The 47008-nt window shown below is 70.4% G+C and carries 36 protein-coding genes, 7 tRNA genes, 1 pseudogene and 1 riboswitch (1 of these 45 only partly in view); of the genes and pseudogenes, 19 read left to right on the top strand and 25 right to left on the bottom strand.

The annotated features are described in order from the left end of the window. Positions 1 to 239 precede the first annotated feature (239 nt). Complete coding sequence (locus tag ACWGJY_RS09875) at positions 240 to 2339, bottom strand: asparagine synthase-related protein (RefSeq protein WP_453260251.1); 2100 nt, start codon at positions 2337 to 2339, stop codon at positions 240 to 242. A gap of 823 nt (positions 2340 to 3162) precedes the next feature. On the opposite strand from ACWGJY_RS09875, the gene ACWGJY_RS09870 reads away from it, so the two are divergent. From ACWGJY_RS09870 to ACWGJY_RS09855, 4 genes are all read left to right on the top strand, one after another. Then, positions 3163 to 4611, top strand: coding sequence for an MFS transporter (locus tag ACWGJY_RS09870; RefSeq protein WP_327225871.1), 1449 nt, complete (start codon positions 3163 to 3165; stop codon positions 4609 to 4611). Between the two features lie 164 nt (positions 4612 to 4775). Beyond that, positions 4776 to 5996: an L-2-hydroxyglutarate oxidase gene (lhgO, locus tag ACWGJY_RS09865; RefSeq protein WP_453260250.1), complete on the top strand. Its 1221-nt coding sequence runs from the start codon at positions 4776 to 4778 to the stop codon at positions 5994 to 5996. A 112-nt stretch (positions 5997 to 6108) separates the two neighbouring features. Beyond that, positions 6109 to 6948, top strand: coding sequence for a tRNA (guanosine(46)-N7)-methyltransferase TrmB (gene trmB / locus ACWGJY_RS09860; protein WP_453260249.1), 840 nt, complete (start codon positions 6109 to 6111; stop codon positions 6946 to 6948). A 28-nt stretch (positions 6949 to 6976) separates the two neighbouring features. Further along, a complete protein-coding gene (locus ACWGJY_RS09855) occupies positions 6977 to 8242 on the top strand; it encodes a PrsW family intramembrane metalloprotease (protein ID WP_453260248.1) in 1266 nt (421 codons plus the stop codon). 72 nt (positions 8243 to 8314) lie between these two features. On the opposite strand, the gene ACWGJY_RS09850 is transcribed toward ACWGJY_RS09855, so the two are convergent. The 4 genes from ACWGJY_RS09850 to ACWGJY_RS09835 all read right to left on the bottom strand — a co-directional run bounded on the left by ACWGJY_RS09850 (position 8315) and on the right by ACWGJY_RS09835 (position 12713). Beyond that, on the bottom strand, positions 8315 to 9415 hold the full coding sequence (locus ACWGJY_RS09850; RefSeq protein WP_453260247.1) for an MrcB family domain-containing protein: 1101 nt from the start codon (positions 9413 to 9415) through the stop codon (positions 8315 to 8317). Positions 9416 to 9606: 191 nt separating this feature from the next. After that, on the bottom strand, positions 9607 to 10542 hold the full coding sequence (locus tag ACWGJY_RS09845) for a YDG/SRA domain-containing protein (protein ID WP_453260246.1): 936 nt from the start codon (positions 10540 to 10542) through the stop codon (positions 9607 to 9609). Between the two features lie 148 nt (positions 10543 to 10690). Beyond that, the gene (locus tag ACWGJY_RS09840) at positions 10691 to 11017 is read right to left on the bottom strand and encodes a hypothetical protein (protein ID WP_453260245.1); all 327 of its coding nucleotides are present in this window, start codon (positions 11015 to 11017) and stop codon (positions 10691 to 10693) included. Between the two features lie 445 nt (positions 11018 to 11462). Then, a complete protein-coding gene (locus tag ACWGJY_RS09835) occupies positions 11463 to 12713 on the bottom strand; it encodes a helix-turn-helix domain-containing protein (RefSeq protein WP_453260244.1) in 1251 nt (416 codons plus the stop codon). 169 nt (positions 12714 to 12882) lie between these two features. Here ACWGJY_RS09835 and ACWGJY_RS09830 point away from each other — a divergent pair, with 169 nt between their 5' ends. After that, positions 12883 to 13185 carry a hypothetical protein gene (locus ACWGJY_RS09830; protein WP_453260243.1) on the top strand — a complete coding sequence of 101 codons (303 nt, stop codon included), beginning with the start codon at positions 12883 to 12885 and terminating at the stop codon, positions 13183 to 13185. A gap of 72 nt (positions 13186 to 13257) precedes the next feature. Here the strand turns inward: ACWGJY_RS09830 and ACWGJY_RS09825 are convergent, their stop codons facing one another. Together ACWGJY_RS09825 and ACWGJY_RS09820 are read right to left on the bottom strand one after the other, a co-directional pair. Then, entirely contained in the window at positions 13258 to 14214 is a 957-nt protein-coding gene (locus tag ACWGJY_RS09825; protein ID WP_453260242.1) for an aldo/keto reductase, read from the bottom strand. A 102-nt stretch (positions 14215 to 14316) separates the two neighbouring features. Next, complete coding sequence (locus ACWGJY_RS09820; protein WP_453260241.1) at positions 14317 to 15450, bottom strand: M23 family metallopeptidase; 1134 nt, start codon at positions 15448 to 15450, stop codon at positions 14317 to 14319. Positions 15451 to 15461: 11 nt separating this feature from the next. Further along, a riboswitch (cyclic di-AMP (ydaO/yuaA leader) is annotated at positions 15462 to 15608 on the bottom strand. Positions 15609 to 15900: 292 nt separating this feature from the next. Here ACWGJY_RS09820 and ACWGJY_RS09815 point away from each other — a divergent pair. After that, a complete protein-coding gene (locus ACWGJY_RS09815) occupies positions 15901 to 17178 on the top strand; it encodes a DUF2332 family protein (protein WP_453260240.1) in 1278 nt (425 codons plus the stop codon). A 251-nt stretch (positions 17179 to 17429) separates the two neighbouring features. Here ACWGJY_RS09815 and ACWGJY_RS09810 read toward each other — a convergent pair whose 3' ends face one another. The 3 genes from ACWGJY_RS09810 to ACWGJY_RS09800 all read right to left on the bottom strand — a co-directional run bounded on the left by ACWGJY_RS09810 (position 17430) and on the right by ACWGJY_RS09800 (position 20931). Continuing rightward, entirely contained in the window at positions 17430 to 18572 is a 1143-nt protein-coding gene (locus tag ACWGJY_RS09810) for a PP2C family protein-serine/threonine phosphatase (RefSeq protein WP_453260239.1), read from the bottom strand. Between the two features lie 232 nt (positions 18573 to 18804). Continuing rightward, the gene (locus ACWGJY_RS09805; RefSeq protein ID WP_453260238.1) at positions 18805 to 20247 is read right to left on the bottom strand and encodes a sensor histidine kinase; all 1443 of its coding nucleotides are present in this window, start codon (positions 20245 to 20247) and stop codon (positions 18805 to 18807) included. Positions 20248 to 20253: 6 nt separating this feature from the next. Next, entirely contained in the window at positions 20254 to 20931 is a 678-nt protein-coding gene (locus ACWGJY_RS09800; protein ID WP_453260237.1) for a response regulator transcription factor, read from the bottom strand. A 174-nt stretch (positions 20932 to 21105) separates the two neighbouring features. On the opposite strand from ACWGJY_RS09800, the gene ACWGJY_RS09795 reads away from it, so the two are divergent. Continuing rightward, the gene (locus ACWGJY_RS09795; protein WP_453260236.1) at positions 21106 to 21624 is read left to right on the top strand and encodes a hypothetical protein; all 519 of its coding nucleotides are present in this window, start codon (positions 21106 to 21108) and stop codon (positions 21622 to 21624) included. Positions 21625 to 21924: 300 nt separating this feature from the next. Here ACWGJY_RS09795 and ACWGJY_RS09790 read toward each other — a convergent pair. The 4 genes from ACWGJY_RS09790 to ACWGJY_RS09775 form a co-directional block, all read right to left on the bottom strand. Continuing rightward, positions 21925 to 22000: transfer RNA gene (locus ACWGJY_RS09790), tRNA-Lys, on the bottom strand. 177 nt (positions 22001 to 22177) lie between these two features. Beyond that, positions 22178 to 24379 (bottom strand): DEAD/DEAH box helicase, encoded by a 2202-nt coding sequence (locus ACWGJY_RS09785; protein WP_453260235.1) that lies wholly within the window; start codon positions 24377 to 24379, stop codon positions 22178 to 22180. A gap of 351 nt (positions 24380 to 24730) precedes the next feature. After that, positions 24731 to 25294, bottom strand: a complete 564-nt coding sequence (locus ACWGJY_RS09780) for a hypothetical protein (RefSeq protein WP_453260234.1) — start codon at positions 25292 to 25294, stop codon at positions 24731 to 24733. 346 nt (positions 25295 to 25640) lie between these two features. Continuing rightward, positions 25641 to 25991: a metallopeptidase family protein gene (locus tag ACWGJY_RS09775; protein WP_453260233.1), complete on the bottom strand. Its 351-nt coding sequence runs from the start codon at positions 25989 to 25991 to the stop codon at positions 25641 to 25643. A gap of 391 nt (positions 25992 to 26382) precedes the next feature. Between ACWGJY_RS09775 and ACWGJY_RS09770 the strand changes: the two genes are divergently transcribed. From ACWGJY_RS09770 to ACWGJY_RS09760, 3 genes are all read left to right on the top strand, one after another. Further along, a tRNA-Glu gene (locus ACWGJY_RS09770) sits at positions 26383 to 26455 on the top strand. A 48-nt stretch (positions 26456 to 26503) separates the two neighbouring features. Continuing rightward, positions 26504 to 26578 (top strand) — tRNA-Asp (locus ACWGJY_RS09765). 4 nt (positions 26579 to 26582) lie between these two features. Continuing rightward, a tRNA-Phe gene (locus ACWGJY_RS09760) sits at positions 26583 to 26656 on the top strand. 153 nt (positions 26657 to 26809) lie between these two features. Here the strand turns inward: ACWGJY_RS09760 and ACWGJY_RS09755 are convergent. Beyond that, positions 26810 to 27001 (bottom strand): annotated as a pseudogene (locus tag ACWGJY_RS09755) (ABC transporter permease); the annotation flags it as partial. Positions 27002 to 27066: 65 nt separating this feature from the next. On the opposite strand from ACWGJY_RS09755, the gene hrpA reads away from it, so the two are divergent. The 3 genes from hrpA (at position 27067) to ACWGJY_RS09740 (ending at position 31990) form a co-directional block, all read left to right on the top strand. Then, positions 27067 to 31194, top strand: coding sequence for an ATP-dependent RNA helicase HrpA (hrpA, locus tag ACWGJY_RS09750; protein WP_453260232.1), 4128 nt, complete (start codon positions 27067 to 27069; stop codon positions 31192 to 31194). 94 nt (positions 31195 to 31288) lie between these two features. After that, positions 31289 to 31363 (top strand) — tRNA-Asp (locus ACWGJY_RS09745). Between the two features lie 393 nt (positions 31364 to 31756). Further along, complete coding sequence (locus ACWGJY_RS09740; RefSeq protein ID WP_453260231.1) at positions 31757 to 31990, top strand: DUF6274 family protein; 234 nt, start codon at positions 31757 to 31759, stop codon at positions 31988 to 31990. Between the two features lie 529 nt (positions 31991 to 32519). Here ACWGJY_RS09740 and bldC read toward each other — a convergent pair. Then, complete coding sequence (gene bldC / locus ACWGJY_RS09735; protein WP_003949541.1) at positions 32520 to 32726, bottom strand: developmental transcriptional regulator BldC; 207 nt, start codon at positions 32724 to 32726, stop codon at positions 32520 to 32522. 512 nt (positions 32727 to 33238) lie between these two features. Continuing rightward, positions 33239 to 34075, bottom strand: coding sequence for a hypothetical protein (locus ACWGJY_RS09730; RefSeq protein WP_453260230.1), 837 nt, complete (start codon positions 34073 to 34075; stop codon positions 33239 to 33241). Between the two features lie 195 nt (positions 34076 to 34270). Between ACWGJY_RS09730 and ACWGJY_RS09725 the strand changes: the two genes are divergently transcribed. Next, positions 34271 to 35389 carry a Leu/Phe/Val dehydrogenase gene (locus ACWGJY_RS09725; RefSeq protein ID WP_453260229.1) on the top strand — a complete coding sequence of 373 codons (1119 nt, stop codon included), beginning with the start codon at positions 34271 to 34273 and terminating at the stop codon, positions 35387 to 35389. Between the two features lie 320 nt (positions 35390 to 35709). Next, positions 35710 to 35961, top strand: coding sequence for a DUF3073 domain-containing protein (locus ACWGJY_RS09720; protein ID WP_393909383.1), 252 nt, complete (start codon positions 35710 to 35712; stop codon positions 35959 to 35961). Positions 35962 to 36108: 147 nt separating this feature from the next. Here ACWGJY_RS09720 and purM read toward each other — a convergent pair whose 3' ends face one another. The 8 genes from purM to purS all read right to left on the bottom strand — a co-directional run bounded on the left by purM (position 36109) and on the right by purS (position 44866). Next, on the bottom strand, positions 36109 to 37179 hold the full coding sequence (gene purM, locus ACWGJY_RS09715) for a phosphoribosylformylglycinamidine cyclo-ligase (protein WP_453260228.1): 1071 nt from the start codon (positions 37177 to 37179) through the stop codon (positions 36109 to 36111). 34 nt (positions 37180 to 37213) lie between these two features. Beyond that, positions 37214 to 38773 carry an amidophosphoribosyltransferase gene (gene purF, locus ACWGJY_RS09710; protein WP_453260227.1) on the bottom strand — a complete coding sequence of 520 codons (1560 nt, stop codon included), beginning with the start codon at positions 38771 to 38773 and terminating at the stop codon, positions 37214 to 37216. A 395-nt stretch (positions 38774 to 39168) separates the two neighbouring features. Further along, the gene (locus ACWGJY_RS09705) at positions 39169 to 39966 is read right to left on the bottom strand and encodes a sterol carrier family protein (protein ID WP_453260226.1); all 798 of its coding nucleotides are present in this window, start codon (positions 39964 to 39966) and stop codon (positions 39169 to 39171) included. 164 nt (positions 39967 to 40130) lie between these two features. Continuing rightward, positions 40131 to 40967, bottom strand: a complete 837-nt coding sequence (locus ACWGJY_RS09700; RefSeq protein WP_453260261.1) for a M23 family metallopeptidase — start codon at positions 40965 to 40967, stop codon at positions 40131 to 40133. Positions 40968 to 41003: 36 nt separating this feature from the next. Further along, positions 41004 to 41516 carry an ArsR family transcriptional regulator gene (locus ACWGJY_RS09695; protein WP_453260225.1) on the bottom strand — a complete coding sequence of 171 codons (513 nt, stop codon included), beginning with the start codon at positions 41514 to 41516 and terminating at the stop codon, positions 41004 to 41006. A gap of 148 nt (positions 41517 to 41664) precedes the next feature. Then, a complete protein-coding gene (purL, locus tag ACWGJY_RS09690) occupies positions 41665 to 43944 on the bottom strand; it encodes a phosphoribosylformylglycinamidine synthase subunit PurL (RefSeq protein ID WP_453260260.1) in 2280 nt (759 codons plus the stop codon). After that, the gene (gene purQ, locus ACWGJY_RS09685) at positions 43944 to 44624 is read right to left on the bottom strand and encodes a phosphoribosylformylglycinamidine synthase subunit PurQ (RefSeq protein WP_453260224.1); all 681 of its coding nucleotides are present in this window, start codon (positions 44622 to 44624) and stop codon (positions 43944 to 43946) included. Before purQ ends, purL begins: the two co-directional genes overlap by 1 nt. After that, positions 44621 to 44866 (bottom strand): phosphoribosylformylglycinamidine synthase subunit PurS, encoded by a 246-nt coding sequence (gene purS, locus ACWGJY_RS09680; RefSeq protein WP_030086196.1) that lies wholly within the window; start codon positions 44864 to 44866, stop codon positions 44621 to 44623. The genes purQ and purS overlap by 4 nt, the downstream gene beginning before the upstream one ends. Before the next feature lie 300 nt (positions 44867 to 45166). Here purS and ACWGJY_RS09675 point away from each other — a divergent pair, with 300 nt between their 5' ends. The 4 genes from ACWGJY_RS09675 to ACWGJY_RS09660 form a co-directional block, all read left to right on the top strand. Then, positions 45167 to 45487 (top strand): histone-like nucleoid-structuring protein Lsr2, encoded by a 321-nt coding sequence (locus ACWGJY_RS09675; RefSeq protein ID WP_340485238.1) that lies wholly within the window; start codon positions 45167 to 45169, stop codon positions 45485 to 45487. Positions 45488 to 45606: 119 nt separating this feature from the next. Further along, positions 45607 to 45678: transfer RNA gene (locus ACWGJY_RS09670), tRNA-Gly, on the top strand. Positions 45679 to 45751: 73 nt separating this feature from the next. Continuing rightward, positions 45752 to 45824: transfer RNA gene (locus ACWGJY_RS09665), tRNA-Gly, on the top strand. A gap of 223 nt (positions 45825 to 46047) precedes the next feature. Then, on the top strand, positions 46048 to 47008 hold the 5' portion of the coding sequence (locus ACWGJY_RS09660) for an ABC transporter ATP-binding protein (RefSeq protein WP_453260223.1). Its footprint extends 134 nt past the window's final position; the window shows 961 of its 1095 coding nt (coding positions 1-961); it begins with the start codon at positions 46048 to 46050; the stop codon falls past the right edge of the window.

The raw sequence follows: 47008 nt of genomic DNA, 5'->3' as shown, positions 1-47008 counted from the left end.
CCTGCAACGCACCCACCGCGTCCTGCGGCGGCGCATCCACCGCCCACACCTCGTCGATCAACGTCTCCACCGTCACCGGCCGGCCGCCCCGCAGGCCCACACCCGCCGCTCACCGACGGGGGCCGCGCCCCGCACGGCCGGCCCCGGACACCCCACACGGACGCACACCCAGCACGGGACCGGCACACACCCGGCACAGCCACCCGGCACCGGCACCGGCACCGGCACCGGCACCGGACTCAAGTCAGCCGCGCCCGGGGAACCACTCCCCCCGCGACCGCCTTCTGGCGCGGCGCCCCCGCCCCCGTCCAGCACGTCCCCCGCCGCGCCACCAACCGCCGCAGCCATAGCTCCGTGGAGACCAGCTCGGCCAGTCCGTCCAACGGCAGCACCGCCCCCTCCGCGGCCGACCGCAGTGCCTTGCGGACCACCCGTGCCTCCACCAGCCCCGCATCGGCCAGCAGCGGTGTGTCGAAGAGCCGCACCAGGTCGTCGACGGCACCGCGCAGCCCGGCCCGTACCGCTGCCGCATGGCTCAGGTGCGAGGTCGCACCCCAGCCGGGCGGCAGATCCCGTACGCCGGCCCCGGCCAGTACGGAGCGCAGCACGGCGGCCCGCGCGCCCGGCTGCACCCGCAGGGTGTCCGGCAGGGCGCGGCAGGCGAGCACCACCTGGTTGTCGAGGAACGGGGCGTGCAGCCGCTGGTCGCGGACCTCGGCGGCCTGCTCGAAGACGCGGTGGTCAGCGGCCTGGCGGGCCAGCGCGGCACGGGCCCGCCGCTCCCCGGGGCGGCCCACGGCGGGCGAGCGGTGCAGCGAGTCGCCGAGCCGAACCGATACTTCAGCCAGCGCCTCCCCCGTGAGCCAGCGCGCCGCGGGCCCCGGCCGGCACCAGGCGAGCGCGGCCAGCGAGGCGTCCACGGCCCCGCCGGCCACCGGCTCGTCGGCGAACTGCCGCTCCAGGAGGCGCCGCGCCGTATCGGCGATGCCCGCCGAGTACGGCGTACGGGCGAGCCTGCGGGCCGCACGGTAGACGGTGAAGGGGACGAGGACGGACTGTGCCGAGGCGCCGTCCGCCTTGGCCAGCGCGGTGACCGGACGCAACAGATGGCGTCCCCGCCGGTCCATGAGGAGGTCGGCGAGGCGGGCCGGGTGGGCGTCGAGGACCTGGCGGGCGCCGTGCCCGACGAAGTGGTCCGCGCTGCCGGCCAGCAGCCGGCGGCGGTGGCGGCCCGCGGTGGTGAGGGAGGGGCCCGGCTCGTCCGTGAGCGGGCCGCTGCCGAGGTCCGTGTACGGGAGGGCCTCTTCGCCGGCCGCGACGACGACATGGTGCAGCCGCGGGTTGTCGGCAAGGGTGCGGGCGCGCTCCAACTCGGCGTCGCGGTTGGCCTGTCCGCCGTTGGTGGCACGGTCGTTGAAGGTGACGGCCAGGAGGCGTTCGCCGTGACCGCCCAGCCTTCCGGGCCGGCCGGGGAGACCCGCGGCCAGGAGGGCGAGGGTTCCGGAGGCGCTGCCTCCGGAGAGGTCGGCGCCGATGCCGGGGGCCGGTCCCCCGCGCGCCGCGCGCCGCTCCGCGGGCCCCATACCGGGCACCGGACCGGGATCGAGGCCGTCGGGTCCGTCCGGGGCGGGGGCGTGCCGGGGGCCGGCCAGCCGGGCGCGGACGGCTTCGACCAGGGCGTCGCGGACGCCGTCCACGGCTTGTTCAGGGGCGAGTGGGGGCGCGGCGACGGCGAGCGAGGCGGTCGGTTCGAAGGAGGTGATGTCGCTGGCGCCGCCGCGCAGCACCAGGGCGTGTCCCGGCGGGATCCGGCGGACCCCTTCGTACGGCGTGCCGGCGCCGAGCGCCTCGGGGACGTCCGGGCAGGCCAGCAGCGCGGCCAGATGGCCGATGTCGAGGCCGGCCTCGACGAGGTCGGCGAGCGGGAGGGCAGCGGTGGCGTAGGCGGTGCCGCCGGCCCAGGGGGTGTGGAAGACCGGGCGGGCGCCGGCCAGGTCGCCGGTGACGGTGAGCCGTCGCCCTACCTGGACGACGGCGGTGTAGCTGCCGGGCCACGCGGTGAGATGGCGCAGTGCGCCCCCGCGGGCCGCGAACAGGCCCACCCGTAGTTGGTCGTTGGTGGCGCCGCAGACACCGAAGACCGCGAGCCGGGTCTCGGGGTCGGCCTGTATGACGCGGACCTCGTCCGGCCGCCAGTCGCCGACCGCCCAGAGGGGATCCGGGTCGCCCCACAGGAGTTGGGCTCCCACGGGGAGGACCGCGCGGCTCTCCTCGCCGGCCGCCGGCCCCGTGACTGCCGGCCCCGTGGTGGCACTGCTCCACCCCACCAACCAGCGCATCGCCGCCTCCACCCGATTCCCCGTGCGCCGGGGCCAACGGCCGCCCCGTACAGCGAGTTGCCCGGCTGTCACCGGGCTGTTGTGGCGACCATGCTGCCATGACAGGGGCGCGGGAGAGGCGCCGGAGCGGGCCCGTATACGGGCGGTTCGCGGCGCGTGCGGCCACCGAGGGGCCGCAGGCGGGTCCTCGGGGGCGTCCCGGGCCGCGCCGGGCGGGTCGTGAACGGCGGAGCAGGCGAGGCGCGGAGCACCGTCGGGGCGGCCTGCGGGCCCGCCCGCGGTACGCCCTCGCGCCGGCCCCGGTGCCGGCACCGGCACCCGGCAGCCCCGGCCCCGGGAGGCCCCCCGTGTGGCCCCCGGGGCGACCCCCGAGCGTGCGACGGCGTGAAATCATCACCCGTCGATTTTCAGCCAAAGTACGTTCCGCACAGTCCGGTTGACGCATTCGGGCACTGCGTCGGCCGGTGCCGCGACCGGCCGGCGACCGGTCCGCGCGACGGTCCGGGAGACGGGCTGCGCCCCCCGGACCGGACCGTCACCCGCGGGGAATGGGGTGACGGTATCCCCCAGCCCACTGGATCCAGTGCAGCGGGCCGACCCACGCAGAAGACATGGAAGCGCTCCCGATATCGGGCGGCCAGCGCGCACGGACGGGCGCACGGGCACACGTACCCGGAGCACATGCCAATTCCCGCACCCCTGTTTGAACACGAATCTCGCCATCCGGGATACCGACTCTTAACGGTCGGGATCCGGCGAACTACTCTGGGTGGACGCATGCCCCGGGGCACCGGGGCGGCCGTCGCTGTGTCGAGGGGTGCGCATGTCCAGGGATATACGCGGGCCGAACGAAAAGCTCGGCACCGTTCTCGCCCTCGCGGGTATCAGCAATGCCGGACTGGCACGCCGGGTCAACGACCTCGGTGCGCAGCGCGGACTGACGCTTCGCTATGACAAGACGTCGGTGGCGCGCTGGGTCTCCAAGGGCATGGTGCCCCAGGGCGCCGCGCCCCATCTGATCGCGTCCGCGATCGGCAGCAAACTCGGCCGGCCGGTCCCGCTGCACGAGATCGGGCTGGCCGACGCGGACCCGGCACCCGAGGTGGGCCTGGCATTTCCCCGCGATGTGGGCGCCGCGGTGCGCTCCGCGACCGAGCTGTACCGTCTCGATCTGGCCGGACGGCGGGCGGGCGGCGGCGGCATCTGGCAGAGCCTGGCCGGATCCTTCGCCGTCAGCGCGTACGCCACCCCCGCCTCGCGCTGGCTGATATCCCCGGCGGACAGTTCGGTGGCCCGGGAGGCGGCCGAGGCGCGCGACAAGGACGCCGCGGCGGCCGGCGACGGCGGGATTCCGCAGCACGTCGGCCACAGCGACGTCAGCAAGCTGCGCGAGGCGGCCGAGGACGCGCGCCGCTGGGACTCCAAGTACGGCGGCGGGGACTGGCGTTCCTCCATGGTCCCGGAGTGCCTGCGGGTGGACGCGGCGCCGTTGCTTCTCGCCTCGTACAGCGACGAGGTGGGACGGGCGCTCTTCGGGGCGACCTCCGAACTCACCCGGCTCGCGGGGTGGATGGCCTTCGACACCGGCCAGCAGGAGGCCGCGCAGCGGTACTACATCCAGGCGCTGCGGCTGGCCCGCGCGGCCGCCGACGTCCCCCTGGGCGGATACGTCCTCGCCTCGATGTCCCTCCAGGCGACCTACCGCGGATTCGCCGACGAGGGCGTCGACCTCGCCCAGGCCGCCCTGGAACGCAACCGCGGCCTCGCCACCGCCCGCACCATGAGCTTCTTCCGCCTGGTGGAGGCGCGGGCACAGGCCAAGGCCGGCGAGGCGCGCGCCTGCGAGGTGGCGCTGAAGGCCTCCGAGGGCTGGCTGGAGCGCTCCCGCGGCGGCGATCCCGACCCGTCGTGGCTGGACTTCTACTCGTACGAACGCTTCGCGGCCGACGCCGCCGAGTGTTACCGCGATCTGCGGCTGCCGCGCCAGGTCCGCCGCTTCACCGAGCAGGCGCTGTCCCGCCCCACCGAGGAGTTCGTCCGCTCGCACGGTCTGCGCCTGGTCGTGTCCGCGGTCGCCGAACTGGAGTCCGGCAATCTGGACGCGGCCTGCGCGGCGGGCACCCGCGCGGTCGAGGTGGCCGGCCGGATCTCCTCCGCCCGCACCACCGAGTACGTCCGTGATCTGCTGCACCGCCTGGAGCCGTACGGCGACGAGCCCCGGGTGGTCGAGCTACGGGAGCGGGCGAGGCCGCTGCTGGCGGCGCCGGCTTAGGGATCGGGCTGTACGGGGGCGGCCGGCACACCGCCGCGTCGGCGTCTCGGGGCTGTCCGATCGGCATTGTCAGTGCCGGCCGTCATGATGGGATACGTCGTCGGCGATGATGCGCAGGTCCGCGGCGACGGGCGAGCCTGCGGTCATGCGGTTGGGGAGGTGCAGTGGCGGCGTACGACTGCGATGTGCTGGTGATCGGTGCCGGCATCGTCGGACTCTCTACGGCCTACGCGCTCACGCGTGCCGCGCCCGGCACGCGTGTCGTGGTCCTGGAGAAGGAGTCCGGTCCGGCCCGCCATCAGACCGGGCGCAACAGCGGCGTGATCCACAGCGGTATCTATTACCCACCCGGCTCGCTCAAGGCCCGCTTCGCCCTCCAGGGCTCGGCGGAAATGGTGAAGTTCTGCACCGAGCACGACATCCCGCACGAGGTCACCGGCAAGCTGATCGTCGCCACGGACCGCAGCGAGCTGCCGCGGCTGCACGGCCTGATCCAGCGCGGCCGGGAACACGGCCTGCCGGTGCGCGAGCTGGGCCCCGCCCAGATAGCCGAGTACGAACCCGAGGTGCGCGGCCTGGCCGCCATCCATGTCGGCACGACCGGCGTCTGCGACTTCGGCGCCGTCGCCCGCCGCTTCGCCCGGCTCGCCGAGGACGCCGGCGCCCGGATCGCGTACGGCTCCGAGGTGACCGCCATCGGCCGCCGCCCCGGCCGGGTGGCGGTCCGTACGGCCGACGGCACGGTCCACCGCGCCCGCGCCCTGGTCAACTGCGCCGGTCTGCAGTGCGACCGGATCGCCCGGCTGGCCGGCGACGCCCCGGGCATGCGGATCGTCCCGTTCCGCGGCGAGTACTTCACCCTCGCCCCGGAGCGCGCCGCCCTCGTCCGCGGCCTGGTCTATCCGGTCCCCGATCCGGCCTTCCCCTTCCTCGGCGTGCATCTGACCCGCGGCATCGACGGCGCCGTCCACATCGGCCCGAACGCCGTCCCCGCCCTGGCCCGCGAGGGCTACGACTGGCGCACCGTCCGCCCCGCCGAGCTGGCCGGCACCCTCACCTACCCCGGCTCCTGGCGGATAGCCCGCCGCCACTGGCGCTACGGCGCCGGCGAACTGCACCGCTCGCTGTCCCGGCACGCCTTCGCCGATGCGGTCCGCCGCCTGCTCCCGGCCGCCCGCGAGGAGGACCTGCTCCCGTCGCCGGCCGGCGTCCGCGCCCAGGCCGTCCTCCCCGACGGCACCCTCGTCGACGATTTCCTCTTCGCCGAATCCCCCGGCATGATCCACGTCCTCAATGCCCCGTCCCCCGCCGCCACGGCTTCGCTGCCCATCGGGCGGGAGGTGGCGCGACGGGTGCTGCGCCTCGTGGGGCAGGGCCGGGCATGACAAAAGGTCTCGAAGGGTTCCGCACCGGCCGCCCCGGCCGGTGCCGCGAAGGCCCCGGGTGAGCCCCGGGACCCCCGCCCCCCGAACCTGCGCCCCGTAGAATCGACGCACTGTGTCCGAGAACCCCACCACCCCCGCCACCGCCACCGCCGCCGCGGAACCAGACGCTCCGGGAGCCGTCGCCGCGACGGCCGCCCGGCCTGCCACCCCGGCCCCGCGCCGCGGCGAGCCCATGTTCCCCGACGGGACCGGCCCCGCGGCCGACCCCGCGGGTTCGCATCACGAGCGTCGGATCCGCTCCTTCCAGCCGCGCCGCAGCCGTGTCTCGCCGACCCAGGCCGATGCGCTGCGCCGCCTGTGGCCCACCTGGGGACGGGACATCGACGGGCTCTCCCGTATCGATCTCGATGCGTTCTTCGACGGGCTGCCGGTCGTCCTGGAGATCGGCTTCGGCATGGGCGAGGCCACGGCACAGATGGCCGCCGCCGACCCGGCCACCGGCATCCTCGGCTGCGACGTCCACACCCCCGGGCAGGGCAATCTGCTCGGTCTCGCGGAGCGGAACGGCCTGTCCAACATCCGGGTGGCCAACGGTGACGCGATCATCCTGCTGCGCGAGATGCTGGCCCCCGCCTCCCTCGCCGGCCTGCGCATCTACTTCCCCGACCCCTGGCCGAAGAAGCGCCACCACAAGCGCCGCCTCGTCCAGCCGGAGTTCATCGCCCTGGCGGCCACCCGGCTCGCGCCCGGCGCCCTCGTGCACTGCGCGACCGACTGGGAACCATACGCCGAGCAGATGCTGGAGGTCCTCTCCGCCGAGCCGGCGCTGGAGAACCTCCACCCTGGCTATGCGCCGCGCCCGGACTTCCGCCCCCTCACCAAGTTCGAGGGCCAGGGCCTGGACAAGGGGCATGTCGTCCATGACCTGCTCTTCCGCCGCCGCGACACATAAGGCGAGCGCCGCTCGTTAGGGTCGACGGGTGTACCCGTCCCAGCCGCCCCCGCACCCGCCGTCCGCGCCCGCCGCTTCCCCGTACACACCCCCTGCGCACGAGCACACGGCCGCGCGCCACCGCCGGACGGCCCCCTGGCGCAGCAGAACCCTCCGCGCCGTCGCCCTGATCTCGCTGCTGGCACTCTCCGGCGTGATCATCATCGGCCTGGTCCGCCAGGAGACCGGCACCGAGGGCTTCCTGGTCGGCCTCGGCCTGGCCGTCTTCCCGGTACCGCTCCTCGTCGCGGCGTTCTGCTGGCTCGACCGCATCGCGCCCGAGCCCTGGCGCAACCTCGTATTCGCCTTCGCCTGGGGCGCCTGTGCCGCGGCCCTGGTCGCGCTCCTCGCCAACGGCTTCGCGACCGACTGGCTGGCCGCCAACATCGCCTCGGCGTCGCCCTCCGAGGCCGAGGCCTGGGGCGCCACGGTGATCGCCCCCGTCGTCGAGGAGGTGGTCAAGGCCGCCGCCGTACTCCTCCTCTACCGCTTCCGACGGAGCGACTTCGACGGCATCACGGACGGCATCGTCATCGCCGGCATCACCGCCACCGGGTTCGCCTTCACCGAGAACGTCCTCTACCTGGGCGCCGCCTTCGGTGAGGACCAGTCCATGGGCCACTCCGGCCTGGACTCGCTCACCGCGGGCACCTTCTTCCTCCGCATCATCGTCTCCCCCTTCGCCCACCCGCTCTTCACGATCCTCACCGGCCTCGCATTCGGCATCGCCGCCACCCGCTACCCCCGCCGCCGCGCCGCCCGCATCGCACTCGCCCTCCTGGGCCTGCTCACCTCGGTCCTCCTGCACGCCATCTGGAACGGCGCGTCCTCCCTCGGCGACCCCGGCTTCCTCATCGTCTACGGCCTCTTCATGGTCCCCGTCCTCCTCGCCCTCACCTGGCTGGCCATCTGGGCCCGCAACCAAGAACTGCTCTCCCTGCGCGGCTACCTCGCCCCCTACATCACCGCCGGCTGGCTCACCCCCACCGAACCCGCCGCCCTCTCCTCCCTCAAAACCCGCGCCCTGGCCCGCGACATCGCCCACGACACCCAGGGCCCCGCCGCCGCCCGAGCCGTCACCGAATACGCCACCATCGCCACCGCCCTCTCCTTCCACCGACGACGGGCATGCCTCCTGGGCCCCACCCCCGACTTCGTACACCGGGAACAGCATTTGCTGGAGCATTTGCGGCATTACCAGGAGTGGGGACGGGCGGCGTTGGTGGATGCTTGGGTGGCCAGGGGGCAGCCGTAAGACTGCCGAGAACGGCACGCACGAGCCATGACTGCTCAGGGCTGTACGGGCCTGACCTCTGAGGCCAACAAGCTAGAGAGCATCGGCCATCCCCCACTCGACCGCTGAAGCAGATCCCGCCCACCCATCGGCGGTACGCCAGATCGCACCGATTCCATGGTCCTCCAGGTAGTCGGCATAGACGCCGATGCTCTCGGAGAAGAGACCGAGGAGATGGGGCTTCGCCGCCCCCTTGTGCCCATAACAGAAGTAGCGGTACTCCAGCAGCTGTCCAACTGCCTCGCGAACGGCCTGGGTGGAGTTTCCTTTCTTCACTGCCTTGGCTTCCACCAGCCACTCTGTGTCACGGGCCCGCAATACGAGATCGCGCGGGTGCACCTGCTTGGTGATGGGAGTGAAGCCACGGTCGTGAATGTACGGGCCGAAGCGCCGAATCAGTCCTTCATGTACTTGCTTCCGCTTCTGCTCGCGGGCAGCGATCTGGACGACATAGTCGTCTCCCGTCTTGGGCTGAAATCCTTCCAACCCGTGGTAGCTGTCGTGCGCCTGGGCGATGTACTCGGCAGCCGGTCCATCAGCAGCATTGACGACCCGGATCTGCGACTCTGCGGCAAGCGCAGCCTTCAAGATCATGGCCATGTTGCCGAGGTCGGCGCAGAGGTCGCCTTCACTGGGAAGGGCACCGACGTCATAACAGCGGGCCGCCACGCTGCTTGCCTCGTAAGCACGAGGCCGCCACTCGTGGTGCTTCAGCTGCGGGCGATCCCCCCAGGCCTCGACAAGATCATGCGGAAGCTCGGCCAGGAGGGCCTGCGCCCTGAACTCCAAGTGAGTGCGGAGCTTCTTCCCTTGCGTACCCAACTGTTGACGAACCGACGTGACACCTTGCTGCAGCGTGAGCGTCACCGACGAGAGGTCCGCCGAGAAGATGTAAGCGAGGTAGAGACCGTCGGTACCTGACCCTCCGGCGGACGGATCGAAGATACGGATCCATGGCGTTGCAGCAGCTCCCCCTTGTCCACCGCGCCCTGTCGCCTTCATCCCGTACGGCAGAGCATCTACCAGTCGCTCACCAGCGGCCTTGAGCACCCCCTGGCCAGGATTCCCACTGGTGGTGGTGAGGGTGGTATCGAACTTGGTGGCCACATCGAGGAGGAGGTCGCGTATACCCATGATCGAAAAGGTACTTGAGATCGATCAACTTCGAACATCTATTATATTGAATGTCCCGATCGATACGCCCCGACCCGGATCCACTTCGCACACAGCACATACCTGACACATCAGGACAAGCGTCGACTACCGGGTACGCGTGCGCGCTCGCCCTCTCTACCGGTACTTACCCCTGTGACTCGGCGCGCATCTCACTCAGCGAAGCGGCCAGCCCAGCGCGCTCGATGCTGACGCACACAGGCCACTTTGATCTGGTGCTCCTTGGCCATATTCAGGGCCCCTACGAATCGCTGCGTCAGCCCATCAAACACATCGAAATTATCGCTGAGCTGAAGCGCTCCTCGATCAAAGAGTGCATGACAGTTCGCACAGAGGCATAGAACATTCCACAACTCATCCGGACCGCCGTGGGGTTTCCCCAGCGCATGGATATGAGCCGCTTCGCTATACGCCTCGCCGCCAGGTGACACCACCAGTCGGCAGTTGCAGATCTGACACGTGTTGTCGTAGATCTCTTTCACTTTCCGGACAACTTTAGTGTCACGAATCAGCCGCTCATAAGCGACGATGCGACGCAACTGCTCTTCCATGGTGGTGTCTTCACTCCCACCCGGAGAGACGGGATGCGGACTCGCGGTCTCGCCCGGCTCCAACTTGAGCAGTCTGAACTGACAGATGCGGAAACCTTCCTTCCCGACCGTCGTCCAGTGTTCCGCGACACGAAAGAGCCCGCAGTACTCGTATCCCCCGGTCGCACGGCGCCGCGTATTTCCCCGGATTTTCAAGCCGCGCACCACACGGACCGGGTGACCAAGTCCTTCGTTGAGCAACAGGCCAGCGTTACCGGGTGCCGCCAAGGTCTGATCTGCGTAGAGGCGGCCAGACTCCCTGTCACGACCACCCTCACCCGTGTAAATGATCTCCCGCTCACCGTACTCGTCGTCGATATATCCACCAGAGAGAACGATGGAATCGACACCCCCGCGAGCGGTGCCAGAGATGCCCTGTCCATACGCACGATGCACACCGGCTGCGTGCAACTCCGCATGTCCCGCGAACCACTGGCCCTCCTCAACGTCCTGAGGAGGGCCAAAACGGACTGGGTTGGATGACCGCGCCTTCGCCATAGACGAATCTTGCCAACCCGTCGCCTCCCACGACGCATGCCTCCAGGGGGTGTGGTCAGCACCACACCCCCTGGAGGGCTGTCTATCGGCATGGGCTAGACGCTCAGGCCTCCACAGGCTCAGCAGTCACACAGGCCACGCGCACTACTCAGCTCCGGTTCGCTGTCTCTGCCTCCACTGGCTCACCGTCGCCCCGTACGGGAATCCGGTCGCCGCGGCTCTCAGCGACACGTAGGGCATCACGGAGCGACTCCATCAACCGGTATGCAAGGAATCGAAGTTCATGAGGAGCAACCTTGCTGTCATCGAGGAGTTCGCGCGCAAAGTCGAGAAGATCGATTCCCATGTCGAGCTGCATCTGCTCCATCTCGTCAGCGAGGCGCGACAAATAGCCCGTCCCATCTGTGGACAGGTAGCACGGTTGGCCTGCTGCGTTCGGCCAGGGAAGCAGGCGCAGAGGCTGCTGGGCAATCATCAGGCCCCCCTCCTCATGCCACACATCGTTTCGGAGCGGATGTCCAAGCCGCGGGCAACTAGCATGACGCCCCGTCGTCGGCACTGCGGTGGGAGTCGATGCCCCTCCTCTCGCACCTGTGCGAGCACGTACGGCCGGACCAGGGTGTCCTCTCCGCACAGCGGAAGGTCAGGTGTGTGCCTTCGCGGCTCGGTGATGGGCGAAGCTGTGCGGCTCGCGATATGTGTGGGGTCGGCTCCTGGCCTATGCCGGCCCGATGTAGGTAACAGGGCCTGCAGAACGGCCTCGAAGATTCGGGCGACACCGTGCACCACGTTGACCTGCTCTCTCAGGTTGGCCATGCCCCCGGGCCGTGTAGAGCGGTCGCGGGGGTCCTCGTCAGTCAGTCCAATCTGACCGTAGGGCCACGCGGAGAACATCAGGGGCACAGTTTGTGCCCCCTTACTCATGCGAGCAACGCACCGATCTTCACTGCGAGTTCACTCGCACGTCGGCGCTGCGCCGGACTCCTCGACTCGGTCTCTTCCAAAACGATCCGCCGCGCATATCCGTTGTAGCGGATGGTTTCGGGTGCGGCCTGGTAGGCCTTGTCCAGAACTGCCAGAGCAGTCTCAGCCTGGCCGTCGAGGTGGTACCCACGCGCCTCTTCAATGCGGTGGCGAGCACTCCGCGGGCGAGACGGAATGCGCGTCACGTCCGCAGCGGCGGCTTGTCTGACACTTTCACCACCTGCGTGCAGCTCCACGGCTACGGTCACTGCGTGTGCACCCATGATCGCTCTAGAAAACGAGGTCACGGGGTGAAAATAGTTCGCGGGAAGTCGCTCTGACATGGACCGTGCGGCGTCCCAGTAGCGCCAAGCAGTTCCGGCGTCTCCTCGCCGGGCAGCGGTATATCCGGCCTCGAAGTTCAGCGCCCCAGCGATGGCTAGTACGTCATCGTCCGCCTCTGAGAGGAAGCGTTCCAGGTAACGGAGAGTCGCAAGGTTTACGGCGTCGGCGGCATCGTAGTGCGCGGGGCCACTGTCGCGATGCGCCTGTGCGGCAAGCCACGCCGCAACACCAATGGTGTGTGGATCTTCGGATTCTTGAGCGGATACCAACCCGCGCTCCGCTACCCGCCACAACAGCGACGAGTCAGATTGGTACGCAAGGAAGAACTGGCTGAGGCTATAGACCTCGGACACCACAGACTGTGCAGCCCTCCGTTCCGTTCCCGACTCCGCTTGAGCCAAGAAGGCTTGAGCATCGCGAATGAGATGAGGGAGCAGTTCGCCGATCACGTCACGGTGATGAGGGGCAGAGTGTCGCGCCTGCCACGCATGGGCAATGCGGTTCTTCAGATGCGCGGCGGAAGGGGCCTGGCGCAAAGTCGTCAGCGGATACTCATTGATGGCGTCCCGCACCTGTGGGAGGCGGGCATGGCCGGGACCAGCGAAGAGCGAGATTGCCGTTGCTTGATCGCCAACAAGATCAGAAAGACTCGGCACGCGGAGAGCCTCAGCAATCCGCAGGACCACGGGGAGTTTGGGCATCTGGAGCCGTCCCCCCTCAACTTGTTTTACCCAGCTGGGGGACTTGTCCAGCAGGCCGGCTAGAACCGTCCGGCTCATGCCGCGACGAAGACGGAGAACCTGCATCCGCTGACCGAACGCAATCGGCTCGTTAGACAGTTCCGGAGTAGCGCCAGGTGACACGTTCGACCCCTCTCTGTACACGCAACGTCACTGCCAGAGTACGTGTTCAGGCTCAACTCGTTACTGTGCTTGCCGAGTCCACGATGCTGTGACACACGAATCTGACGCCGATGGTGCGACGTAGGGTCGAAAGATGAGAAGTGTCGTTGTTTGTAGAAGGGTGTGCGTGATGGCTGGGGTTCCTACGGCAGTGGTGGCCGCAGGTGGGCTCGTCGGCGGCTACGCCACCGCCCGCTGGACCAAGAAGCGGCCGCTCGGTGGTGTGGCGCTGGCCGCCGCCGGGGCCGTGGCGGCCAAGGGGTGGCGGCAGAAGGCGGGGAACGCGACGGCGGTGGCGCTCAGTGGGGCGTACGTGGCTGCGTTTGCCGGGTCGCATCCGTTGGCCAAGAAGATCGGGGCCTGGCCTTCGGTGTTCGCGGTGGCGGGTGGGGTGGCGCTCGCTTCGTGGGTGGCGGTGGACCGCCGGGCGTGAGGCGGCGCGGCGCAACTACGGGCCGGGCGCTGGTTGCCCCGGCCCGTAGGCGTACCCGGGCGGTGCGGTGGATCAGGCCGACGCCTCCGTGAGGAGGGTCAATTCGGCGTCGCTGAGCGTCAGGTCAGCCACCGCAAGCAGCGCCGGCAGCTGGGACACCGTGCGGGCGCTGGCGATGGGGGCCGCGACGGTGGGCCGGGCGGCGAGCCAGGCGAGGGCGACGGTGGCCATCTCGGCCCCGTGGGCGGCGGCGACGGTGTCGAGGGCCCGGAGGACGCGCTGACCGCGGTCGGTGTCCACGTACTTGAGCGCGCGTCCGGAGCGGGCGCTGTCAACGGTGGCTCCCGGGCGGTACTTACCGGTCAGGAAGCCGGCGGCGAGGGCGAAGTACGGGACCGCGGCAAGGCCGTGGCGGGCGGCCACATCGGCGAGTTCGCCCTCGTAGGTGTCGCGGGAGACCAGGTTGTAGTGGGGCTGGAGGGCGACATAGCGGGCCAGGCCCTCGCGGGCGGAGAAGGCCAGGGACTCTTCCAGGCGTTCCGCCGAGATGTTGGACGCGGCGATCTCGCGGACCTTGCCGGCCCGGACGAGGTCGTCGAGGGCGGTGAGGAACTCCCCGACCTCGACCGATTCGTCGTCGTAGTGGGTGTAGTAGAGGTCGATGTAGTCGGTGCGCAGACGAGTGAGGGATGCATCGACCGCGGACTTGATGGTGGCGGCGGACAGGCCCTTGTAGTTGGGGTGGGAGCCGACCTTGGTGGCGATGACGACATCGGAGCGATTACCGCGGGAGGACAGCCAGTTGCCGAGGACGGTTTCGGATTCGCCGCCCTTGTTGCCGGGGACCCACGCCGAGTAGGCGTCGGCGGTGTCGATGAAGTTGCCACCGCCCGCCACGTAAGCGTCCAGCACGGCGAACGATTGAGCCTCGTCGGCCGTCCAGCCGAAGACATTGCCACCGAGGGACAGCGGGGAGACGGAGAGCGAACCGAGGGAACGACTGTTTCGGGGGTTTTGTGTCGTGGCCATGCGTTACTACAGCGTCGGGGGGAGCGGAAGTATTCCTTCCGCTTACACCCCCGACCCCCGGCCCTCGACCCCCGGCCCCCGTCCGCCGCCTCCTCAGCGGTGTCACACGTGCAGGCCGTGATCGCGTAGCCACGGCATGGGGTCTATCGGGTCGCCGGCGTCGGGGCGTACCTCCAGATGGAGGTGCGGACCGGTGACGTTGCCGGTGGCGCCGACGCGGCCGATGACGTCGCCCGTGCCGACCTTGCCGGAGGTCTTCACCATCGAGGACAGATGGCAGAACCAGAGCTCGGTGCCGTCGTCGAGGGTGAGGACGATGCGGTAGCCGTACGAGCCGGCCCAGCCGGCCTGGGTGATGGTGCCGGAGTGCACCGCCTTGACGGGGGTGCCGGTCGGCGCCGCGAAATCCTGTCCGGTGTGGTCCGCCGCCCAGCGGTCACCGGACTGGCCGAAGCTCGCGGTGAGGGTGTACGAGGAGACCGGGGTGATGAAGTTCTTCGCCAACTTGGCGAGGCGTGCGGCCTCCGCCTTCTGACGGGCCGCTTCTTCGGCCTCGTGCTTGACCTCCATCTCGGCCGCCTTCTTGGCTGCTGCGGCCTTTTCGGCCGACTTCTGGTGCGTGGCGGCTTCGCTCTCGGCCTTCTGGAATGCGGTGTGTTCGGCGGTCTCCCGGGCCTCCTGATCGGCGGCGCCCTGCTGCGCGTCGGCCTGCTGGAGGATGCGGCTGCGCAGCGCCTCGCCGAGCCCCGAGTCCGTGCCCGTCCGGGTGGCCCGGGTGAGCGGCCCGGAGGCGTCCTGCGCCGCATCGTCCGTGGTGGAGGCGGAGCCGGCACCGTCGGCCGCAGTGGAGTCCGCGCCCGGGTCGGATATGAGGTCCCCGATGCCGGGGACGGAGGTGGCGTCCGGCAGGTTGTCGGCGAGGTCATCGGCCATCGCGCCGACGTCGGGCATCGAGATCGGGACCGGCGGGCGGCCCTCGGCCGTGGCCATGCCGCCGGCTCCGACCGCCGCGATGACGCCGACGCCCAGGACCGTGCCGCCGCGGGCGAGTCCGCCGCCGCGCTGCTTGGCCACCCGGTGCTTGCCACGGACCGAGCGGGGGGAATCCTCGGTGGGATTCCATTCCTCCCACGGTCCGTCGTTGTTGCTGTCCGCATCACCGGGGCCCTGGAAGGCACCTCGGTCATCGAGGTCGTAGGCGGACGGACCCTCGGGGGCAGGCCTGTTGGACGCCACGGGGGCGCTCTCCTTTCCTTCCTTCTCGCCTACCGGGTTAGCTGACGGGTTCGGAGCAGGAAGGTCTCCTACGGGCGCCCGCTGGCGGGGAGCGTCCGATTCACCCCAAGGAAGTGGTTCCCCGGTTCCCTTGGTGCAGTTCGAGGTGCTGGAGGTGCGTGAAAAGCGCGTGCGGGATTCGGCGTCGGCGCGCGGTGCCGCCTCTTGCGACGGCTGGGACGACCGCGCTGCGTTATCGGACAGTAATAGAGATCGCATCCGAATTCCAAGCCTTCGCGTGAATCCATATGGGCTCCGCGGGAGCTTCGGCGTGGACTTTTTCGGCCAACACAGCTACAAACCGGGCGAGTTGACCGTGCGGCTCTAAACGATCTCCCGTTGATTGTGCGTCAGTTGTTATGCGGAGGGGCGCCCCTCCGTCACGGAGCGTGAGAGCAGTAACGTCGGATCATGGTCGTCAACGTCGGGAACACCGGGCACACCGGGCACACCGGGCACACCGGGAACGTCGAGAGCGCTGCCACCGGCGCATGGGGAGTGGCGGAGCGGTACCGGGAGTTCTCCTGGCATCAGGCGCGGGGGCGGTCCGGGGCGCACGCGGAGCTGAGCGCGCGGATCGGCCAGGACCCGGAGCTCTGCGATCTGCTGTCGGGATCGCTGCCGGCCGGCGGCAAACAGCAGCCGGACCTCCTGCTCGCCGCCGTCCGCTATCTCGACGGCCCGCACGCCGAGCTGGGCCCGCGCGGAGAGATGGCGTACGGGCGCTGGCGCGAGTGGACGATCCGGCACTGGGACGAGGTGCGCGCGGTGATCATGCAGCGCTCCGCCCGGACCGACGAGCCGGGCCGCTGTGCCGCGCTGCTGCCGCTGCTCGCCCGCCTGCCGCAGCCCCTGGCGCTGCTGGAGGTCGGCACGTCGGCAGGACTGTGTCTGCATCCCGACCGCTATCGCTACCGGTACGACCGGTACGACCGGCACCACCGGTACGAGAATGACGCCGCGGCGGGCGGGGGCGCCCTCCGGGGCGATACCCCACGCGGCGATACCCCACAGGGAGACACCCTCCGGGGCGATACCCCACAGCCAGACCCCCTCCGGGAGGATGCCCCACAGCCGGACACCCTCCGGGCCGAGGTGGGGGAACCGGGCAATCCGCTGGTGTTGGGGTGCCGTACGGAATGGGCGGCCGACGAGCTGCCCGACCGGCTGCCGCGCATCGTCTGGCGGGGCGGTATCGGCCTCGATCCGCTCGACCCGGTGGCCGAACCGGACGATCTGCGCTGGCTGCAGGCGCTCGTCCGGCCGGGCGATGAGGAGCGGGCGGCGCGGCTGTCCGCGACCGTCGACGCGGTGCGGCCGGCGCCGCGGCCGCGGATGGTGCGCGGCGATCTGGTCGACGAACTGCCCGCGCTCGCCGCCGAGGCGCCGCCCGAGGCGCCGTTGGTGATCTTCCACAGCGCCGCGCTGGACCACCTCCCGCCCGCCCGACGCGAGGAGTTCGCACAGCTCGTCCGGTCGCTGCTGCGCGGACGGCCCGGCGGCGGGCACTGGATCTCCCACGAGCACCACTCCGTCCTGCCCTGGATCACCCCGCCGGCGCACCGCTCACCGCACCCCGATGACACGCTGCTGACCCTCGCACTGGACGAGCGCCCGGTCGCGCTCACCGGTCCGCACGGCGAGAGCCTGCACCGGCTGCCGGGCGCCGGGGGCATGTCCGCGAACTGAGGGCGCGTCCGGCTGCGGAGGGCGCGTCCGGCCGCGGAAAGGGCGCGTCCGGGAGCGGCGGCCGTGCCCAGGCGCTGAGGGCGCGTCCGGGGGCTGAGGGCGCGTCCAGGAGCTGAGGGCGCGTCCCGGGGCTGCGCGGACGCCCCGCACGCCCCCCGGCCCCCTGCGGCCCTCCGCCCTCCTCTCCGCCCGCCCCTACGCTCCCATCGGCCGCTTACGCCCCATCAGCCGCTTACGCCCCCATCGGCCGCTTACGCCCCCATCGGCCGCTGCACCGCCAGCAGGGCCATATCGTCGGCCGGGGCACCGCCCGTATGCCGTGCGACGTCTTCGGTGAGGGTGTCCAGGAGGGCGTCCGGGCCCGCGAAGCGGCAGCCGCGCAGTCTGCTCGACGGGTTGTAGAAGCGGCCCAGCAGGTCCCGGGCCTCGGTCACACCGTCGGTGAAGAACAGCAGCAGGGCGCCGGCCGGGAAGAACGTCTCGTCCGACCGGTCCGGCCAGCTCGCCACCTCGCTCATCCCCAGGGGCAGCGCGGGCGCCGCGGGCACCAGCTCGCACAGACCACCGTCCGGGGTGAGCAGCAGCGGGGACGGGTGGCCCCGGTTGAGGACGCGCAGTACGGACTGCCCGTTGGCGGGGATCTCGGCCAGGACGGCAGTGGTGAACCCCTCGAACTGATCGAGCCCCGCACGCCGTCCGCCCTCCCGTTGCAGCGCCCGCTCCAGCCGGCCCGCCACCGCCTCCAGGGTCGTCTCCTGTTCCGCCGCCTCACGGAAAGCGCCGATGACGATCACCGCGGCCTCCACCGCCTCCAGCCCCTTGCCCCGTACGTCGCCGACGATCAGCCGTACGCCGTGCGGGGTGTCCTGCACCGCATAGAGGTCGCCGCCGATCCGGGCATCCGCCCGCGCGCCCACATAGCGGGCGGCGATGGCGAGGCCGGCGAGCTGTCCGGGCGGCGTGGGCAGTACGGCGCGCTGGGCGGCCTCCGAGATGTCCCGTACGGAGGCCAGGTGGGCATCGCTGATCCTGGCGACCCGGTTGAGGCCGAGGGCCAGCAGACAGACGAGGGCGACCATGGCGATCTCCGTCACGGACGCGATGAGGTCCGGCGCGACTCCCCGGTAGAGGACGGCCCAGATCTCGCCGAGTACGGCGGCCAGGGCCGTGAGGGCGGTGGTGCGCAAGGAGGAGAGCGACGCGGCGATCAGCGGGGCGGCGCAGAAGAAGGGGGTGGCGGTGTAGCCGGCCGGCGTCAGGATGCCGAAGGCGAGGCCGGCGACGATCAGCAGGGCGGGGAGCCCGCGCACCGGAGCCCGGCCGGAGGGGACCGGCCGGCCGTGGCGCACCCGCCGCTCCCCGTCGTCCTTGGAGGGCGCTTCGTCTTGGAGCATCCGCACCGGCCTCTTCCCACTCCCGCCCGTCCGTACGAGCACCGTGGTGGCGGCCGCGTCGACGTCCCCAGGGTTTCCGCTACGGCGCCGGGCGGCGAATCATCGGGGGCCGGACGGGTCACGGGCCGCCCGCCGCCCACCGCCCGCCGCACAAGATCGCTTCCCCCGGGGCCACTTGGGAGCCGCCCCCGCCCCGGCGGCCCGCATCGCTCACGCGTCGCTCACGCATCGCTCACGCACGACGGACAGCTGACGGCGGACGGCTGACGGCTGATGGCCCGGCCGGCTTGCTCTCCATACCGGTGTCCCGGTGGCGGGGCAGCCGCAGCAGCATGCGTGCGCCGCCGAGGGGGCTGGGGTGGGCGGTGAGGGTGCCGCGGTGGGCGTGGGCGATTTCTCTGGCGATAGCGAGGCCGAGGCCGGTGCCGCCGTCGTGGCGGGCGCGGGCGCGGTCGAGGCGGGTGAAGCGTTCGAAGACCCGCTCACGGTCGGGTTCGGGGATGCCGGGGCCGTCGTCGTCCACGGTCATCTCCACCGAGTGCTCGTCGGCCTTCACGGTGAGCGAGACGGTGTGGTGTGCGTGTCTGCGGGCGTTGTCGGTGAGGTTGGTGAGCAGCCGGGACAGCTGGACGCGGCTACCTGTCACGACGGCGGCCACCGTGCCGTCGCCCGCGCCCTCGCCCGCGCCCTCGCCCGTGCCGTCGCCCGCGCCCGCGCCGTCACCCGCCCCGTCGCCGTCCGGGGCGAGAAGTGTGCCGGGGTGGCGTCGGGCCTCCTCGGTCGTCAGCGCCGCCAGGTCCACGGGAGACGTCGGGGGTGCTTCGTCCGCATCGAGGCGGGCGAGCAGGAGCAGGTCGGCGGCCACGGCTTGGAGCCGTTCGGTGTCCTGGAGAGCCTTGTGCACGGCGGTCGGCCAGTCCGTCCGCGAGGGGCGGGCCAGGGCGAGTTCGAGTTGGGCGCGCACCGCTGCGATCGGGCTGCGCAGTTCGTGCGAGGCGTCCGCGACGAACTGGCGCTGCTGGGTCATGGCGCGCTGGAGACGGTCCAGCGTGGCGTTCATGGTCCGCGCGAGCCGGGAAATCTCGTCACGTGCCCTGGGAACGGGGACGCGCCGGTGGAGATCGCGTTCGGTGATCTCGGTGACTTCCTGGCGGATCGCCGCGACCGGGCGCAGGGCGCGGCCGACCAGTAGCCAGGTGAGTGCCGCGACGAAAAGCACCAGACCGGCGGCGGCGGGGGCGACGACCCGCAGGAGGAAGCCGGTTGCGTTGTCGAGTGCGGTGTTCGAGGGTGCCACGTCCACGGTGTAGCCGGTGGCCGCTCTCGCGGTGGCGTGGGTGCCGTTGACAGTGGTGTCGCCGGGGGTGCTGCTGTCGTCCTCGGGGGCCTTCGCCGCATCCAGGGGCGCGGGACGGATGATGCGACCCTCCGAGTCCCGGATCGTGACGTTTTCGGGCGCCGCGGCAACAGTGTCGGACACGTGGGTCTTGCCGGCGGCCAGCTGAACCCTGACATCGGCGGCGGTCTTCTGGGCGTCCGCTCGGGCGCTGTCGCGGAGGTTGTGCTGGAGGGCGAGCACCAGGGCCAGCATGCACACCGCGAGGGCGACGCCCACGGTGCCGGCGGCTGCCAGCACCGCTTTGCCGCGGACGCTCATCCCAGGTAGGAGACTCATACGCGCTCACCCTCCGTCACGGGCGAGTAGATATCCCGCGCCCCGCATCGTGCGGATCGCGCGACGGCCGTAGGGCACATCGATCTTCCTGCGCAGGCTTCTGATGTAGACCTCGACAAGATTGGCACCGCCGTCGTAGGCGGTGTCCCACACGCTCTGCACGATCTCGGTCTTGGAGACCACCTGTCCCGCCCGGCGGGCGAGGTATTCGAGTACCGCGAACTCCTTGACCGTGAGGGTGACGTCCTTACCCCCACGGTGGCAGGCCAGTGCGGCCGGTTCCAGTCGCAGGTCACCCAACTCCAGCACCTCCGGCCGCTCCAGACCGCCCCGCCGGACCAGGGCGCGCAGCCGTGCGATCAGGACGACATAGGAGAACGGCTTGGTCAGGTAGTCATCCGCTCCGACGTCGAGCCCATCGGCCTCGTCGTACTCGCCGTCCTTCGCGGTCAGCATCAAGATGGGCGTCCAGTCGCCGCCTTCACGCAGCCGGGCGCAGACCCGGTAGCCGGACAGGCCGGGGAGCATCACATCCAGCACGATCGCGGCATAGCCGCCGCGCTGGGCTCGGGCCAGTCCGCTCGGCCCGTCACCGGCCGTGTCGACGCGGAAGCCCTCCTCCTCCAGCCCCTCCTTGAGCAACTCACGGAGCCGGGGGTCGTCTTCCACCGCCAGAATGCGCATGGCGCCAGAGTGCCACGGTCGAGCTGAAGGCCTGCTGAAGGCCGAGGCCCGCGGGGGTGGGCGCGGGCGGCCTTCAGGGGGGCCTCAGCTCTTCAGCGAGGACTCAGCACCGGCCCGCCACGGTGGGTGCAGCGACGGATCAACGGTCCGTCCTCACCGTTGGAGGAGAAGTCCATGAACACCACGCAGGCTGCGTCCCGAACCACCCTCACCAAGCGGCGTCGCGCTGCCCTGGGCGCCCTGGCCGCCGGCGCCCTGGCCCTGGGGATCGCCCTCCCCGCCTCGGCTTCCGCTACCGCCCATGGCAGTGCCTCCGGCGCCGTGACCAGCCAGGCCAAGCAGGCCAAGCAGGCCAAGCCGGCTGAAGGCGGGATCCCGGCCGACGACAAGACCGTGCCCTGCAAGACGGTCACCATCGTCATCGCCGACGCCCACACCCACACCCACACCCACAAGGCGAAGGCGAAGACCGGGCCCGTGCAGCCCACCAAGCCCGGCGGCGAGTGCCACATCAAGGTCCACCAGGCGAAGTCCGTGGAAAGCAGGATCCCGGCCGACGTCAAGGCCGGCCAGGCGAAGCCCGTGGAAGGCACCATCCCGGCCAAGGGCAAGGGTGTGACCCCGGCGGCAGGCACGGTCGTCATCGCGGACGCCGACGCCCACAAGACGAAGGCCCTCACCACCCAGCGCTAACGGCACAGGGGACTGGTACGGCAACTGGGTCCGTGGGGGACCCGGTTGCCGTACCCCTCCTCAATCCACACCTGTCCCCACCCGGAGAGGGACGGCACGGGAGCCGAAGCCCGAAGTTGCCCCCGGCCCCGGGCCCACACCTCCCCGATCCGCCACCGGGAACTCCGCCGGCGCAGGGAACCGCATGATCGCCTGACTCCCGGGCCGGCAGCGGGCCGGTACGACCCGCTTCAAGGCCCCCGAGAAAGGCAGCGGCCCCGCCGCCTGGACGCTTCGTTCCAGGCGGCGGGGCCTTCGCTTTGGTGGGCCATCAGGGGCTCGAACCCTGAACCAATGGATTAAAAGTCCACTGCTCTGCCAATTGAGCTAATGGCCCGCAGCGAGCAGCATAGCCCGAGGACGTGCCACACCTCGAAGCCATTAAGGATCAGGCCGCCCGCCAGGGTGCCCGAGGGCCCGTCCGCAGGCCGCGCGGGGCGCGGCTTCCCTGCTCAACACACAGGGCCCGTACGGCACTTGAGTGCGTACGGGCCCTGCGGATCAGCGTGGGTGATCAGCCGTTGCGCTTCCAGCGCGGCTTGTCGTCACGGCGGCCGTAGGAGCCGGTCGTGGCGCCGCGGTGGTCGTCACGACGGCCGTACGGACGGTCGCCGCCGGTGCGGTGGCCACCGGAGGACGGACGGCCGCCGGAACGGTCGTCACGGTTGAAGGGACGGTCGCCGCCACCGGAGCGGTAGCCACCGGAGGAGGACGGACGGCCGCCGGAACGGTCGTCACGGTTGAACGGGCGGCTCGGACGGTCGCCGCGGTCGCGGTTGAAGCCACCGCCGGAACGGTCGTCACTGCGGTCACGGTTGAAACCGCCACCGGAACGGTCATCACGACGGTCACGGTTGAAGGGACGGTCACCGCCACCGGAGCGGTCATCGCGACGGTCACGGTCGAAAGAACGGCCGCCCGAACGGTCGTCACGGCGGTCACGGTTGAAGCCGCCACCGGAACGGTCGTCACGACGGTCACGGTTGAAGCCACCGCCCGAACGGTCGTCACGACGGTCACGGTTGAAACCGCCACCGGAGCGGTCATCACGACGGTCACGGTTGAAACCGCCACCCGAACGGTCATCACGACGGTCACGGTCGAAGGAACGGCCACCGGAGCGGTCATCGCGACGGTCGCGGCGGTCGAAGTTGCCCCGGTCGTCGCGGCGCTCGTCCGAAGCACCGGCCTGGGCCGGTACGGCGGCCTCGGCGGCGGCCTCGGCCTCGGCGGTCACGGCGGCGGCGGCAAGCGCCTCGGCCGGGTCCTCGCCACGCTCACGGGCGGCGCGGGCGGTCAGCCGGTCGGCCTCCTCGCGCAGCTCGGCGGCGCGGCGCTGCAGCCGCTCCAGCTCGCGGGTGAGCTCGTTCACCTCGCGCTCGACCTGCTTGGCGGTGTTGTTGGCCGACTCGGCCTGGACCTCGGTGAGCGAGCGCGCACCGGTGATCCGGGCGACGTCCTCGTCGAAGGCGCCGGAGCCGCCGACGATGTGGCGCGAGGCGTCCACGCCCGCGTCCTCCATCAGGCGGAAGATCTGCCGGCGCTGGTGCGGCAGCGACAGCGAGACGACGGTGCCGGACTGGCCGGCGCGGGCGGTACGGCCCGAGCGGTGCAGGTAGTCCTTGTGGTCACCAGCGGGGTCGACGTTCAGGACCAGGTCGATGCCGTCGACGTGGATACCGCGGGCGGCGACGTCGGTGGCGACCAGCGCGTTGACGTAGCCGTCCTTGAAGTCCGCGAGCACCCGGGTGCGGGCGCCCTGCGTCATGCCGCCGTGCAGCGCGTCCGCCTTCACGCCGGACTCGACGAGCTGCTCGGCGATGCGGTCGGCGCCCAGCTGGGTGCGGACGAAGATGATGGTGCGGCCCTTGCGGGCGGCGATGGCGGCGGTGACCGGCGCCTTGTCCTTCGGCTTCACGACGAGGACGTGGTGGGTCATGGTGGTGACATTGCCCTGGGCGCTGTCGACCTCGTGGCTGACCGGGTTGGTCAGGTAGCGCTTGACCAGCGTGCCGATCTCGTTCTCCATCGTGGCGGAGAACAGCATCCGCTGACCGCCCCCGGGGATCTGGTCGAGCAGCTCGGTGACCTCGGGCAGGAAGCCCAGGTCGGACATCTGGTCGGCCTCGTCGAGGACGGCGACCTGGACGTTCTCCAGGGAGCAGGCGCCACGGTTGATGATGTCGCGCAGCCGGCCCGGGGTGGCGACGAGCACGTCGACGCCGCGCTCCAGGGCGTAGATCTGGTTGCCCATGGACGTACCGCCGCAGACAACCTTCATCTTCAGGCCGAGGACGTCGCCGTAGGGCTGGAGGGCGTCCGCGACCTGCATCGCGAGCTCACGGGTCGGGGTGAGGATGACCGCGCGGGGCTTCTTCTTCTCGGTGTGGCCGCCGGCCAGCGTGGCCAGGGTCGGCAGACCGAAGGAGAGCGTCTTGCCGGAGCCGGTGCGGCCACGGCCGAGGATGTCCTTGCCGGCCAGCGCGTCCGGGATGGTCGCGGCCTGGATCGGGAAGGGGGTGGTGACGCCGTTCTGCGCGAGCTTGCGGACGACGCCCTCGGGCAGTCCGAGGTCGGCGAAGGTGGCGGTGTCGGTGTCGGTGTCGGTGTCGGCCGGTGCCGCGTCGGTCTCGGGCGACTCGTCGGCCGCCGTCACCTCGGGAACCGTCTGCTCGTCGATTGCGGGCATGACGGACTGCTCAGTGGAAATGGACATGCGAAATGCGAAACCTTCCGGAGTCTCGGCACGCGCCCAAACTCCGTGTGTTTCACACGACCGCCTCTATGCGGTCAGCCACGGCAAGGGAGAGAACGCGCCACGCGGCGCGCTTCTGTTCTGGCGCCGGGCAAATGGGATCAAACGATCTACCACCATACGCACTCCGCCCCCCGGATGGCAAATGACCTTCCGGCCCCGCCTTCCACCCCCTGCCCGGACAAGACCGATCGCCCCGCCCCGGCTCCCCCCGCACCTCTCCCCCGACACCCCTTCCCCCCGTTTCTCCCTTATTTCCCCCCTCTTCCGCCCTGCCCTCTCCCCCTATGCCCCTATGCCCCTATGCCCCCCCTACGCCCCCTCCTCGTACAGGTCCGACTGCGACGACGACACCGGCGCGACCGGGGACGGCCCGGAGGCCTGGGAAGTCGGCGGCGGGGCGCTGCTCGGCGGTGGGGTCGGCGGGGCGGTGGCCGTGGGGGGCGGGGGCGGCGAGGCCGGCGGGGTGGCGGGGCGATCGGGGTGGGACGGCAGGGGCTTGGGATGACCGGGACGGCCGCCGTGGCCGTCGGCGCCGCCATGGGCGCCCGTTCCGGGCTCCGGGCCCGACGGCTGCACCGGGTGGGACGGCGTACCGGGCTCGGACGGCGACGGCTCGGCACTGCCCGACGACTCCTCCGCCTTGTCGTCGCCGTCGGCCGGGCGCCCCGCGCCGTTGTGGCCCATCCGCCGCGGACCGCCGCCACGGCCGTCCGCGCTCACCCCGCCGGGGCCGGGCGGCCCGCCCTTCCCGTCGTGCCGCGCGCTGCTGCCGGACGGTCTCGGTTTCTCCGGATCGCTCACGCTCATACAGCCGGCCAGCGACGCCGCCAGCACGGAGACGACCACGGCCGCGGCGACGGCCCGGGAGCACATCCGGCTCGCCGGCGAGCGCGACGAGGAGTCAGGGGTGGCGGACGACGACGGGGACGGTGTCGGCGTAAGGGGCGAGTGGTGAAGGGGGCTCGGGCGCACGGCGGGACCTCCGGATCCGGAGCGCAGGGACGGCGGCACGGACGCCCTGCCCAACTCCCGCTCCCCGCCCGAGGACACGCACCCGGCCCGTCCGATCGCACCGGTCACACCTTCCGGCCGGGTCCGGACCCGCGCCGCCCCAGGAGACCCGGCCGGACGCCACGCCCGATATGTGCCGCCGCCCGGGGCCCGCCCTACGGGCGAACGACGGGACGGCGCGTACGGGACGGCGCGTACGGGACAGCCCTCAGCCGTAGCCGAGCGCGTGCAGCCGCTCGTCGTCGATCCCGAAGTGGTGCGCGATCTCATGAACGACCGTCACTTCGGTCTCCGCGACCACGTCCTCACGGGTGTCGCACATCCGCAGCGTCGGCCCCCGGTAGACGGTGATCCGGTCCGGCAGCACGCCCGCGTACCACTCCCCCCGGTCGGTCAGCGGAGTCCCCTCGTACAGCCCGAGCAGCTCGGGGCCGTCGGCCGGGGGCTCGTCCTCGACGAAGACCGCCACGTTGTCCATCAGCCGGGTCAGCTCCGGCGGGATCCGGTCCAGCGCCTCGGCGACCAGTTCCTCGAACTCCTCGCGCGTCATTTCCAGCACACCACCATTCTCCGCCACCCGGCCCCCACCGATCGTCGCGGCCCGGCCGCCGCACCGCACCCCAACCGGAAGCCGCCGCTCCTCACTCAACGGCATCACGGCCGGGCATACGGGACCCAATGGCCCGCGCTGCGCGCTCCGGGACACCGCACCCCGGCGCACCGCAGAACCCACTGCACCGGCTGCTCCTCGCCTGGCCCGACGGCGTACCCGCGCCGCCCGCAGCCGTCCGGCTCCCCTCACCCGTCCGGCCCGCCGTCCGGCGCCCTTTCGCACCCGGCCGGAAGCCCTTCCCGCGGCCGCCGGTAAACCGTTTTGGCGAACGGTCCTCCCATCCCATATGCTTCTCACGTCCCCGACGGCGCCGGTAACGACGCCAAGGTGGCCACCAGCCCTCATCGTCTAGTGGCCCAGGACGCCGCCCTTTCAAGGCGGTAGCACGGGTTCGAATCCCGTTGGGGGCACGCATCACCGTGTGCGAGACTGGTTCACGCCGCTTTCGCACAATGCAAGGTCCTGTGGAGCAGTTTGGAGTGCTCGCCACCCTGTCAAGGTGGAGGCCGCGGGTTCAAATCCCGTCAGGACCGCTGCGGCTGGGTAGCTCAGTTGGTACGAGCGATCGCCTGAAAAGCGATAGGTCGCCGGTTCGACCCCGGCCCCAGCCACACCCTTTGGGAAAGGCCCCGATTCCATGAATCGGGGCCTTTCCTCATATCCGGTCGGCGACCACACCTCCGGCGCGCTCGTTCTTCGGCTGCCGCAAGACCGGCCCGGCTCCCCCGCTTGCGGCCCGGCTCCCCCGCTTGCGGCCCGCTGCCTCAGGCGTCCGCGGCAGGCGTCACCGCCGTCCCGCGGTCACCCGGGTGGCGGTGCCGCCAGGCCCAGAAGACCGTGCACGAGAGCACCGACCAGCCGGCCGGCACCAGGAAGGGGAAGGCGCGCTGGTGGCCGTGGAAGGAGACCGCGGTGTGCCGGGCGTTGACCGAGCCGCCCGGAGGCAGCCGGCGGCCGCGATCCGGCCGCGCGCGCAAATGGTTCGCCAGTCGATTACGTGAGGTGAGATCCTGGGGGACGTATGTCCAGTCAGCCTGCCTCCGCCCTGCCCGACGGCACTGCTCCCGCCTTGCCGGGCACCCCTCCCACCCTCCACGCCCTGCTGGAGCGGCTGCCCGAGCTGATGCTGCGCGACCAGCAGCGGCTGGGACGCCGGCTCGACGGCGCGCGCCGGATCCGTAAGCCCGAAGCCCGGTCGGCCGTCCTCGCCGAGATCTCCGACGGCATCGACGAGGCGGAGCTGCGGGTCGCCCAGCGGCGCGCCGCGGTGCCCGCGATCACGTATCCGGAAGAGCTGCCGGTCAGCCAGAAGAAGGACGAGATCCTCGCCGCGATCCGCGACCACCAGGTCGTGATCGTCGCCGGTGAGACCGGCTCCGGCAAGACGACCCAGATCCCCAAGATCTGTCTGGAGCTCGGCCGCGGCGTCCGGGGCCTGATCGGGCACACCCAGCCCCGCCGGATCGCGGCCCGTACGGTCGCCGAGCGGGTCGCCGAGGAGCTGAAGACCCCGCTGGGCGAGGCGGTCGGCTGGAAGGTCCGCTTCACGGACCAGGTCGGCGGCGACACCCTCGTCAAGCTGATGACGGACGGCATTCTGCTCGCCGAGATCCAGACGGACCGCGAGCTGCGCCAGTACGACACGATCATCATCGACGAGGCCCACGAGCGCAGCCTCAACATCGACTTCATCCTCGGCTATCTGGCCCAGCTGCTGCCCCGGCGCCCGGACCTCAAGGTCGTGATCACGTCCGCGACCATCGACCCGGAGCGGTTCGCGCGGCACTTCGGTTCCTTCGCCGCCGTGAACGGGTCGAAAGCTCCGGATGCTTCGGGTGCTCCGGGTGCTCCGCCTGCCTCCGGAAGTGGCGACGGGACGAAGCCGACCGCACCGGTCGTCGAGGTCTCCGGGCGTACGTATCCGGTGGAGGTGCGCTATCGCCCGCTGCTGGAAGAGGGCGGCCAGGCCGCGCACAATCTGGAGGGCGACCGCGACCAGATCACCGCGATCTGCGACGCCGTGGACGAGCTGCAGGCCGAGGGCCCCGGCGACATCCTGGTCTTCCTCTCCGGCGAACGGGAGATCCGCGACACCGCGGACGCGCTCAACAAGAAGGCCCTGCCGTTCACCGAGGTCCTCCCCCTGTACGCGCGACTGTCACACGCCGAGCAGCACCGCGTCTTCCAGCGGCACACGGGCAGACGGATCGTGCTGGCCACCAACGTCGCCGAGACCTCGCTGACCGTCCCGGGCATCCGGTACGTCATCGACCCGGGCATGGCCCGGATCTCCCGCTACAGCTACCGCACCAAGGTCCAGCGGCTGCCGATCGAGCCCGTCTCGCAGGCCAGCGCCAACCAGCGCAAGGGCCGCTGCGGCCGTACCAGCGACGGCATCTGCATCCGCCTCTACTCCGAGGACGACTTCCTCTCCCGTCCCGAATTCACGGACGCGGAGATCCTGCGGACGAACCTCGCCTCGGTCATCCTGCAGATGACCGCGGCCGGTCTCGGCGACATCGAGAAGTTCCCGTTCATCGACCCGCCGGACCGCCGCAACATCAAGGACGGCGTCGATCTGCTGAGCGAGCTCGGGGCGCTGGACACGAAGCAGAAGGACCCCAAGAAGCGGCTGACGCCGATGGGCCGCAAGCTCTCCCAGCTGCCGGTCGACCCACGGCTGGCACGCATGGTGCTGGAGGCGGACCGCAACGGCTGTGTCCGCGAGGTCATGGTCATCGCGGCGGCACTGTCCATCCAGGACCCGCGCGAGCGGCCCGCCGACAAACAGCAGCAGGCCGATCAGCAGCACGCCCGCTTCAAGGACGAGACCTCCGACTTCCTCGCCTTCCTCAACCTCTGGCGCTATATCCGCGAGCAGCAGAAGGAGCTGTCCTCCTCCGCCTTCCGCCGGATGTGCCGGAGTGAATTCCTGAACTATCTCCGGATACGTGAGTGGCAGGACATCTACTCCCAGCTGCGTTCGGTCGCCAAGACCATGGGCATTCACCTCAGCGAGGAGGACGCGGCACCCGACCACATCCACACCTCCCTGCTTTCCGGTCTGCTCTCCCATATCGGACTCAAGGACACGGACGCCAAGAACGAATATCTCGGCGCCCGCAGCGCCAAGTTCGCGGTGTTCCCCGGCTCCGCGCTCTTCAAGAAGGCGCCGCGCTGGGTCATGTCCGCCGAGCTCGTCGAGACGTCCCGCCTCTGGGCGCGGGTGAATGCGAAGATCGAGCCGGAGTGGATCGAGCCGCTCGCCCAGCATCTGGTGAAGCGGACGTACAGCGAGCCGCACTGGGAACAGAAGATGGCCGCGGTGATGGCGTACGAGCGGGTGACGCTCTACGGCGTCCCGGTCGTCGCCCAGCGCAAGATCGCCTACGGCCGTATCGACCCGGAGACCTCGCGGGACCTGTTCATCCGCAACGCCCTGGTCGAGGGTGACTGGCGCACGCATCACCAGTTCTTCCACGACAACCGCAAACTCCTCGGCGAGGTCGAGGAGCTGGAGCACCGCGCCCGGCGCCGCGACATTCTCGTGGACGACGAGACGCTCTTCGACTTCTACGACCAGCGCATTCCCGCCGATGTGGTCTCCGGCGGGCATTTCGACGCCTGGTGGAAGAAGCAGCACCGGGAAGAGCCGGAGCTGCTGAACTTCGAGCATTCGATGCTCATCAATGACTCCGCCGAGGCCGTCACGAAGGACGACTATCCGGATTCCTGGCGGCAGGGAAAGCTGAAGTTCAAGGTCACCTACCAGTTCGAGCCGGGCGCGGACGCGGACGGCGTGACCGTCCACATCCCCCTCCAGGTCCTCAACCAGGTCGCCTCCGAGGGCTTCGACTGGCAGATCCCGGGCCTGCGCGAACAGCTGGTGACGGAGCTGATCCGCTCCCTCCCCAAGCCGGTCCGCCGCAACTACGTCCCCGCGCCGAACTTCGCGGCCCGCTTCCTGGACTCCACGGTCCCCCTGCAGGGCGCCCTGACCACGTCTCTGGCCGCCGGGCTGCAACGGATGGTGGGCGTACCGGTCGACGCCGCGGACTTCGACCCGGACAAGATCCCCGGCCATCTCAAGATCACCTTCCGGGTGATCGACGAGCGCCGCCGCAAACTCGCCGAGGACAAGGACCTGGAGGCGCTGCGGCTGAAACTCAAGCCGAAGACCCGGGCGGCCATCTCCAAGGCCTTCGAGCAGGCCGCCGAGCGGCCCGCCGGGGACCGCCGGGGCGGTGCGGACGCCGGGCAGGCGCCGGCCGGCCCGGAGCAGCGCACCGGTCTGACGTCCTGGACGATCGGCACCCTTCCCCGCACCTTCGAAACCCGTCGCGCCGGCCAGCCGCTGAAGGCCTACCCGGCGCTGGTCGACGAGGGCAGCAGCGTCGCCGTACGCCTCTTCGACACCGAGGGCGAACAGCTCACGGCGATGTGGACGGGCACCCGCCGCCTCATCCTGCTCAACATCCCCTCCCATCCGGCCAAGTTCGCGCAGGGCAAACTCAGCAATCAGCAGAAGCTCGCACTGTCCCGTAATCCGCACGGCTCCATCGCCGCCCTCTTCGAGGACTGTGTGACCGCCGCCGCCGACCGTCTGATCGCGGCCCGGGGCGGCCCGGCGTGGGACGAGGAGTCCTTCCGGAAGCTCTTCGACGCGGTCCGCGCCGACCTGGTGGACGTGACCCTCAGGACCATCCAGCAGGTGCAGGAGGTGCTGGCCGCCTGGCAGGCGTGCGAGCGCCGGCTGAAGGAGACCTCCTTCCCCTCCCTGCTGCCGTCGCTCACGGACGTCAAGGAGCAGCTGGCCGCGCTGGTCACACCGGGCTTCGTGACGGCGCACGGCGCCAAGCGGCTGCCGGACCTGATGCGCTATCTGGTGGCCGCCGACCGCCGGCTGCAGCAGCTGCCCACCCACGCCGAGCGGGACCGCACCCGGATGGCGAAGGTGAAGGAGATGCAGGACGAATACGCCTGGCTGCTGGAGCAGTTCCCGCAGGGCCGCCCCGTACCGGCCGCGGCGCTGGAGATCCGCTGGATGATCGAGGAGCTCCGGGTGAGCTACTTCGCCCATGCCCTGGGCACCGCGTACCCGGTCTCCGACAAGCGGATCGTGAAGGCGGTGGACGCCGCCGCGCCGTAGGAACCAGCGCTGCCGGTATCGAGTTCGACCGCACCCCCTGACCTGCTGTAGAGTCTTGCTTCGCAGCCCGCCGCAAGCGGAAAGCGAAACGCAAGGTCCTGTGGAGCAGTTTGGAGTGCTCGCCACCCTGTCAAGGTGGAGGCCGCGGGTTCAAATCCCGTCAGGACCGCCTCTTTACGGCCCGCATCCCTCCCGGATGCGGGCCGTACTGCTTCCCGGGCCAGGCCGCCCCACCACTGTGGCCGGCCCCCGGACACCCCACATCCCGTCAGGACACTCCCGTACGGCCCGTATCGCGCACCGATGCGGGCCGTGCCGCCATCCGCCGTCCGTTTCACGCGGCCCCCGGGCCCGTGCCCCCCTCTCCGTCACTGGCCTCGCCCCCGGGCCGGGCCGGCCCGGCCGCAACGAACGTGAGCCGCACCTCTGCCCACATCCGTACCGCTGTTCACCTCCACCCCTTCCGAATGCGGTGTGTAGCCGGTTTGCCGCCCGCTGTATTGACGACGGCACGTACCGCCGGTACTCACTGAGGGAGAAACGGGGCCGGGGAGGATGTGCAATGACGACTGCGGTACGGCACGAGACCAGGGCACTGCTGAGAGCCCATCTGTCGGCGGCCACGGGCTATCGCCACTTGATGCGGCACTGCCCCATCTGCCATCAGCTGCTACGGCTCGCCATGGAGCCGCACACGGCCCGCTCCGGGCCCCCGGCGGCCGCGCCCGCTCCGGCCCCGTCCCCGGCCGTCTGCGAGGCGACGACGGCCGGGGACGAAAGTCCCGCGGCCGGATGACCAATGACGGATGTGCCACGCACTGTGCGGTGGCAGGCTGTTGGGCGTGGCGGGGGGAAGTTCTCTACCGCAGCGGACGTATCGTCTTCAAGCGCCGCGTAGTGTGACGGGTGTCACCGAACAAGTTCGGCGGGATGTGGAACTTACACCTGTCCTACAACCGGTCAATTTAATATGTGCAATTGCACCCCTCCCGAACGGGCCGGTAACGAGCCCGCCGGGTCCGCGCACAGAGGCCCCCGCACGACCCGTGAAGGCACCCTGAACGGCGCCCGGGGGGACGCCGGCGCCAGGCCGGCCCGGCCGCCCCGACGGCCCCTGAAGCGGGCGCACACAAAAAGATCGCGCTGGACCCGGCGGAGTCCAGCGCGATCGGTGACGTACCCAGATGGAGCGGGTATGGGGCCCGTTGGGGCAGGCGCCGCGTCATATGAAGCTGTGTCAAGCATGGTGGAGCAGGTCGAGCTAGGGGTGCAAAGCGGGCATTTTCGGGTTGGGGGCCCCGAAAACGACCTGGTTATGCGGTTGTTCAGGCCTCGCTGCGCTGCTGCGGGATACCCGCAAGCAGTGCGCGGACCTCAGCCTCGCGGTAACGCCGGTGCCCTCCGAGCGTGCGGATGGACGTGAGCTTGCCTGCCTTGGCCCAACGGGTCACCGTCTTCGGGTCCACGCGGAACATCGTGGCAACCTCGGCAGGGGTAAGCAGCGGCTCGGCGTCAGGGGTGCGAGCGGTCATGAGCGGCCTCCTCGGGAGAACCGAACCATCACGGTTCTTTCCTCTAAATTCTGCACCTTGACCCACGTTGCCCGAAATGGCGGACGCGGGCCGAGTCGGTTATAGGACGAACGGCTTGTCCTCGGCACTACAACTACACCATCCGTCCAGCCACGTCGGCCAAACCGATGGAATTGCCCTCTCAGGTGTTCAACCTCGGCGGAAGCCGATGGACCGTGCCATAGCGGACAGTCACTCGTCCGTGACGATCAGTCACAGCATGCTCAGCCGCCACGAGACCCCTCAAGGAACGCAATACCGATCTATCCGCCCTTAGTTGGACGGAAGGAGCCCGCGTCGGGCTCCTTGTCCTATTTTGACACGAGGGTATGGCTTGAGAGCAAGACCCGAAGTCAGTGCTTTAGGTCACGCTTGAGGCAATCGCCCGGATCGGGACCTACGTCCTTTACCGTCCGGCCACCGGACGGCGAACCCGGCGCCACCGCGCCACGAACTTTGCCCCACGCCGGCGCTCAGCTGGAGAACTGGCGCTCGCGCACCGCACGCCACCGCTGGGAAAGCTTCTCGTACGCGACCCCGGCCCGCTCGCCGTCCCCCTCGCGCAGCGCCGCCAGTCCTTCCGCCACCTCGGCGGCGGAACGGTCCTCGGCGAGCTGCCCCTCGGGCACCGCGTGCACCAGCCCTCCGTAGTCCAGCTCCACGAGCGAACGCGGATGGAATTCTTCGAGCCAGCGCCCCACATCTACCAGGCCCTCGATCAGCGGCCCCTCTTCCAGGGCGTCCCGCAGCGTCCGCAGCCCCCGAGCGACCCGCCGCCGTGCCTGCACCATGGGCGTCCGGTAACGCAGCACGGGCGCCTGATCACCCTTCGTGTACTCCCGCTCACCGTCGTCGAACAGTACGAACCAGCGGACCGGGACATGCCACGTCGCCCCGCGGATCCACGGCCGGGCGTCCGGGTTGCGCTCCCGCCACCGCTCGTAGTCGGTGGCCGCCTGCAGCCGCACCACCGGGGGCAGCGCCGCATCCAGCACCGACGCCGGCAGCAGCTCGTCCAGCGCCTCCAGGGCCTGCCAGCCGCGCAGCCGGGTGCGCCACGGGCAGACGCAGGTCACCTCGTTCACGACGGCGACGAAGGCGTCCGCGCTCTCGTGGACCGGCACCGGGACCGGCGGCGTCGCCAGCAGATCGGCCAGCGCCCGGCGCTGTTCGTCCTGGGCGGTGGGGGTGTCCTCCCGTTTGGCGTAGCGCGCCCAATGGGAGCGCTCCGGCTCGGGGAACGCGGCCAGCGGCTCGTAGACCCGCAGATATGCCATGTACGGGACCTTCACCGACGACGCCAGGGCCACGCCCGCTCCTTCAGAGGGAAGTCCGCCGCGGGAGATCCCGAGGGCCCCCGCCGGCCTGCGATACGACCAGATCGTCCCATGTCCTTCCCTCGGGAGAGGGTGATCCTGGGCACCCGGCCGATCAACCGGCCCGGCAGGTCTTACGCTCTTTTCAACCGGCCCTCCCCACCCGAAGGAGGGCACCCTTCGCGACATATGGGAGTCACCACCGTGACTGACGTACGTCCGGCCCACGCCGGCACCGACGGCGGCGTTCTGCACACCCTGTTCCGGTCGGAGCAGGGGGGCCATGAGCAGGTCGTTCTCTGCCAGGACCGTGCCAGCGGCCTGAAGGCCGTGATCGCCATCCACAGCACCGCCCTGGGCCCCGCCCTGGGCGGTACCCGCTTCCATGCCTACGCCTCCGAGGAGGAGGCCGTGCTGGACGCCCTGAACCTGTCGCGCGGCATGTCCTACAAGAACGCCCTCGCCGGGCTGGACCACGGCGGCGGCAAGGCGGTGATCATCGGTGACCCCGATCTGGTCAAGACCGACGAACTCCTGCTCGCCTACGGCCGGTTCGTGGCCTCCCTGGGCGGCCGCTACGTCACCGCCTGCGACGTCGGCACGTACGTCGCCGACATGGACGTGGTGGCCCGCACGAACAAGTGGACCACCGGCCGCTCCCCCGCCAACGGCGGCGCCGGCGATTCCTCCGTACTGACCGCCTACGGCGTCTTCCAGGGCATGCGCGCCTCGGCCCAGCACGCCTGGGGCGACCCGACGCTGCGCGGCCGCAAGGTGGGCATCGCGGGCGTCGGCAAGGTCGGTCACCTCCTCGTCGAACACCTCCTCGAGGACGGCGCCGAGGTCGTGATCACGGATGTCCGGGCCGATTCGGTGGAGCGGGTCCGCGCCAAGCACCCGCAGGTCACGGCCGTTGCGGACACCGAGGCGCTGATCCGCACCGAGGGCCTGGACGTCTATGCGCCGTGCGCGCTGGGCGGTGCGCTGAGCGACGCGTCGGTGCCGGTGCTGACCGCGAAGGTGGTGTGCGGCGCGGCCAACAACCAGCTCGCCCACCCCGGCGTCGAGAAGGACGTGTCCGACCGCGGCATCCTCTACGCCCCCGATTACGTCGTGAACGCCGGCGGCGTCATCCAGGTGGCCGATGAGCTGCACGGCTTCGACTTCGACCGCTGCAAGACCAAGGCGGCGAAGATCTTCGACACCACGCTGGCGATATTCGCTCGCGCGAAGGCCGACGGCATTCCGCCCGCCGCGGCCGCCGACCGCCTGGCCGAGCAGCGCATGGCGGAGGCGCGGCACGCCTGACCCCAGGCCGGAAATGCGGCCTTGTCGGCCGGAAACACAGCCTTGCGCGGCCCGCCGCGGGGCGGTCGGGGAGACATCCCTCACCACCCGTCGGCGGGTCGCCGTACGGGACAGGTTAAAATCGCAGTTGACCAGCGGGGACGGGGCGCCTTGCAGGTCGTGCCGAGCGGCGGGTGATGCGGGCGACGTACCGTATGGCCGCGGAAGCAGGTACCGTTAAAGCCCTACGGGCCGGTCTCTCTGTCGAGAGCCCGCTCTGATCCATGAACGCGTGTCAAGACTCTGGGGCCATCGAGCCCCGTCATTGAGGGGGTCGACCCATGGGGCGCGGCCGGGCCAAGGCCAAGCAGACAAAGGTCGCCCGCCAGCTGAAGTACAGCAGCGGTGGGACGGATCTCTCACGACTGGCCGACGAGCTGGGTGCATCACCGTCGAACCAGCAGCCTCCGAACGCAGAGCCGTTCGAGGAGGACGAGGACGACGACCCGTACGCACGGTACGCAGATCTGTACAACGGCGACGACGACGAAGAAGACGAGGGCGACTCGTCCCAGCAGCGTCGTCGCGCTTGACCATTCTGCGCGCTCGCGGCACCCATAACAGCATCACGGACCCGGTCCTGGGCATCGCCCGGACCGGGTTCTGTGCTGCCCGGATGACCCTGATGCCCCTGGGGGCGGTGGCCGCACCGACGACTGCCGGGGCGGCCGCCCGTCCGCTCAGCTCGCGTAGTCACCGGTCAGGGTCACTGCTTCTGCGTGGTCACCGCGCTCGACGATCTCGCCGCTGACCCAGGCGTCCACCCCGCGGTCGGCCAGCGTGGTCAGCGCGGCCTCCACCGACTCCTGCGGGACGACGGCGATCATGCCGACGCCCATGTTCAGGGTCTTCTCCAGCTCCCGGCGCTCGACCGAGCCGGCCGAACCGACCAGGTCGAAGACCGGGCCCGGCGTCCAGGTGGCGCGGTCGACGGTGGCGTGCAGACCGTCCGGGATCACCCGGGCGAGGTTGTTGGCCAGCCCGCCGCCGGTGATGTGCGAGAAGGCGTGCACGTCGGTCGTGCGGGTCAGCGCCAGGCAGTCCAGCGAGTAGATCTTGGTGGGCTCCAGAAGCTCCTCGCCGAGCGTACGGCCGAACTCCGGGATGTCCCGGTCCAGGGCCATGCCCGCGCGGTCGAACAGCACATGGCGGACCAGCGAGTACCCGTTCGAGTGAAGCCCGGAGGACGCCATGGCGATCACCGCGTCGCCCGTACGGATACGATCCGCGCCCAGGACCCGGTCCGCCTCGACGACGCCGGTGCCGGCACCGGCGACATCGAACTCGTCCGCGCCCAGCAGCCCCGGGTGCTCCGCGGTCTCGCCGCCGACCAGCGCACAGCCGGCCAGCACACAGCCCTCGGCGATGCCCTTGACGATCGCGGCGACCCGCTCCGGGTAGACCTTGCCGACGCAGATGTAGTCGGTCATGAACAGCGGCTCGGCGCCGCAGACGACCAGGTCGTCGACGACCATGCCGACGAGGTCGTGGCCGATGCTGTCGTAGACGCCCATCTTGCGGGCGATGTCGACCTTGGTGCCGACGCCGTCGGTCGCGGAGGCGAGCAGCGGGCGCTCGTACCGCTTGAGGGCGGAGGCGTCGAAGAGGCCGGCGAAACCGCCCAGACCGCCGACGACCTCGGGGCGGGTGGCCTTCTTCACCCACTCCTTCATCAGGTCCACGGCGCGGTCGCCGGCTTCGATGTCGACGCCCGCGGCTGCGTAGCTGGCACCGGAGGATTCAGCGGACATGGCTGAGAACTTTCCTGTCGTGTGTGTACGAGCTCTACGGGCGACGCAGCGCGTCGGCCCCGCCGACCCCGGCGGTGAGCGTCTGGACGCCGTCCACGTCGGACTTCGTCCCGCTCGCGGTCTCCGACTCCAGGAGGTGCTTGCCCAGCAGCCCCGGGTCGGGCAGCTCCATCGGGTACTCGCCGTCGAAGCAGGCGCGGCACAGATTCGGCTTGGCGATCGTGGTCGCCTCGATCATGCCGTCGATGGAGATGTATGCGAGCGAGTCGGCGCCCAGCGACTTGCCGATCTCCTCCACGCTCAGCCCGTTGGCGATCAGCTCAGCGCGGGTGGCGAAGTCGATGCCGAAGAAGCACGGCCACTTGATCGGCGGGGACGAGATCCGGATGTGGACCTCGGCCGCACCGGCCTCGCGCAGCATCCGGACCAGCGCCCGCTGGGTGTTGCCGCGGACGATCGAGTCGTCGACGACCACCAGGCGCTTACCGCGGATGACTTCCTTGAGCGGGTTGAGCTTGAGGCGGATGCCGAGCTGGCGGATGGTCTGCGAGGGCTGGATGAAGGTCCGGCCGACGTAGGAGTTCTTCACCAGACCCGAGCCGTAGGGGATGCCACTGGCCTCGGCGTACCCGACGGCGGCCGGGGTGCCGGACTCCGGCGTCGCTATCACCAGGTCGGCGTCGGCCGGCGCCTCGGCGGCCAGCTTGCGGCCCATCTCCACCCGGGAGAGGTACACATTGCGGCCGGCGATGTCGGTGTCCGGGCGGGCGAGGTAGACGTACTCGAAGACGCAGCCCTTGGGGCGGGCCTCGGCGAAGCGGCTGCTGCGCAGACCGTTCTCGTCGATGGCGACCATCTCGCCGGGCTCGATCTCGCGGATGAAGCTGGCGCCGCAGATGTCCAGGGCGGCGGTCTCGGAGGCCACCACCCAGCCGCGCTCCAGGCGGCCCAGGACCAGCGGGCGGATGCCCTGCGGGTCGCGGGCGGCGTAGAGCGTGTGCTCGTCCATGAAGCAGAGCGAGAAGGCGCCCATGACCTTCGGCAGGACGCGCGGGGCGGCCTCCTCGACGGTCAGCGGCTTGCCGCCCTCGTCCACCTGGCCGGCCAGCAGCGCCGTCACCAGATCGGTGTCATTGGTGGCCGCGACCTGGGTCGCCCGGCCGCCCTCGCGGGGCAGCGCGGCGACCAGATCCGCCAGCTCGGCGGTGTTCACCAGGTTGCCGTTGTGGCCGAGCGCGATGGAGCCGTGCGCGGTGGCACGGAACGTCGGCTGGGCGTTCTCCCACACCGAGGCACCGGTGGTGGAGTAGCGGGCATGGCCCACGGCGATATGGCCCTGGAGAGAGCCGAGCGAAGTCTCGTCGAAGACCTGGGAAACCAGGCCCATGTCCTTGAAAACGAGGATCTGGGAGCCATTGCTCACCGCGATGCCCGCGGACTCCTGTCCACGGTGCTGCAGCGCATACAGCCCGAAATAGGTGAGTTTGGCGACCTCTTCACCCGGAGCCCAGACACCGAAGACGCCGCAAGCGTCCTGGGGGCCCTTCTCGCCGGGGAGCAGGTCGTGGTTGAGTCGTCCGTCACCACGTGGCACGACCCCGAGTCTAGGGCAGGTCGCGCATTCATCCGAACCGGGGAGGGCCCGGCACCTGGAGGAGTGCATGAACGGCGTGGGCAGCGCGGTGGGCGTGACCGCCGCGGGCCGGTCGCGCCCTCCCCCTCCGCAAGCCGCGCAACCACCGCGTCCCACGCTTCAGCTGATCTTGTTCCCGCCGCGCTGAGCTGCGCTTTCCTCATCCTTCTCGGATTTCCACGTTCCGCTCCCGGGCCCTTCGCGGGCGGCCCGGTATGGGCTCGTTGCTCGCTTTGCGGTACTTGTGATCACACGGTGCCGTCCTGCCGGTGTGAGATAGGCGACGCGCGCCCGCCCGGCGGCCGCCCGCCACCGCGCTTGGCCCGCCCCCTCCCTTCGGCTCGCCCCGGCTCAGCTCAGCTCAGCAGGGGCAGATACCCGCCGATATCGGCCCGCTCGCCGCTGGCGCCGACCGTCGCCGCGTCCAGCGCCTCGGCCCATGTCGTACGGCCGGCGGCCAGCCGGATCCACGTCAGCGGGTCGGTCTCGACGACGTTCGGCGGGGTGCCGCGGGTGTGCCGGGGGCCCTCGATGCACTGCACCACGGCGAACGGCGGCACCCGGACCTCGACCGCGTTACCGGGCGCCTTGGCGGCCAGTACGTCGGCCAGCAGCCGGGTGGTGGTGGCCAGGGCCTGACGGTCGTACGGGATCTGCAGGCCGGTGGCCGCCGCCAAGTCGTCACTGTGCACGACGAGTTCGGCACAGCGGGTGACCAGGTAGTCGGCCAGCCGCATCGCACCGGGGCGGACGGCCAGCAGGCGGTCGTCGGGCTCCGGGGCGAGGACGCGGGAGTATTCCTCGGCGGTGCGCTCCAGCAGCTCCACGGGGTCGTGGGCGGCGGCCAGGGCGCGGGTGCGGTCGTCGATGGACGAGGCCAGCCGGGCGGCGGCGGACGGCCAGTCCACCAGGGCTGCCTCCGTCCGCGGCGGAACCGGCTGCTCAAGACTGCGCGCCACGCTGCCGACCACCATGGACAGATGCGCCACCAGCTCCCGCACCGTCCAGTCACCGAGCCGGGTCGGCAGCGCGAACTGCTCGGGCGCAAGGCCCCGTACCGCCTCCCGGACATGATCGAACTGGGCCGTGACGGCGGCACGGGTCTTCTGTGCGTCGTACCGACGGGCGCGCGGCTTCCGAGTGGCAGGAGGCATGACGATCAGCCTAGGCGGCACCTGTGACAACGGTCCCGGGAACGTGACGACGGTCCCGGGAATCCGGCGACGAAGCCGGGATTCCCGCGGCGAGCCGTCGCGCATCCTGCCCGCACGGTGCCGCCCGGCGCCTCGGCCGTTTTCCGCGCAAGCCGCGGGGCCGCTCAGCTCGCGGGCGTCGTCACCTGCGCGTCGGCGTCGAAGAGGTCGCCGTTGTGCGGCACGCCGATCCCCCGCCATGTGAAGGGAACACCACTGGCGGTCTCCGGGTCGGCGTGGTCCATGAGCTGGAAGTGGACATGCGGCTCCGTGCTGTTGCCGGAGTTGCCGCACCGGCCGAGCGGCTGCCCGGCCGTCACCCGGTCGCCGGTGCGGACGGTGAGCGAGCCGCGCCGGACATGGGCGTAGAGCGCGTACGCACCGTCGCCCAGGTCGAGGATCACGTGGTTGCCGATGATCCGGCGGGAACCGCCCAGGGTGCGGGCCAGTCCCTCGACGGCCAGGAAGTAGACCACCGCGGGCCACGAGGTACGGCTGAGGTGGTCGCGCTGCCGGTCGTCGGCCCGCACGACGGTGGCATCGTCGACGGCGAGCAGGGGCACGCCGAAGGCCGGGAAATCTTCGTTGCGGCGGGCGAGGGGCCACCAGCCGAAACCGGGGCGGGAGCCGGGCTCGGGCTCCGCCACGATGTCGATGGCGTAGGCCTGTCCGTATGCCCGGGTGCCATGGCTGGGGACCTTGTCGGCAGGACTGTTGAGGGCCTTCCAGCGCCCGGTGACCGGCGCGCCGACCTCCAGCGCCTCGGGGGCCGGGCCCGCCGAGGCGTGCTCCTCCGCGCGGGCCACCCGGCAGTTCACACCGAACCCGATCAGCAGATGGAGGCCCAGCGGGACCCAGGTCCACCCATACGGAAAGTCGACGAAGAAGCCCGTCACGAACATGACCAGGAAGGCCAACAGGCAAAAACGAGCGGAGTGTTCGGAGATTTTCCGCAAGGGTATGGACTTCATTTTCTTCCCCCTGAAGTCGGCCGGGCGTCAGCGCCCGGCGGCGGTCAGCATCACCAGCAGCGGTACGACCCGGTGGGCCGGGACCTCGTAACCGCCCCGGGCGGCCGTGTGCAGCCAGCCGGCGGCGGTGAGCTGCCGGAGGTGGTGGTAGATCTGGCCGGTCGTGCCCATTCCGTCCAGCTCGGTGAGTTCGGCGGCGGTACAGCGGCCGCCGAGGATCTCGCGCAGCAGCCGCAGCCGTACGGGCCGGCCGAGGGCCGCGAACGATGCGGCGGCCTCCGCCCGGTCACCTTCCAGGACGGTGTCGGTGGGCAGGCCGTACTGCCACTCGTAGCGCTGTCCGGCCGGTGTCCGCACCGCCCCGGCGAAGAGCACTCCGCCGTTGTCGGCGCCCAGCTCGGCGAGCTGGGCCTTCAGGCCGTTCAGTGCCCACAGCTGGTCGTCGGGGTCCCGCTCGGGCGCGGTGGCCGGCCGGTCGGCGGCCCGTTCCAGCGCGGCCAGCCGTCGTTCCAGCCCGGCCAGCCGCTGTTCGAGATCCATGTGGAGAGATTACGTAATTACGTAACTTCAGGCAAGGCGTGAAGGCATTCAGGAAGAACGGGTACGAGATCTCCCGGAAACAGCCGAAACGGCCCGCCGGACGGGCCGTTTCGGCTCAGGCTTCCCGGGCCACCGGCCCGGCGGAGTACTAGGCGATCAGATGCGGGATCGTCGCCTCGTGCGCGTCCTTCAGCTCGCTCAGCGGGATGCTGAACTGACCCTGGACGTCGATCTCTTCGCCGTCGATCACACCGATCCGGGTGGCCGGCAGCCCCCGCACCCCGCACATGTCGGTGAAGCGGAGTTCCTCGCTGCGCGGAACGGCGACGACCGCGCGGCCCGCCGACTCGGAGAAGAGCAGCAGGAAGGGGTCCAGCCCGTCGGGAACGACGAGGCGGGCACCCTTGCCGCCGCGCAGACAGGACTCCACCAGGGCCTGGATCAGACCGCCGTCGGAGAGGTCGTGCGCGGCGTCGATCATGCCGTCACGGGAGGCGGAGATCAGCACCTCGGCGAGCAGCCGCTCGCGCTCCAGGTCCACCTTCGGCGGCAGACCGCCGAGGTGGTCGTGCACCACCTGCGACCAGGCCGAACCGCCCAGTTCCTCACCGGTGTCACCGAGCAGGTAGACCAGCTGGCCCTCCTCGGCGAACGCGATCGGCGTACGACGGTTCACATCGTCGATGACGCCGAGCACCGCGACGACCGGGGTCGGGTGGATCGCCACCTCGCCGGTCTGGTTGTAGAGCGACACATTGCCGCCGGTGACGGGCGTACCGAGGGTCTGGCAGGCGTCGGCGAGACCGCGGGTGGCCTCGGCGAACTGCCACATCACGGCCGGGTCCTCGGGCGAACCGAAGTTCAGGCAGTCGGAGACCGCCAGCGGCTTGGCACCGGACGCGGCGACATTGCGGTACGCCTCGGCCAGCGCCAGCTGCGCGCCCGCGTACGGGTCGAGCTTGGCGTAGCGTCCGTTGCCGTCCGTGGCGAGCGCGACACCGAGGTTGGTGTCCTCGTCGATCCGGACCATGCCGGAGTCCTCCGGCATCGCCAGGACGGTGTTGCCCTGCACGAACCGGTCGTACTGGTCGGTGATCCACGCCTTCGAGGCCTGGTTGGGCGAGGCCACCAGCTTCAGGACCTGCGCGCGCAGCTCGTCGGCGTCCGCCGGGCGGGGCAGCCCGGCCGCGTCGTCGGCCTGGAGGGCGTCCTGCCAGTCGGGCCGGGCGTACGGGCGCTCGTAGACCGGGCCCTCGTGGGCGACGGTGCGCGGCGGTACGTCGACGATCTGCTCACCGTGCCAGAAGATCTCCAGCTGCGCGCCCTCGGTCACCTCGCCGATGACGGTCGCGATGACGTCCCACTTCTCGCAGATCTCCAGGAAGCGGTCCACCTTCCCGGGCTCGACGATCGCGCACATCCGCTCCTGCGACTCGCTCATGAGGATTTCCTCGGGCGAGAGGGAGGAGTCCCGCAGCGGGACGGTGTCCAGCTCGACGCGCATACCGCCGGAGCCGGCCGAGGCCAGCTCGCTGGTGGCGCAGGACAGCCCGGCGCCGCCGAGGTCCTGGATGCCGTCGACCAGGTCTTCCTTGAAGATCTCCAGGGTGCACTCGATGAGCAGCTTCTCCTGGAAGGGGTCACCGACCTGGACGGCGGGGCGCTTGGCGGGCTTGGTGTCGTCGAAGGTCTCCGAGGCGAGCACGGAGACACCGCCGATGCCGTCGCCGCCGGTGCGGGCGCCGTAGAGGATGACCTTGTTGCCGGCGCCGGACGCCTTGGCGAGGTGGATGTCCTCGTGCTTCATGACGCCGATGCAGCCGGCGTTGACCAGCGGGTTGCCCTGGTAGCAGGCGTCGAAGACGACCTCGCCACCGATGTTGGGCAGGCCCAGGCAGTTGCCGTAACCGCCGATACCGGCCACCACGCCCGGCAGGACGCGCTTGGTGTCGGGGTGGTCGGCGGCGCCGAAGCGCAGCGGGTCGACGACGGCGACGGGGCGGGCTCCCATGGCGAGGATGTCGCGGACGATGCCGCCGACGCCGGTGGCCGCGCCCTGGTAGGGCTCGATGTACGAGGGGTGGTTGTGGGACTCCACCTTGAAGGTGACGGCGTAGCCCTGGCCGACATCGACGACACCGGCGTTCTCGCCGATGCCGACGAGCAGCGCGTCGTTCTCGGGGGCCTTCTCGCCGAACTGCTTCAGATGGACCTTGCTGCTCTTGTAGGAGCAGTGCTCGGACCACATCACCGAATACATGGCGAGTTCGGCGCCGGTGGGACGGCGGCCGAGAATCTCCCGGATGCGCTGGTACTCGTCCTGCTTCAGGCCGAGTTCGGCCCACGGCTGGTCGGTGTCCGGCGTCTCGGCTGCGTGCTTGACGGTGTCGAGGCTGTGCTTAATGGTGCCCTCGCTTCGCTCGGCCATCATGCGTTGACCAGCTTCTTCAGGATCGAGGTGAAGAATCCGAGGCCGTCGGTACGGCCCGTACCGATCAGCGGCTCCACGGCGTGCTCGGGGTGCGGCATGAGGCCGACGACATTGCCCGCCTCATTGGTGATGCCGGCGATATCGCGGAGCGAGCCGTTGGGGTTGCCGTCCAGGTAGCGGAAGGCGACCCGGCCCTCGGCCTCCAGCATGTCGAGCGTGCGCTCGTCGGCGACGTACCGGCCGTCGATGTTCTTCAGCGGAACGCTGATCTCCTGGCCGGAGGTGTAGTCCGCGGTCCAGGAGGTCTCCACGTTCTCCACCCGCAGCTTCTGGTCGCGGCAGATGAAGTGCAGGTGGTTGTTGCGCAGCATGGCGCCGGGCAGCAGGTGGGTCTCGGTGAGCACCTGGAAGCCGTTGCAGATACCCAGGACCGGCATACCGGCCCTGGCCTGCTCGATCACCGATTCCATCACCGGCGAGAACCGGGAAATGGCCCCGGCCCGCAGATAGTCGCCGTAGGAGAAACCGCCGGGCAGCACCACGGCGTCGACCTGCTTGAGGTCCTTGTCGCGGTGCCACAGCGGCACCGCCTCGGCACCGGCGACCCGGACCGCGCGCTGGGTGTCGCGGTCGTCGAGCGTGCCGGGGAAGGTAACGACTCCGATCCGCGAGGTCATGAGTCGACCCGCACGGTGAAGTCTTCGATGACGGTGTTGGCGAGGAAGGTCTCGGCCATCTCTTGGATGCGAGCGAGGGCGGCGTCGTCGACCGGACCCTCCACCTCAAGTTCGAAACGCTTGCCCTGACGGACGTCGGCGATCCCCTCGAAGCCCAGGCGTGGCAGTGCGCGCTGCACCGCCTGCCCCTGCGGGTCGAGGATCTCCGGCTTGAGCATGACGTCGACTACGACGCGTGCCACTGGCACTCCCGGTGGTGTGGTGCGTAAGGCGGTGTCCTCACAGTACCGTGTTCGAAAATCTACGCGCATAGATATGCGGGAGGACCGATCACGGACCGGTATCGGCAGGAGTGCGGCTCAGGAAAAATTCTCGAAAAGATCCGGGGTCCGGATTGCGGGAAGACACGCTGACAAAATTAACTGGGCTTCACAATGCAATGCCCATCGCTGTACAAATGAAAAAGCATTGATTCCGATCAGCCGGATCCGGAGCATCACCCCATGTCAACAAGGGGTTGCTCCCCGAAAGGACCGATATCCGTGGCGCAGCGCGTAGTAGTAACGCTCTCCGATGACATCGACGGAGGAGAAGCCGCAGAGACGGTCACCTTCGGATTGGACGGGAAGTCGTACGAGATCGACCTCAATCCCGCCAATGCGAAGAAACTGCGCGGTGCCCTCGCTCCGTTCGTCGAGGCAGGCCGCAAGCGGGCCAAGTCCGGCAAGGCCTACCACCGGACCGCGGTGAACCCCGACCCCGCGGCCGTCCGCGCCTGGGCCCGCTCCCACCAGATGGACGTCCCCCCGCGCGGCCGGATCCCCAAGAAGGTCTACGAGGCCTTCAACGCCGCCAACCACTAACCGACTTGCCGGCGTCCCCCGGCTCGGGCGCAGCCGACTTGCACAGCACCCCTACTGATCAGCTAGAGTCTGGAGCACGCCGAGGGGCGAGGCCGAAAGGCCGGACCTCACGGAGTCACGCGGGTGTAGCTCAGTAGTAGAGCGCCCCCTTTCCAAGGGGGAGGCGCAGTGTGCAATCCCTGTCACCCGCTCTGACAGCTCGACCGGTCATTGGATCAGGTACAGTAGCTGTCGCGCCGCTCGGTGAAAGCCGAGTGGATGCCTGCGGACGTAGCTCAGTTGGTAGAGCGCAACCTTGCCAAGGTTGAGGTCGCGAGTTCGAGCCTCGTCGTCCGCTCAGAAAGAAGAAGGCCCCGGTCATTGCGACCGGGGCCTTCTTCTTTTATCTCCGGGCCACTCGACTCGCTCCTGCCTCTCCCGTCGCTTCCCCTTGCTTCCCCACGCTTCCCTTCGCTTCCCCTCGCTTCCCCTCGCGTCCGGCGCCGGCAACTGACATTTGTCATCGGCTGCGATGACAGATCGCACTGCCCGGAACCTTGATCCGGCGAAACGCTGGACTCATGAACATCGGGGAGAAAACCATCGCGGAGGCCGGGCGCGGCATCGCCGCGGGCGCCGGCTCCGGCTCCGACGCCGGCTCCGGCATCGGCGTGATCGAAGTCACCGAACTCCGCAGGCGCTACGGCACCGCCGGGCAACGTACCAAGGAGAAGCCGGAGCGGGGCGGGGGCGGCGGAACGCCCGGTGGGGTCGGAGCGCGGAGCCGACCGGGTGCGCGGGAGGGTTTTGAGGCCGTGCGCGGTATCGACTTCTCCGTCGACCGCGGCGAGCTGTTCGCGCTCCTGGGGACCAATGGCGCGGGCAAGACCTCCACTCTCGAACTGCTGGAGGGGCTGGCCGCGCCCACCACCGGGCGGGTCCGGGTCCTCGGCCATGATCCGTTCCATGAGCGGGGCAAGGTGCGGCCCCGTATCGGCGTCATGCTGCAGGAGGGCGGCTTCCCCTCCGAGCTGACGCCGGCGGAAACCCTGCGGATGTGGGCGGGATGCACCAGCGGGGCGCGTTCGGTCGAGGAAGCCCTCGGCTCCGTGGGGCTGGACCGGCGCAGAGATGTCCGGGTCAAGCAGCTGTCCGGGGGCGAGCGCCGTCGGCTGGACCTCGCGCTGGCGTTGCTGGGGCGGCCCGAGGTGCTGTTCCTGGACGAGCCGACGACGGGGCTGGACACCGAAGCGCGCCATGCCACCTGGGAACTGGTCCGGGAGCTGCGGGACTCGGGGACCACGATCGTGCTGACCACGCACTATCTCGAAGAAGCCGAGTCGCTGGCGGACCGGCTGGCGATCTTGCACGACGGGCGGATAGCGGCGTCGGGACATGTGGCGGACGTGGTCGCCGCGCACCCCTCGCACCTCTCCTTCGAGCTGCCCCACGGTTTCCAGCTCGGCGATCTCCCGCCGCTGGGGGAACTGGGCGTCATCGGCCATGAGGTGAGCGGGCGCACGGTCCGGCTGCGGACGGACG

It is taken from the genome of Streptomyces sp. NPDC054765 (genome assembly GCF_053612065.1).
This window is presented reverse-complemented; position numbering and strand designations above follow the sequence as displayed.

Excerpts from the sequence above, each read along its gene's own strand:
- ACWGJY_RS09875 (WP_453260251.1), bottom strand. The coding sequence starts at position 2,339 with ATGCGCTGGTTGGTGGGGTGGAGCAGTGCCACCACGGGGCCGGCAGTC.
- ACWGJY_RS09870 (WP_327225871.1), top strand. The coding sequence starts at position 3,163 with ATGTCCAGGGATATACGCGGGCCGAACGAAAAGCTCGGCACCGTTCTC.
- ACWGJY_RS09850 (WP_453260247.1), bottom strand. The coding sequence starts at position 9,415 with ATGGGTATACGCGACCTCCTCCTCGATGTGGCCACCAAGTTCGATACC.
- ACWGJY_RS09845 (WP_453260246.1), bottom strand. The coding sequence starts at position 10,542 with ATGGCGAAGGCGCGGTCATCCAACCCAGTCCGTTTTGGCCCTCCTCAG.
- ACWGJY_RS09840 (WP_453260245.1), bottom strand. The coding sequence starts at position 11,017 with ATGATTGCCCAGCAGCCTCTGCGCCTGCTTCCCTGGCCGAACGCAGCA.
- ACWGJY_RS09830 (WP_453260243.1), top strand. The coding sequence starts at position 12,883 with ATGGCTGGGGTTCCTACGGCAGTGGTGGCCGCAGGTGGGCTCGTCGGC.
- ACWGJY_RS09825 (WP_453260242.1), bottom strand. The coding sequence starts at position 14,214 with ATGGCCACGACACAAAACCCCCGAAACAGTCGTTCCCTCGGTTCGCTC.
- ACWGJY_RS09815 (WP_453260240.1), top strand. The coding sequence starts at position 15,901 with ATGGTCGTCAACGTCGGGAACACCGGGCACACCGGGCACACCGGGCAC.
- ACWGJY_RS09810 (WP_453260239.1), bottom strand. The coding sequence starts at position 18,572 with ATGCTCCAAGACGAAGCGCCCTCCAAGGACGACGGGGAGCGGCGGGTG.
- ACWGJY_RS09805 (WP_453260238.1), bottom strand. The coding sequence starts at position 20,247 with ATGAGTCTCCTACCTGGGATGAGCGTCCGCGGCAAAGCGGTGCTGGCA.
- ACWGJY_RS09800 (WP_453260237.1), bottom strand. The coding sequence starts at position 20,931 with ATGCGCATTCTGGCGGTGGAAGACGACCCCCGGCTCCGTGAGTTGCTC.
- ACWGJY_RS09795 (WP_453260236.1), top strand. The coding sequence starts at position 21,106 with ATGAACACCACGCAGGCTGCGTCCCGAACCACCCTCACCAAGCGGCGT.
- ACWGJY_RS09785 (WP_453260235.1), bottom strand. The coding sequence starts at position 24,379 with ATGTCCATTTCCACTGAGCAGTCCGTCATGCCCGCAATCGACGAGCAG.
- ACWGJY_RS09780 (WP_453260234.1), bottom strand. The coding sequence starts at position 25,294 with ATGTGCTCCCGGGCCGTCGCCGCGGCCGTGGTCGTCTCCGTGCTGGCG.
- hrpA (WP_453260232.1), top strand. The coding sequence starts at position 27,067 with ATGTCCAGTCAGCCTGCCTCCGCCCTGCCCGACGGCACTGCTCCCGCC.
- ACWGJY_RS09740 (WP_453260231.1), top strand. The coding sequence starts at position 31,757 with ATGACGACTGCGGTACGGCACGAGACCAGGGCACTGCTGAGAGCCCAT.
- bldC (WP_003949541.1), bottom strand. The coding sequence starts at position 32,726 with ATGACCGCTCGCACCCCTGACGCCGAGCCGCTGCTTACCCCTGCCGAG.
- ACWGJY_RS09725 (WP_453260229.1), top strand. The coding sequence starts at position 34,271 with ATGGGAGTCACCACCGTGACTGACGTACGTCCGGCCCACGCCGGCACC.
- ACWGJY_RS09720 (WP_393909383.1), top strand. The coding sequence starts at position 35,710 with ATGGGGCGCGGCCGGGCCAAGGCCAAGCAGACAAAGGTCGCCCGCCAG.
- purM (WP_453260228.1), bottom strand. The coding sequence starts at position 37,179 with ATGTCCGCTGAATCCTCCGGTGCCAGCTACGCAGCCGCGGGCGTCGAC.
- ACWGJY_RS09705 (WP_453260226.1), bottom strand. The coding sequence starts at position 39,966 with ATGCCTCCTGCCACTCGGAAGCCGCGCGCCCGTCGGTACGACGCACAG.
- ACWGJY_RS09695 (WP_453260225.1), bottom strand. The coding sequence starts at position 41,516 with ATGGATCTCGAACAGCGGCTGGCCGGGCTGGAACGACGGCTGGCCGCG.
- purL (WP_453260260.1), bottom strand. The coding sequence starts at position 43,944 with ATGGCCGAGCGAAGCGAGGGCACCATTAAGCACAGCCTCGACACCGTC.
- purQ (WP_453260224.1), bottom strand. The coding sequence starts at position 44,624 with ATGACCTCGCGGATCGGAGTCGTTACCTTCCCCGGCACGCTCGACGAC.